This is a genomic window from Dietzia sp. NPDC055343 (assembly GCF_053645265.1).
The window spans coordinates 1-41,397 of sequence record NZ_JBSHMJ010000032.1 but is presented as its reverse complement, the minus strand read 5'-3'; the positions used below and the strand labels follow the sequence as shown (position 1 = coordinate 41,397).

Sequence of the window (41,397 nt, the reverse complement as noted above, 5' to 3'; positions counted from 1 at the left end):
GGTCGTAGAAGTTCCGGTCACTCGTCGACACCTGCGCCATCGACAGCGGGGTCTGGTGAACGGGGAACTCGTCGAGCGGGGCGGGCTTCATCGGCGGGCCTTGTCGTCTGTGAGGAACCAGGGGTGATCTCAGAGTGGCCGATAGCCTGGCTCCGTGGACGAGGAATCGTCACAGTCGCGGATCACTCGAGGGGTCGCGGGCGCGAGGAAAGGTGAGTCAGGAGAATGGATTCGACAAAGCCGATGGCGCGCACCTCGTTGACGGTGCGCTACCACGAGTGCGACCCCTCCGGGATCGTGTTCAATGCCAACTACCTGGCGTACGCGGATATCGCGAGCTTCAGAACTTTCGAGACGGTGTTGGGCCCGTATGAGGGGCTGGCCTCGCGGGGCCTCGAGCTGGTTGTGGCGGAATCGAATCTGCGCTTCCTGGCGCCGTGTCGGCCCAAGGACGAACTCGAGATCGCGGGGCTTCTCGACCGACTCGGCACCACGTCGATGGTCTTGCGGTTCCAGATGCACCGGGGTGAAGAACTCGTGGCTGAGGTCACGAACCGGTACGTGTGGGTGGACGCAGAGACGAAGAAGTCGATCACGCCCCCGGCAGGCATTCGCGAAGCGCTCTCCGCCTACGCGCCCCCAGCGTAGATTCTCGCGGTCGAGGGACGGCTCCCCGGGGCATACGGCAGCATAGGTGCAGTAGGGAACCCGGCGAAGGAGCGGCCCGTGCAGTTGACCCTGATCCGCAACGCGACGTTACTTCTGGACGCCGGTGGCGCGCGGGTGCTCGTCGACCCGATGCTCGGTGCCCGCGGTTCGCTGGATCCGTTCGCCACCCCGACGGGAAACACCGAGCGGAACCCACTTGTCGACCTCCCGGTACCGGTGAGCTAGCTCCTGGACCCGGATGTAGTGGTGGTCACCCACACGCACGCCGACCACTGGGACAGGGCCGCATCCGCCCTGCTCCCGAGAGGCATTCCGATCCTCACCCAGCATGTCGACGACCAGGCGAAGATCGCCGCTCACGGGTTCACGGACGTCCGGGTGCTGGGGGAGAAGCTCACCGTGGCGGGCGTCGAGTTCACCCGCACTGGTGGCCAGCACGGATCTGATCAACTCATCGAGGCACTCCCACGCCGGGGTGAGGTCATGGGCGTCGTGGTCCGTCACCCGGACGAGCCGGTCGTCTACATTGCAGGCGACAGCGTCATGAACGATCACGTGCGCGAGGCTCTGCGGGTCCACACTCCGGACGTGGTGGTGTTGAACACCGGCGAGGCCGCGCTGACCGCTGACGGCCCGATCATCATGGGCCCTGGGGACGTGGCGGAGGTGGCCGGGCTCGCGCAGCAGGCCCGGATTGTGGCCGTGCACCTCGAGTCGTTGAACCACTGCCCCGCCACGCGGGCGGACGTCCGGGCTGTGGCCGCCACTGACGGTCTCGGCGACCGGGTCAGCGTCCCCGAGGACGGTGAGACGCTAACTCTGCGATCACGGTGAAGCCCTGCGAGCACGGTGATCATCTCCCCGTGGTCACTTGGCCATGTCCACCCAGTCCGTGAACCCCGTCGGGTCGTGGCGGCCCATCCAACGGCCGTGCGACCAGGCCGCGTCGCCGACGCAGCCCGAGCCAACTGCTCGATGCGGCCGTCAGCGAAGCTGCGGCTGGCGTGGTTGAGAGACTCGGTGAGTCGCCACGCGCACTCAGTGAGTGCCGGCCAGAATGAGCTCCACCGCTTCATCTGGTGCGTCCCACTGCGGGAAGTGCCCGCACCGGGGGAACCAGTGCAGCGACGCGTCGGGGAACGCCTCGATGGCCCGGTTGGCTTGCCGCGGCACGGTGACGAGGTCTCGGCGCCCCCACCCGATGGTGACGCGGCCGGGCACCGTTCCGGCCGGGGCCCCCTGCTGCTTCGGTCCCTTGGTGAGCGCGTCCATCGCCGCATCCGTCGCTGCAGCATCGGCCAGCCCGAGCAGGTCGGGTAGCACGATTTGCCGCGTCAGCGACCATGGGTGGGCAGAGAACTGTGCCAGCAGCGCGGTCCGGCTCACGGGATTGCCCAGTAGTGCCGGCAGGGCACCGCGAAGAGCACGGACCAGGGCGATCGAGGGTCGAAGAGTGTAACTGAAGGCCGCGAGCTCGGTATCGCTCCAGAAACCCCCGGGATCCAGCGACACGGTGTCGCCACCGACCCCGCGTCTGGCGAGCTCAAGCACGATCCGTCCACCCATCGACTGACCGGCAGTGGCAACGCCGTCCAGGCCCTGCTCGCTGATGAATTGTGCGACCGAATCGGCGAGAGCGGCGATCGAGACCTCGCCGGTTAACGGCGCCGTCTGGCCGAATCCGGGAAGGTCGACTGCGATGACCTCACGGTGCGCGGCCAATGCGTCGATGATCGGATCCCAGGAACGTAGACCCGCCCCGAGTCCGTGTACCAGGAGCAGGGGGCTCCCATGGCCTTTGCGAACGTGGTGAAGGTTCATCACCTCACTGTACGGCGAGGATCGGAGCCGGCCCGTCCTCGTCGTTCCCGCGTGAGGTCGTAACTCGGCCGGCCATCCGAGTCCGCACTGAGACGCTGTCAGTCCGCGATGAGCCTGTAGAGCATCGTGTTGTGTCCGCACGGCCGAGGGGGTGGTGCTGGAGGATCTCGTGGGGCCGGAAACGGTGGAGGTCGCCGACCTCCTCGTCTTTCCCGCGTGGCCGGCGGAACTACCCGTGCCGGACCCGAAGTTGCTCGCCCTCGTCCGTGACGTTCACGCTCGCGGCGGGAATGTCGCGGGACTCTGTCTGGGTGCGTACCCCGTCGTCGGCAGCGGCGTGCTCGACGGGCGAGCGGTGGTGACCCTCTGGGGCGGGGCTGACGAGCTCGCCCTTCGGTATCCCGAGGTACAGGTCCGGTCCTCGGACCTGTACATCGACCACGGGGACGTGATCACCTCCGCGGGCACGGCGTCCTCGCTCGATGCCTGTCTCCACATCGTGCGCAGGCACCTGGGGGCCACAGCGGCAGCCGAGGTGGCCAGGCACATCGTGGTGGCACCCCACCGCGAGGGGGATCAGGCCCAGTACATTCAGCGACCCCTGCCGGTCGAAGAGCACGGCGGCGAGATCGGCGAGATCATCGAATGGGCGCTCGGCCACCTCGACGCGGATCTGTCGGTGGACGAGCTCGCGCGTCGGTCTCACATGAGTCGCCGGAGCTTCTCCCGCCGGTTCCTCGAGGTCACGGGCACAAGTCCGGGCCGGTGGGTGCTCTCGCGGCGGCTCGATCACGCGCGGAAGTTGCTGGAGACCACCACGTTGCCCATCGATTCGGTTGCCACCGAGTGCGGCTTCGGGAGTGCGGTGACGTTCCGGCAGAACTTCATCCGAGCGTTCTCCACCACCCCGACCTCGTACCGGAACCGGTTCGGCGACGTCGAGGTCGGGGCGATGGAGTGAACCCTCGGAGTGTGCTTCACCCCGAGATTCGGTCGTAGAAGTTCCGGTCACTCGTCGACACCTGCGCCACCGACAGTGGGGTCTGGTGAACGGGGAACTCGTCGAGCGGGGGCGGGCTTCATCGGGGTTCCAGATGGCCGCATGGACGAAGACTATGTGTTCATAGAGGGCGATGAGCTGGCCGAGCGCACCCGGGGTCAGGGCCGGAGCGAGGATCGTCGTCGATGGACGGTTCCCGGGCATCGCCTTCTGAGGGGCGAGTGCAGCGGAGATCCCCGCCGCCCGGAGCTCGGCCTCGGTCTGGCCGAAGGCCAGCACCCGGGACTGGGCGATCAGGTTGCTCATCAGCATGGCGTGCATGGCGTCGCGATCGTCAGCCGCCATCGTCCCGCCCACGGGTCGGGCGACGCCGATGAAGTCGACGGGGATCAGATGGGTGCCCTGATGCAGGAGCTGGAAGAACGCGTGCTGGCCATTGGTTCCCGGCTCGCCCCAGTAGATTTCGCCGGTGGAGTAGCCCACTGCGGACCCGTCGAGGCCCACAGACTTGCCGAGCGACTCCATGGTCAGCTGCTGGAGGTAGGCGGGGAAGCGGACGAGATCGTGTGCGTAGGAGATTACGGCCTTGGACTGGGCGCCGAGGAAACTCGTGTACCAGACACCCAGCAGCCGCATGGGCAGGGGAGCGTTGCGGTCATCGGTCGCAGTCAGGAAGTGCTCATCGATCGTGCGCATGCCCTCGAGGAACTCGACGAAGACGGTCGGGCCGAGCCGGTAGGTCAGCGGCGCGGGCGAGCGCGAGCAGGGCGGAGACGACCTCGTCGGTGATCAGGTTCTTGGACAGGTCGACGTAGGGATCGCCGGCCGTCACGCCGAGGCGAGAGCCGCGCTCGGGGTCGGCGTCGAACAGCGCACGCAGAGACGTCTCCGTGATCGACGACGCCAGCGCCTCGACGTCACGCCATTCGTCAGTGGAGCTGATGTTCGTGTCGATGCTGTGCAACGGCGGTCCTTTGCGGTGGGAGGGGTTATGAGCTCACCCTATCGTGGTGTACACATGTGACTACAGCGTATGTACACACTTGACTACAGTGACGGTGTCGGGCCGCCGTGTCGGGGCTGAGAACCGCACCGTCCCCGACCCCGACAGCAGAGGTAGCCCCATGCAGTTCTCCACCCCGATCGCGTTCAGTCCGATCGACCAGATCCTCGACCTCGCCCGTGCGGCAGAGGATGCCGGTTTCGCGCGAATCACGCTTCCCGATTCGCTGTTCCTGCCGCACCGGCAGGACACCGACTACCCGTACACCCCTGACGGGTCGCGGATGTGGGACGAGAACACCCCGTGGGTCGAACCGCTGACGGCGATCGCAGCCATGGGCGCGGTCACCTCGACCATCCGGTTCTGCCCACAGGTGCTCAAGTTCGGCCCGCGTCAGCCCCTCCTGCTGGCCCGGCAGCTGTCCACGGTCTCCCACCTGACCGGCGGTCGTGTGGACCTGGGAGTCGGCATCGGGTGGGACCCCAACGAGTTCGCCTGGTGCGGCGTGCCCTACCCGGGCCGAGGCAAGCGGGTGGACGAGATGCTCGAGATCCTCCGCCTGGCCGGCGACGGCGGCTGGTTCGAGTACCACGGCGAGCACTTCGACTTCGACCGCCTCACGCTCGACCCGCCTCCGCTCACCCAAGTGCCCTTCTACGTGGGCGGCCACACCGCGCCGGCGCTTCGCCGCGCCGTCCGCGTCGGCCAGGGGTGGACGTCGGCGATGATGAAGTTCGACGACATCGTCAGCACGATCGGGCGCCTCGGTGAGCTGCTCGAGGCCGACGGGCGCTCGCTGGCGGACCGTGGCGACGGCCAGCCCTTCGCCATCCAGGTGGCATGCATCGACAAGTACGGCACCCGGGGATTCGCCGAGCTCGCCGACGCGGGCGTCACGGACGTCATCGTCATCCCCTGGCTGATCGAGGGCCACGGGTACGACGCTCCCCTCGAGGTCAAGCGCGAGTCCCTCGCCCGCTTCGGCGAGAAGTACATCACCGCCTGACCCTGATCAACACTCACAACTATCGCCCCTCAGGAGTCCCGAATGACTGACAACGCACCCCTCAAGCTCGGTTATAAGGCCTCGGCCGAGCAGTTCGGTCCGCGTGATCTGGTGGAGTTCGCGGTTCTGGCTGAGCGGGCGGGGATGGATTCGGCGACGGTGTCGGATCATTTCCAGCCGTGGCGTCACGACGGTGGTCACGCGCCGTTCTCTCTGTCGTGGCTGACCGCGGTCGGTGAGCGCACCGAGCGGCTGCAGTTGGGCACGTCGGTGCTCACGCCGACGTTCCGTTACAACCCGGCGGTGCTGGCGCAGGCGTTCGCGACGATGGCGTGCCTGTATCCGGGTCGGGTGTTCCTCGGTGTGGGCACGGGTGAGGCGCTCAATGAGATCGCCACGGGCCATCAGGGTGAGTGGCCGGCGTTCAAGGAGCGTTTCGCTCGGTTGCGTGAGTCGGTCCGGCTCATGCGTGAGTTGTGGACGGGCGAGACCACCAGTTTCGATGGTGACTTCTACTCGACCAGGGACGCGTTCCTCTACGACGTGCCCTCCGGTGGTGTGCCGGTGTACATCGCCGCCGGTGGTCCGGTGGTGGCCAAGTACGCCGGCCGCGTGGGCGACGGGTTCATCTGTACCTCGGGCAAGGGGATGGAGTTGTACACCGACAAGTTGCTGCCGGCCGTGGAGGAGGGCGCAGCGATCAACGAGCGTGACTCGGCGGCGATTGATCGGATGATCGAGATCAAGATCAGCTACGACCCCGACCCGGCCGCAGCGTTGGAGAACTGCCGGTTCTGGGCGCCGCTGTCGCTGACCCCGGAACAGAAGCACTCGGTGGACTCGCCGCGCGAGATGGAGCGCCTGGCCGACGAGTTGCCCATCGAGCAGGTCGCCAAGCGCTGGATCGTCGCCTCCGACCCCGACGACGCGGTCGAGCAGGTCAAGCAGTACGTCGACGCCGGCCTGAACCACCTGGTCTTCCACGCACCCGGCCACGACCAGAAACGCTTCCTGGACCTGTTCTCCACGGACCTCGAGCCCCGACTGCGCAACCTGGCGTGAGCCCTGTCAGTCGGCGATGAGCCTGTAGAGCATGGTGTTGTGCAGGACATAGTCGTCCGGGTTGTCGGGGGCCTCCGCCTCACCGAACTCGATACGACGACGATGAATTCGTGCCAGGATCACCGCCTGCCTCAGGCCCGCGTAGGCGTAATAGAACGGCAGATCGCGGACCGTCCGGCCCGTGAGTTGTTCGTACTCGCCGATGACCTGGTCGTGGTCGAACAGGTCCGGGATACCGGGGAAGCCGTACGTGACCGCCAGATCCTGGAACAGGTCGTGGAAGTACAGGAACCAGCCCAGGTCCACCTCGGCCGGCGCGAGGGCCGCCATCTCCCAGTCCAGCACGGCGGTCGGGGTGGTGCCCTCGTAGAGGATGTTGCCGATCCGGGCATCGCCCCAGCTGAGCACGTCCGGGCCGGGGTCCGCGGGCCAGTTGGCTTCGATCCAGGCGAAGGCCTTCTCGATCACCGGGATCCTCAGGCCGCCCTCGCGGACCGTCCACTCGTAGTACTCGCGCTGCTCGTCCACGTGCGCCCGTAGGCCGTCGTCCTCGCCGGGACGGGCCGGGGCGAGCGAGGGGAGGAGCTCCGCGGGCCTGTCGATCCCGTGGATCGCGGCGAGCACGGCCACGGACTCGCGCTGCAATTCCGCCCGCTGCTCGGGGCTCATCTCGAGCAGCCAGCCGCCGAACACGTACGGGGGGTTGTCGACGGGCGCGACGCCGGTGGCCCGGTCCATCACCAGGAACGGCGACCCCAGCACTGCCGGGTCCTCCTCGAGCCAGCGCACGAGCGGGACGGGCAGATCGGTGTGCTCGCCGACGACCCGCATCACGTCGAACTGCCGGGCCAGGTCGTACACCGGGAACACCGGGAAGGCATCGTCGAGCGGGCACATCCGCGCCACGAGCTGTGCGGACTCTCGCTCGCCGGTGTCCGCCGACGTCCAGGAGGCGTCGAAAAGTACCGAGATGTTGGACATCCCCGACGCCTCCGGCCGGGTTACCTCGCCCACCTCGACGCCGCCCCGTCCGTCGGGTGCGTCACCCGCGCCGCCGGCGACTTCGGGGCGTCCCGACAGCCACGACGTGAGGCGACGGCGCAGGTCGTCGAGATCGGCCTCGCCGGACGTCACCGTCTGGTCCAGCGGCTTGTCGGTCTGTGTCATTGTTCGTCAACCCCTCACCGGGTGCCTGATGGCGCGGGCTGTGCTCGCGGCCGATTTCAGTGTGACGTACGACATATCGGATGGGGCTCGAATCGGGACCCCGGCGGAGGCAATGGTGGGGGAGGGGGAACGTTGTCGTCGTCGTCACTCCTCCGGCGCCCCCGCCGGGGCTTGGTGATCCGTCACAGACCGGGGGATTTAAGTAGCATCGCGAACATAGTGCCGCGGAGTCCGCCTGCGGGTGTGGACTCCTCCCGCCGGCCCCCTCGACAGCAGAAGGCGAACCCACATGGCCATCCCCCTGAGCATCCTCGACCTGGTCTCCATTCCCGAGGGCTCCACCGCCCGCGACGGGATCGCCGCCTCGATGAAGTCCGCCAAGCTCGCCGACGAGCTGGGCTACCACCGACTCTGGTTTGCCGAGCACCACAACACGCCCAACCTCGCCTCCAAGGCCACCTCGCTGCTCATCTCGCAGGCCGCCGGCGTCACCGAGAACATCCGCGTCGGCTCCGGCGGCGTCATGCTGCCCAACCACGCGCCGCTGATGGTGGCCGAGCAGTACGGCACCCTCGCCAACATCCACGGCGACCGTATCGACCTCGGCCTCGGCCGCGCCCCCGGCACCGACGGCATGACCGCCCAGGCGCTGAGCCGCTCCTCCGCCGAGCCGCAGGCCTTCGCCCAACACATCTACGACCTGCAGGGCTGGTTCGGCGAGTCCGGCACCGCGCACAGCACCCCGATCTTCTCTTCGGTCTCCCAGGGCATGGAGGTGCCGATCTGGGTGCTCGGCTCGACCGTCAACGGGGCCTCCATCGCCGGCCAGCTGGGCCTGCCGTTCTCGCTGGCCTCGCACTTCGCGCCCGACCAGATCGATGACGCCGTGCGCGTGTACCGCGAGACGTTCAGCACGGAGGCGCCCACCGCGCGGATCGAGAAGCCGTACGTCATGGCCGGCATCAACGTGATGGTCGCCGACACCGACGAGGAAGCGCGGCGGCAGTTCACCACCATCCAGCAGATGTTCCTCGACATCCGTAGCGGGCGGCAGCGCAAGATCCAGCCGCCCGTCGACCCGTCCGAGTTCCCGGGCGGCGTGCCGTCGATGCTCGACATCAGCGCCGTGGGGTCGCCGGACACGGTGAAGGCGCAGCTGGAGGTGTTCGCCGAGCGCACCGGCGCCGACGAGCTCATCACCGTGACCTACGCCTTTGACCCGGACGTGCGCGACCGCTCGCTGAAGCTGCTGGCGGGCGTCTGGTTCTAGACCCCTGGGGCCCGGAGCATCGCGTCAGATGTGCAGCACCTCGCCCATGACCACCGTGCGGTCGGGCGGTAGGTGGAACACCTCGGTGCGGTTGGCCTGGTTCTTCTCCATGGCGAGGAAGAGCCGCTCGCGCCAGTGCCGGAAGCCCGGCGGGCGCGCCGGCCGGAGGGCGAGAACGGACAGGAAGTAGGTGGCCTCCTCGTGGGCGAAGGTCAGACCGTCCAGCCGCTGGGAGGCCCGCGCGAGGTGTAGCGGGATGTTCTGGGACTCCGTGAACCCGACTCGCACGGTAACTCTGACGACCTCGCCCAGAGGGGTGGCAAACGTGTCCATGCGGTACTTGTCCGCGGAGCGGGCCCGGGGGACGTTGCGATGCTCCAACCGGACCAGGATCACCTGCTCCGGGAAGATCTTCAGGTCCGACACGCAGCTGACCAGGGCCAGTGGTGTGGTGTCCGGGTCGGAGTGCGGAAATACCGCCACCTGCGGGGAACGCTGCACCGACTCCTCGTTGAGGCAGGCGAGGAAATCGTCCAACGGTCGCTCCAGCTGCCTCCGCGCGGAGGCGACCGTCGCGTGGCCGCGGCGCCAGCACGTCATCACCACCACTACGGCCGCAGCCAGAAGGACGGGAAGCCATCCGCCCTCGGGGAGCTTGGTGGCGTTGGCTGCCAGCAGGACGAGCTCGAGAGTGCCCACCGTCGCGACGTAGAGGGCGACCACCGGCCACCTCCAGTGCCAGACCGACACGGCCAACACCATGAACAGCAGGGACTCGAGCACCAGGGTCCCCGTCACGGCGAACCCGTACGCACTGGCCAGCGACTCGGACGAGCCGAAGAGCAGCACCACGGCCAGGACCGCGACGAAGAGCAGCCAGTTGAGGGCCGGCACGTAGATCTCGCCCGCCCGGCGCCTGGAGGTGTACCGCATCGCCAAGCGCGGCAGGAGGGACAGGCGGACGGCCTGGTGGGCGATCGAGAACGCGCCCGAGATGACGGCCTGCGAGGCGATGATCGTCGCCGCCGTGGCCAGCACGACGAGCGGGACCTGCAGAACATCAGGGGCGAGGTGGAACAGCGGGTTGCCCACCGCGTCCGGGTGCGAGATGACCAGTGCGCCCTGGCCCAGATAGACCAACGTCAGCGCCGGCAGCACGACCAGGAACCATGCGCGCCTGATCGCGGATGCGGAGAAGTGCCCCAGGTCGGCGTACAGCGCCTCGGCGCCGGTCACGGTGAGGACGACCGCGCCGAGGAGGACGAACGCCTCGAAGGGATGCCGCAGGAGGAGATCGAACGCCCAGTGCGGCGACAGGCTGGTCAGGATTTCCGGGTGGGCGACGATCTGCGGGACCCCGAGCAGTGCCAGGGCCACGAACCACACGACCATGATCGGACCGAACGCCCCGGACACCCGGGTGGTGCCGTAAGGCTGGACGAGGAACAGGGCGATCAGGATCGCCACGGTCAGCGGGACGACAGCCGACTCCAGGCCCGGCGCGCTGACGGTCAGTCCTTCTACCGCACTGAGCACCGAGATCGCCGGTGTGATGACCGCGTCACCGAAGAACAGCGCTGCGCCGAGGATGCCGATGATCGTCACCATCGCGCCGATCCGGTGCCCCGGGAGCCTGCGGCGGAGCAGTGCCACCAGTGCGAGTATCCCGCCCTCGCCGTCGTTGTCCGCGCGGATCACCAGCAGCACGTACTTGACCGTCACGATCGCGGTGATGGTCCACAGGACCATCGAGATGATGCCGTAGACGTTGTGCGGCGTCACCTCCACGGCGTTGTGGCGCATGCTGAACGCGGTGTGCAGGGCGTACAGCGGGCTGGTGCCGATGTCGCCGAACACCACCCCCAGCGCGCCTACGACCAGCATGGGTCGAGCCGGCGCGCCGCGCTGACCAGCACGTAGGAGCCGGGGAGCGCGCAGGCCCAGTCGTCCGAGACCGTTCACCGGATAAGTGTGCTCCTCGCTCCTGCCTCGCGCCAGGTGTGGTGCGCCTCGCGTCGGATGCGACAAGGTGTATGTCAGGGGCCGGGCCATTCGTCAGCCTGTCGGGTGGCGGCCAGGATCGCGGAGCTCTCACGGGTGCTGCCCCTTGGGTTACATCCTGCGGGACGCCTATCGGAGCACGTGGAACTGGAGCGACGGCTGTCGGCTTCGCTTGCGTGCCGGTGTTCGGCGCTAGCAGAATCGGTCCTGTGGCCGCATCGCAACAGACCCTCCGCGCCGCCGTCTTTCTCGGGCTGAGCGTCGACGGCCGCATCGCTCGGCCTGATGGCGACCTCGAGTGGCTGACCAGCCGCGGCGCCGCCGCCGGGGACGCGGGCTTCACGCCCTTCGTGGAGTCAGTTGAGGCTGTAGTGATGGGCCGGCGAACCTACGAGGCCATCGCTTCCGACGAGCACTGGCCCTACCTCGATCGGCCGATACATGTGATCAGCACGTCCCTCGCAGCAGACGGAGATCCCCGGATCACCGTGCATCGCTCCGGCGAGGCGGCTATCGACGCGCTGCAGCGGGACGGCTACCGGCGCGTCTACGTCGACGGTGGCGAGACCATCCGTTGGTTCCTTGCCTCCAAACTTGTCGACGAACTCACGCTCTCCCATGTGCCCGTGCTCATCGGCGACGGGCCCTCACTGTTCGGGCCGCTGGGCGAAGACGTGCATCTCAAGCATGTCCGCACCGCGGTTCTCGACGGCGGAATGGTCCAGACCGCCTACCGCGTCCGGGGAGGACCGACGTCGCCCGCAGCCACATATGGCAAGCGGGAGGTCACCACGCGTCCCGTCCCAGTCGAAGAACCCTCACTGGACGCTCTCGCCCTCGACCCCGATCACAGCGGGCCGCAGCGGCCAGTGTCCTGTTCCAGTGCCGAGCCTTCACCGGGACGGAGCGCGGGCCACGTCTCAATATTTTAAAGGTTTTCGAGACACATGAACTCGCCCGGGGAGGTGGCCAGTTTTTGAACCAGTTTCGTAGACCTGCAGTCACCCGCCATTGTCTCACCCAGTCGTTTTGACGGGCTGCTGGCGACACGGCAAAGCTGACCGTGTCTATAGTTGCGTGCAGCAAGCAACTATGAAGGAGTGGCAGTGACTCGACGCAGTGACGCCGGCGAGATTCTCGTGGAGCTTGTCCGCACCTTGCGTCTGTTCCGGTACGCAGGGCAGCACCGCGGACAGGAGGACATCTCTGGCACCAAGGTCGGCGTGATGCGGTTTCTGATCGACGGTGACGAACGATCGGGGGAGATCGCACATCGACTCTTCCTATCCCCGTCCGTCGTGTCGCGGGCAGTGGACTCGCTCGAGGTGGACGGGCTGGTCTGTCGGCGTCGCGATCCTGACGATGCTCGTGCCTGGCTGATCTCGATCACTGATCGCGGCCGAGTGGACTTGCAACGACGTCAGCAGGCGATTGCCGACCGATTCGCGGAGATCCTCGCCAGAGACACCGAGCTCTGCCCCGCCCGGACGCTCCAGTTACTGAAGAAACTGAACGACCGCCTCGACGAGCTCGCTGCGACCATGACCGCGGGAGAGAAATGAGTCAACGACCTATGGCTGAACAGGCCAGCGCGCCTCCCGGATACCAGGCGTTACCTCATCGCGAGGTGCTCCAGGTGATGACCGGCCTCTTGGCCGCACTGTTCACCGCCTTGATCTCCAACACCATTGTGTCCACGGCGTTGCCCACGATCATGGCCGACCTCAACGGCACCCAACGCCAGTACACGTGGGTGATCACCACGAGTTTGCTGATGATGACCGTCAGTACACCGGTCTGGGGCAAGCTCTCGGATCTGTTCGATAAGAAGATGCTGGTTCAGCTGACCATCGTGTTGTTCGTGGTGGGTTCTGTTGCGGCGGGCCTGTCCACGTCGGTGGCGATGATGATGGGGGCCCGCGTCGTTCAAGGAATCGCGATGGGCGGGCTGATGGCCCTGGTTCAGTCCATCATGGGTTCGATCATCGCCCCCCGGGAACGCGGCCGTTACGCCGGATATATGGGCGGTGTCATGGGCATCGCGACAGTCTCCGGGCCACTGCTGGGCGGTGTGATCACTGATGGCCTGGGATGGAGGTGGACCTACTTCGTCTGCGTCCCGCTCGCCGTTGTGGCGATGGTTCTCATCCAGGTCAAACTCCGTATCCCGTTGATCGAATCCAGAAAGGTCACGATCGACTACGCAGGGGCCGTGCTGATCGCGCTCTGCGCGGCGCTCCCGATGTTGTGGGTGACCTTCGCGGGCAGCGAGTACGCATGGGTTTCCTGGCAGTCTGCAGCGTTCATCGGCGCGTTCGTCGTCGTGACCGCGGCGGCGGTCATCGTCGAGCTGCGGGCTGCCGAGCCGATCGTGCCCATCCGGGTGCTGCGGACCAACACCGCAGCATTGATGATCGTCGCCAGCTTGGCGGTGGGTGTGGCGATGTTCGCTCCGGCGGTGTTCCTGACTCAGTACTTCCAGCTGGGTGGGGGCTACTCACCGACCCAGGCCGGGTTGCTCATCTTGCCGATGATCGTCTTCCAGACGGCGTCCTCGGCGATCGGTGGGATGATCGTAAGCCGCACCGGCCGGTGGAAGCCGATCATGGTCATCGGCAGCATCCTGATGGTGACTGGTCTCGCGGGCCTGGGGATGGTCGACCACACAACCGGGTATCTGTGGGTCGCGGTGTCGATGGCGTTGATGGGGATCGGTGTAGGAACCCTGATCCAGAACATCGTGCTGGCAGTGCAGAATATCGTCGACGTCCGGGAAGTCGGAGCCGCTTCCGCGGCGATCGCGTTCTTCCGATCCCTCGGCGGAGCGATCGGTGTCTCCGCACTCGGCGCTGTCTTGACCAACGAGGTCGCTGCTCAGATTCGAGACCGTCTCGGCGAGCTTGGTATGACGAGCGGACAACTGGGAAGCAGCGAAGGCTCGGCAGAGACCAGCCTGGACATCAGTGGTCTGCCGGCGCCGATCCAGCAGATCTTCCATGACTCCTACGCTGATGCCTTCGGGCATCTGTTCATGGTCACGGCGCTTATCGGAGTAGTCACCGTGGTCGCGGTTCTGGCCGTTCGCGAGACGCGCCTGCGGACCACTGTGGAGTTGAACCCCACCCCTACGAGTCAGGAGAACGAATCGCCGTAGCCCCCATCGAACGCTGGCGCCGGACGGAAGCGAGCCGTAGCAGGAAAGCGTCGGCGACGCCTCGCTGGTCCGGTGGTGCGGCGGGTGCACCTCTGGCAGAGTCGTCCAACGATTAAGTCACACGTCCAGATGGTGATGAGGCAACGATGAGCCAGACAGTCGACGGGGACCGGCAGGTCCGTTGGTCGCAAGTGGAGGAGAAGTTCTTCGTCGGCAACTTCAGGGGCAATTTCGTCGGCTACATCGACCAGACTGTCGATGGCACGTTCAGGAAGTTCGACAAGATGTCGGTGCTGCGAGGCGAGGCCAGCACGTTGGAGAGCTCCATGGCGTTTCTGAACGAACTGTACTTCGCCTCGTCTGGTGGAGGGGATCGTCAATGACCGCCGTTGTGTCCACCGATCGGCCGTCTGGGACGGGCGACCTCAAGTATCTGGTGTACTCCAGTGTGGCTACGCGACCGATGTCGCACACCGATCTCGAGTCCATCCTGTTCACCGCCAGGCGGCACAATCTGCAAGCGGGCATCACCGGCGCTCTGCTGTACAGGAGCAATTGCTTCATCCAGTTTCTGGAGGGACCCCCGTCTGAGATCGACTCGCTGATGGAGAGCATCTGTGTCGATGACAGGCATGCCCGTGTGCGTGTTCTGGTGGTGGAGCGGGCGGTCGAGCGTAGTTTCGCGGACTGGAGAATGGGGTTCGGCGCCCCCGCGGACACCCGGCCGACCGGGGTCGAGGGGGTCCGGGACAGCTTCGATGACCTGACGAGCAGTTCGGACGACGCCGTGGTGCGTCAGGCGGCCGAGGACTTTTCGATCTGGTTCAAAGTCAAAGAGGGTTCGCGTCTGTCCTGAGGCGGCCCCGTGGCCGCGACGATGCGGGCCGAGGGGCCGCAGGACGATTCGAACGGTCGCCTCCATCTCGTTGTCGGATGCCCGGCGGCCCATCATCACCGGCGCCACGTCACCGGAAGCCCGTATCGATCCCGAGCCGTTCGTCCGCTCGGTCCTGGAGCCGATCGGGGTGAGGCACACCAAACGGGTCGCCACCATGTCGTCGCTGGGGTGAGACCGGGCGCTCCGGCCGAGCAGGCTCAGTGCGATTGGCGCGGTGCCCGTGGCGCGTTCCGTGGTCAGCGCGGCGATGGGTCGGCCCGTTCCGCGGTGAATTCGGCAAGGAGGTCGTGGACACGGCGGTCGATGTCGTCGCGAATCAGGCGCATCCTCTCCAGTCCGTCGATGCCCCTACCCGAAGGCTCATCAGTGATCCACGTGATGACGGTGCGGGCGGTGTCGTCGTCGGAGACGCCGACATCACCCCGCGCGACGAGGTCTCGTGCGGCGTCGGCGCCGAACCACCACCCGGTCCACGCGGCGCAGAAGGTCGGGGTCGATCGCGCGGGGCACCTTACCGGACATGTCCGCGCCGAGCTCGGCCACCGCCTCGGCCGACAGCGCGTTGATCGTGGGCCCGGGATCGGTCCCCGCCGAGTGGACCTCGACCGCGTCGCCGGCGCGGTGGCGCATGAGTGCGGCCGCCATCTGTGACTTGCCGCCGTTGCGTACACACACGAACAGGACGCCGGGGACCCGAGGCTGCGGGGCGTTCGCGGTCATGACGGGTCTGCGCCCGGAGCCGGGGTGGGCACGGTGGTCCGGGCGCGGCGGGGCAGGCTCGAATCGCCGGGGAACAATCGCGGTCCGAGCCACAGCGCGACGTACACCAGCCCGACCAACACCGGGACCTCGATGAGCGGACCCACCACACCTGCCAGGGCTTGGCCCGAGGCGATACCGAACGTGCCGATGGACACCGCGATCGCGAGTTCGAAGTTGTTGCCCGACGCCGTGAACGCCACGCTCGTCGACTTGGCGTAGTTCAGCCCCACCGCGCGCGAGACCAGCAGACTGAAGAAGAACATGAGCACGAAGTAGAGCAGCAGCGGAACGGCCATCCGGGACACATCCAGCGGGCGGGTGGTTATGGCCTCGCCCTGCATCGCGAACAGCAGGACGATGGTGAACAGCAGGCCGTACAGGGCCCACGGGCCGATCCGCGGCAGGAAGGTCCCCTCGTACCACTCGCGTCCCTTCGCGCGCTCGCCGACCACGCGCGTTCCGAAGCCGGCCAGCAGCGGGATCCCGAGGAACACCAGCACCGAGCCGACGATCGCCCAGACCGAGAACTCGGCCGAGACCGTCTCCAGTCCGAGCCACGACGGCAGGACCTGCAGGTAGAACCAACCCAGCGCACCGAAGGCCACCACCTGGAACACCGAGTTGATGGCCACCAGTACGGCCGCCGCCTCGCGATCGCCACACGCCAGGTCGTTCCAGATGAACACCATCGCGATGCACCGCGCCAGCCCCACGATGATCAGTCCCGTGCGGAATTCCGGCAGGTCCGGCAGGAATACCCACGCGAGCGTGAACATGAACGCCGGGCCGATCATCCAGTTGAGCAGCAGCGACAGGCCGAGCAGCTTCCGGTCGCCGGTCACCCTGTGGGTCTCGTCGTAGCGCACCTTGGCCAGGACGGGGTACATCATGACCAGCAGGCCGACGGCGATGGGGACCGAGATGCCACCGACCTGCACCGAATCGAGGGCACGGTCCAGGCCGGGGACGAAGCGGCCCAGGAGCAGTCCGGCCGCCATCGCCGCGAGAATCCAGACGGCCAGGTAGCGGTCGAGGAACGACATCTCCTTGGCGACAGGGGTGACACTGCGCGCAGAAGTGGTGGCGCTCATCGGATGTGCGGCTCCCGTCAGATCGATAGATGTCTATGGATAAGGCTAGGGTGACGTATTGATGATCGTCAATCTAACCTCGTGGGGAGGCGGTGAGGGTATGACGACGACAACGACGACGACGAGTTCAGTGGCAGGCGCGGCGCTGGTCGGCGACCCCGCGGCGGGCGGATGCTGCTCGCTCTCGCGCACGCCCGTCGACGCCCCCACCGCGGAGTCGATGGCCGCCGGGTTCAAGGCGTTGGCCGACCCCACGCGGCTCAGGCTCCTGTCGCATATCGCTGCGCGGGGCTGCGAATCCGTGTGCGCCTGCGACCTCCTCGATGTGGTGGACATCAGCCAACCCACGGTCAGCCATCACCTCAAACGTCTCGTCGAGGTAGGTCTGCTGACCCGCGAGCAGCGTGGCAGGTGGGCGTATTATACCGTGGCCCGTGACGCCCTGGACCAGCTGCACGGATTCCTCGACCTGTCCTGATTTGCAATGGTTTCCGGGGCGGGCGGCTGACAGAGGGGTGCCCGTGCGAGATAGGTAAGGCTATCCTCGGTCCATGGGGAGAAAGAAGAACACTCCGACCGATCGCCAGTTCACCATGGCGCACGTACGGCGCACCGAACGCATCACTCCCGGCTTCGTCCGCCTGACCCTCGGCGGGCTGGACGTCCTGGAGCCGCGAGGGCACGACCACTGGTGCCGACTCTTCTTCGCGCGCGAGGGGCAGGATTCGCTGCAGCTGCCGACCCGTACCAGTGAGATCGGTTGGTACCTCCAGTATCTCGCCACACCCAAGGCACGGCGCCCGTGGGTCCGGGCGTACACGGTCCGCGCCGCCCGCCCTGACACGAGCGAGGTGGACATTGACTTCGTGATCCACGGAGACGAGGCAGGGGGTCTGGGACCGGCAGCTCGGTTCGCGCTCGATGCCTGCCCTGGTGATCGCCTGGGGTTCCTGGACCAGGGCATCGGTTTCACGCCTGATCACCCGCACGACTGGACACTGCTCGTCGGTGATGAGACGGCGTTGCCCGCCGTGGCCGGAATCTGTGCCTCACTCCCGGAGGCGGCCCGGGGGATCGCGATCATCGAAGTCCCCACGGCCGGCGACCGGCAGAAGTTCCGGGTGCCACCCGGGATGGAGGTGCGTTGGGTCCCTCGCGACGAGTCGTCATCGGGCGCCGACCGGCCGGGGCAGCTCGCGCTGGACGCGGTAAAGACGACCGTTCCACTGGACGGCGTCGTCCACGCGCACCTCATCGGCGAGTCCGGTCTCGCCACGGGGGCTCGCCGTCACCTCGTGCAGGAGTGGGGCGTGCCCAAGCGGAATGTGGACTTTGTCGGCTACTGGCGTCACGGGAGACCTGCGACGACCTGACCGGGCTCTGCTCCGACCTGCGGAGCGGGAGTCGTCGGCTCGACGGCCCGTCCCGCCCTGACGCTGGTAGAACGGGGTATGGCCATCGACGCACTGGAACCCCACCCACTGGTCCGCCTGCTCGGCAAGCCCTCGGCCGACTTCACCGCCGGTGACCTCGCGCGGGCGGTCGAGCAGTTGGAGCTGCACCAGGTCAACCTGCGCTACGTCGGCGGCGACGGGCGCCTCAAGGCGGTGGCTTTCCCCATCAATTCGCGCGAGCACCTCCTCGAGGTGCTGACGCGAGGCGAGCGCGTGGACGGCTCCAGTGTCTTCGCCGGCACCGATACCGAGTCCAGCGACGTCTACATCGTCCCGCGTCACCGCACTGCCTTCCTCAATCCCTTCGGCGAGCGGCGCTCGCTCGACGTGTTGTGTTCCTTCTACGACGACGCCGGCAAGCCGCTGCCCCACGCACGCGAGCAGATCGTGCGCCGCGCCGCCGAGGTGCTCGCGCGGGAGACCGGCATGACGCTGGAGGCCTTCGGCGAGCTGGAGTACTACCTCGTCGACGAGCCCGAGAAGATCTTCCCCGTGGAGGAGGAGCGCGGCTACCAGGAGTCGGGTCCGTTCTCGAAGCACCGGCGGGTTCGAGAGGAGGTGCTGGGCCACCTCAGTGCGATGGGCGTGCCGCTCAAGTACGCCCACGGAGAGGTCGGCAACATCCTCGAGGAGGACCGGCAACTGGTCCAGCACGAGATCGAGCTCCAGCCCGTGCCGCTGGAGCAGGCGGCCGACAATCTCGTCCTGGCCAAGTGGGTGGTGCGCGAGGTCGCCTACGCCCATGGTGTCGAGGCGACATTCGCCCCGTTGGTGAGCGGCGAGGGCGCGGGAAACGGTCTGCATTTCCACAGTCGGCTGGTGCGCGATGGTGCCAACGCCATCGTGGGGAAAGACGGTCTCAACGACACCGGGCGTCGACTGATCGCCGGCTACCTGTCCGCAGCGAGGGCGCTGTCCGCGTTCGGCAACACGGTCCCCACGTCCTACCTGCGATTCGCCGAGGGAGACGAGTCGCCAGAGGACATCTGCTGGGGCATGAAGGACCGCACCGGGCTCGTCCGGGTGCCGTTGGCCTGGGGCGGCGGCGTGTTGGCCGACATGGTCGCGCACGCCAATCCCGGCGGCACCGAACCCATCCCCGAACCCGCCACGGATCACCAGACCGTCGAGTTCCGGCTCGGGGACGGCTCGGCGGATGCGCACCTGCTGCTGGCCGGCATGGCCGTCGCGGCGACGCGGGGGCTCAGCGATCCGGAGAGCCTGGAGCTGGCCGAGCGGCTCAGCACCCACGATCACGATGACTTCGAGAGTCTGCCCACCTCGCGCCGGGAGGCCGCCGACGCACTCGAGGCCGAGCGCGAGATGTTCGAAGCCGACGGCGTCTTCCCCGGTGCACTCATCGATGCCCTGCTCGCGGATCTCCGCGACTCCGATGAAACCTACGACAACGACGGCAACGACACCGCCGCGGCCGGAGACGATGCGGCCGATCGCGAGGAACTCATCCGCCGTCACTGGCACGTTGGCTGAACGGTGGTGGCCGAGCAGAGCGGGGACGGTGTGACCGCCTGCCCGGCGAGCCCCGGAGTGCCGCGTCAGGTGCGGTAGACGTGGGCGCGATGGTCAATGTCGATGATCACCACGGTGTGCTGCTCCTCGTCGACGCGGAGCAGGACACGATAGTCCCCCCGCCGTGCGCTGCGTAATCCCTCGAGCTCGTGTCGCAGGGGCTTGCGCAGTCTCAGCGGATTCGCCGCAAGGGGGCCCGAGATGAACTCGATGATCGCGTGGACGACGCGCCCGGGCAATCTCGACAGCGCTCGCCGGGCCGGGGAGGCGACCTCGACGTTGTACGGTGACGCGTTCTCTGCGCTCACCGTGGTGGCAGACCGTATGCGGAGCGAAGGTCGGCGAGGGATGTGGTGTCACCCGCGGCGTACTCGCGCTCAGCGTCGGCCACGGCCTCTCGGGTGTCCGTACGGGAGAGCCAGTAGATCGTCTCGCGCAGGGACTCCAGATCGTCAGCCGACATCAAAACCGCAGCCGGCCGGCCATGCCGGGTGATGGTGATGATGTCGTGGGTGGTCTCCGCGCGTTCGACCAGTGCCGACAGTGTGTTCTTGGCCTCGCCCAGCGGGATCGTATCCATGATCGACACTATAGGCTGATCAATAGCCTTTCGATAGCTCAAAGTGAGGCCCAAATAGGGGCCCGGGCGTTTCGCTCGTCAGCCTCTTCGGACCACCGCGAGGGCGCCATGGTCGGCGATCGCCCGGCAGGACCGCCGCATGAGCAGCGCGAACATCTCGTCACCCCGCGCGGTCCGGGTGCCGTACATCCACCCGAAGATCCCGACCACCGGAGTCTGCAGTAGCCCGTAGACGTAGTCGTCCCAGCACTCGTCGACCGTGTAGTCCGTCACGCCGTACCCCACGAGGGCGCGGTGGTAGTCGGCGACGATCCCGCGCTCCGCGGCCCGCCGATCGTCCACAGTGAGGCTCGAGCCGAGGAACCCGCCGAGGTCCCGGCCGGGCAGCCCCGTGGTGAGCGTCTGCCAGTCACACGCCAGCGAGGGCAGCCGCCCCGCGGGGTCGATCAGCATGTTGTCGGCCCGGTAATCGGCATGCAGGAGTCCGAAGCGCTCGGCCCGGCCGTTGGCCCACTGGGCGATGAGTGGCGCGATCTCGGACAGGGCCTGCCGCTCGTCGGGGGAGAGGCGATCCCCGAGTTCGGCGAGGAATGACTCCAATGCGGGCCCTCCCAGTTCCTGCAGGGCCACGTTGTCGTCGTCGGACGGCACTGACAGGTCCGCGGTCTCGCGCAGGGACGGATCGCACCACCGCGGGCCGTGGAGGCCGGCGAGATTCACGGCGCTGTCACGCGCGTCGGCGACGGACAGTCCGGCCAGCTGGTCGCCCTGCACGCGAGGCGCGACGTCGTCGAGCACGAGCGTGAACTCGCCGTCCCGCTCGCCGAGGGCCGCGAACCGGCAACGCGGCACCCGCACGTCCACCGTCGGCGCGAGGTCGCGGTAGAACAACACCTCGCTGCGATACACGCCGTGCAACAGGGGACGCATGCCCTCGTCCGGGTTCGGCAGCTTGACGAACAGCGTCGGTGGGAGCTCGTCGCCCTCGACATGGGCTCGGACGCAGCACCCGATCTGGCCGGTCCCGATCGTCTCCGTGCGCACCGAGTGCACAGTTGTGGCGAGCGCCGTGGAGAGCCACTCCGCGGTGACCTCCTCCGGAGTGCAGGCGACGGCGGGGCGGGCCGCGTCCGCCTGTGGGGTCTCGACGACGGTCATGACGGGGTGTCCTTCCGGGAGAGGAATCTTCCTGGATTGAGATCGAGGTGGGCGAAGCGCGCAGGGTCGCGCCGTGGCCGCCACGCCTCGAGCACGGGCGCGAGCTCGTCCGGGGTGGTGCCGTGCAGCACCACCGAGTCCGCGCCGAGCGCCAGCTGGGCCTCGATCCGGTCCGCGCAGTGGCTCGCGCTGCCGACGGCGGCGCAGTCGAGCCACTCGTCCGGCAGCACGTCACGGGCGTGCCGGAGGATGTCGAGATCGTCGGTCGCGTCGAGCGCACCTGCGTGGGCGGACAGGCGCTCGTCTGAGCGAAACGTCTCGAGCCCGGCCGCGTCCCAGCCGTTCACGCGGACCAGGACGTCGCCGTATCCGGTCAGGTAGGTGGCCAACCGGCCGGCGAGCTTGCGCAGGCGCGCGGCCTCATCGAGCGAGTCCTCGATGGTCGCCATCACCGACCAGATCCGCACCGATGCGGGATCGCGACCGGTCTTCTCGGCGGACTCGCGGACCAACCGTACCGACCGCTCTACCGCGGCGTCCGACATGAAGGTGTGCAGCACCACCCCGTCGGCCAGCCGCCCGGCCAGGCGCAGCGAGTTGTCGCCCATCGCCATGAGCAGGATCGGGATGTCCTCGTCGAAGGAGGTGTCCTGCACCAGGTAGGGGTAGGTGCCGGCGGGGCCATCGTGCCCGGCTACCGCTCCGCCGCGCCACAGGGTGCGGTAGATGCCGATGGCGTCGGCGAGCTGCGCCGAGGTGACGTGGGGCAGTCCCATGATGTCGAACAGCAGCGGGATGCCCCTGCCCAGTCCGAACGCGTAGCGTCCGCCCGACATCCGGTGCAGCGTGGTGGCCATGGTGGCTGTGACCAGCGGGTGACGGGTGTTGTGATTGGTCGCGGCCGTGCCGATGCCGATGCGGCTCGAGGCGGCGACCGCGGCCCCGGCCATCACTCCGGCGTCCTTGAGGGCGAAGCGCTCCGACAGCAGAATCGACCCGAGTCCGAGCTCCTCCGCGCGGGCCGCCTCCGTCAGCAGGTCGGCCGGTGCTGCGGAGTGGCCGGCCAGCCCGTAACAGGCGAGCTCGGGCATGAGCGGGGCGGCGGCGACTCCTGTGGTGTCTTCTGCGTTCATGGGCGACTTCCGGCGGTGGGGCCTCACGGGTCGTCGGCAACGGACGCCCGGTGATGCGGGTCACATGGTCGTGTCGATCGTACGGCCGGGAGAGGGCGGCGGGGCCGGTTCGCGGGCCCGGGTAGCGGTCGAGGAACGACAATCCCGTGGCAATCTGTGGCTCCGCGGCTTCCGCGATCTCTCCTGGCCAACCGCCGACGTCGGGAATACTCGAGCCCGGTGGAGCGGTGGCGGCGACGAAAGGCATCGAGCATGGACATCTGGAAGGCGACGCACCAGGCGCGTCAGGCTCTCGCGGATGACCTGGCCGGGCTCGATGATTCGCAGTGGCGTCAGCCGACTCTGTGCGCCGAATGGGACGTCGAGCATGTCGTCGCCCACCTCAGCGCGGCGGCATCGGTCGGAAAATGGGCGTGGATGCGCAGTATCGTCGGGTCTGGGTTCCGGCCTACCGTGCACAACGACCGCCGACTGCGTGAGCATCTGGGGTCAACGCCCCGGGAGACGCTCGAGATCTTCGGTGCGGTGATCAACTCGACAGTTGCCCCGACGGGTGATCTTCCGGCGTACCTGGGCGAGGTGATCGTGCACTCCGAGGACATCCGATACCCACTGGGGCTGCCGAGCCGATGCGACGTCGACGCGGCCACCGAGGTCGCGCGGTTCTATGTGTCCCGGAACTTCACGGTGAACAGCAAGTCCGCCGCCGCCGGGCTGAAACTGCGCGCCACCGACGGGCCGTTCAGCGCCGGCGACGGGCCCGAGGTGAGCGGCCCGACCCTCGCGCTGGTGATGGCGATGGCCGGCCGCCGGAGCGATCTCGACCAGCTCACCGGCGACGGCATGCCCCTGCTCGTCGACCGGCTGGACCGCGGCGCCGCCAGGTAGCACCATAGCTGGCGGCAACGAGAACTCGCTCGACGAAATGCGCGAGGAACGCCGAGAAATCAAGCACCGTGTCGAGCGAACTCTGCCGCGTCGTGGGCGGTCGCACTCAGGTGCTGATCGCCGCCGGTAGAGAACGCTCGAGCGTGGCGACCGTGTTCGCCTCGAACCAGTCCGGAGCGCGACGGACGAACTCGTCGGGAGTGAGCCCGCCGGCGCCGTACGGGACACGGCCCAGCACCGGTACGCCGGTCAGACGCGGCAGGTCCTCGAGGTTGCAGCGGTCGGCCAGATTCGGATCGAACGGCCACGAGCCCACCACCACTCCCGCGCATCGCAGTCCCGAGGCGTCGATCGCGCGGACGGTGAGCTCGGTGTCCGACAGCGTGCCCAGACCGGCCCGCGCCACCACGACGAGCGGGGCGTCGAGGGCGGCGGCCAGGTCGAGGATCGTCAGGTCGGTCCCGAGGCGCACGAGCAGCCCACCCGCGCCCTCGACCAGGTCCAGGCGCCGCGGCGGCGACCCGGTGGCGTGGTCGCCCGTGCCGGGTGAGCCGAGCCAGTCGCGAATCGGACCGAGCAACTCCTCGCGCGTGGACTGCGGCAATCCGGCCACTCGGGCGGCGGTCTCGGGCGCGAGCGGATCGGGCAGCCTCCGCACCTCGAGTACCCGCTCCACGCCGGACAGCCGCGCCGCCTCGTGGGCGTCGCCGGGCTCGCCGGGCGCCAGCCCGGTCTGGACCGGCTTGCAGATGCCCACGTCCAGCCCGGCCGAACGTCCCAGCGCCGCCAGTGCCGCAGTCGCGATGGTCTTACCGACGTCGGTCCCGGTGCCGGTCACAATCACCGGACGGTCGACGGCCGTCATGCCGGGACCCTGCTGTCGGCCAGTACCTCGGTGAGGACATCGCACGCGGTGGCCAGGTCGGCATTGGAGAGGTCGGCGCGGGCGGTGAGCCGCAGCCGCGCCGTACCCTCCGGGACCGACGGCGGCCGGAAGCAGCCCACGCGGAGCCCCAGCTCAGCGCAGCGCTGCGAGGCCGCGTAGGCGCGTTCGGCGTCGCCGAGGATCACCGAGACCACCGCCGACGAGGGCCGGTCCGCGCCGGTCACCTCCGCCAGGCGTTCGGCAACCTCGAGCACGCGGTGCGCCCGCTGCGGCTCGCGCCGCAGCACCGCCAGTGCCGCTCGCGCCGCGCCCACGCTCGCCGGCGCCAGCCCGGTGTCGAAGATGAAGGTGCGCGCGGTGTCGATGAGGTGGTCGCGCACCCGCTCCGAGGTCAGCACCACCCCGCCCTGCGACCCGAGCGCCTTGGACAGCGTCGCCGTGACCACCACGTTCTCGTGCCGTGTCAGCCCGAGCTCGTCCACGAGCCCGCGCCCGCCGGCCCCGCGGACGCCCAGCCCGTGGGCCTCGTCGACGAGCAGTACAGCCCCGTATCCCTCGCACGCCGCGTGCAACGCGGTCAGTGGTGCGAGGTCGCCGTCGGCGCTGTACACCGAGTCGGTGACGACCAGCGCCCGCTCCTCGGATCGCCCCGCGAGCGCCCGCTCCACGGCCGCGACGTCACCCCGTTCGACGACGACGACGCGCGCCCGCGACAACCTGCACGCGTCCACGAGCGAGGCGTGCGAACCACCGTCGGAGACGATCAGCGACCCGCGCCCGGACAGTGCCACGACCGCGCCGAGATTGGCCGTGTACCCGGAGGAGAACACCAGCGCCGAGGGGCGGCCGGTGAAGCCGGCGAGCTCGTCCTCCAGTTCCTTGTGGTCGGTGGTCGTGCCGGTGACCAGTCGAGATCCGGTCGCGCCGGCGCCCCACCGGCGGGTCGCGGCGATCGCGCCCTCGAGCACCTCGGGGTGGGTGCCCAGGCCGAGATAGTCGTTGGAGGCCAGATCGAGCACGCCGTCGCCGGCCGTTCGCGGGCGCAGGGCCCGGTGCAGGTGGCGGGCCCGCCGGTTCGCTGCGGCGGCATCGAGCCAGTCGAGCGTGGGGGAGTGGGTCATCGTGTTGCTCCTACCCGCGCCCCGGCGAGGGCTGCGGCACAGATCGTGTCGATCTCGTCGTCGCTACAGATGTAGGGCGGCATCGCGTAGATGAGATCCCGGAAGGGGCGCAGCCACACGCCTCGCTCGGTGATGGCTGTTGTCGTCGTTGTCATTTCCACCGGCCGGTCCAGCTGGATCACGCCGATCGCTCCGAGGACCCGCACATCCACCACACCCGGGAGGTCGAGCGCCGGGGCCAGGCCGTCGCGCAGGCGCGCGGCGATCCGCGGCACCTGCGTGCGCCACTCGCCGGCCTCGATGAGGTCGAGCGAGGCACACGCGACCGCGCACGCCAACGGATTGCCCATGAACGTCGGGCCGTGCGCGAGTCCGCCCGCCTCGCCCGCGCTGATCACCTCGGCCACGTGATCGGTGGTGAGCGTGGCCGCCAAGGTGAGGTATCCGCCGGTCAGGGCCTTGCCCAGGCACAGGATGTCGGGCGCGACGCCCGCGTGGTCGGCGGCGAACAGCTCGCCCGTGCGGCCGAAGGCGGTGGCGATCTCGTCGAAGATGAGCAGGGTGCCGGTCTCGTCGGCCAGTCGCCGCAGATCGCGCAGGTAGTCAGGGTGGTGGAAGCGCATCCCGCCCGCGCCCTGGACCACCGGCTCGACGATGATCGCGGCCAGTTCGTCGGCGTGGTCGCGGATCGTGCGCTCGAGTTCGGCGACGTAACCGGGACGATAGTCGGCGGGCGGGGCGGGGGCGAACACCTGCTCGCGGACGACCCTGCGCCACAGGCTGTGCATGCCGCCCTCGGGGTCGCAGACGCTCATCGGGCTGAGCGTGTCGCCGTGGTAGCCGCCGCGCCAGGTGGCCAGCCGGGTGCGGCCCGGGCGGCCCAGCGATCGCTGGTACTGGATGGCCATCTTGGCCGCGACCTCCACCGACACCGAGCCCGAGTCCGCGAGGAAGACCTTGTTCAGCTCACCTGGCGCTATCCGCGCGAGCCGTTGCGACAGCTCCACCGCCGGTGCATGCGTGAGCCCGCCGAACATGACGTGGCTCATCGTGTCGACCTGCCGGTGCGCGGCCGCATCGAGGTGCGGGTGCCGGTAGCCGTGGACGGCCGCCCACCACGAGCTCATGCCGTCGATGAGTTCGCGGCCGTCGGCCAGGCGCAACCGGACCCCGTCGGCCGAAGCCACGGGCAGCGGCTGCGTGGACGCCGGGAAGCCGCCGTAGGGATGCCAGACGTGCTCGGCGTCGGCGGCGAGCAGCGCGTCGGTCGGCTGCGGGTCCGCGGTCGACCGCGGGGGTGTGGCACACCCCGCGGAGATGGTCCCCGAGGTGGCGATCTGCGTGGGCATGTCAGGCGTTCGCGGGTTCGCTGGTGCCCGCGCCCCGCGTGCGGATCGCGACCGGATTCTGCTTGGGGCCGGCGGCGGACTCGGTCGCGACGGCCGCCGGCTCCGTGGCTGCGTCCTGGCCGGTGGGCGTCGGCGCGGTGGTGGCGTTGTCGTCGTCGCTGTCGCGGCGCCCGGCGCGCCCGCCCTCTGCATCGGTATCCATGCGCAGGACCTCGAGTCCCGCGTCGGCGATCATCTCCAGGTCGGCCGCTCCCGGCTGGCCCTCGGAGGTGAGGTAGTCGCCCAGGAACAGCGAGTTGGCCACGTACAGCGCGATGCCCTGCAGGTTGCCGAGGTGACGCTCGCGGCCGGCGGCCACGCGGATCTCGGTGTCCGGCGCGACGAAGCGGACCATCGCGAGGATGCGCAGGCAGTCGCGCGGGTTGAGCGTGTCGACGCCCTCGAGCGGAGTGCCGTCGAAGGGCAGCAGGAAGTTGACCGGGATCGAGTCGACACCCTTCGCGCGCAGGTCGAAGGCCAGCTCGACCAGCTGCTCGTGGGTCTCGCCCATGCCGGCGATGAAGCCCGAGCACGCGGACAGGCCGGCGCCGTGGGCCTGGCTGACGGTGTGCTCGCGGTCGGCGTAGGTGTGCGTGGTGCAGATCTCCTCGTAGTGGCTCTCGGCCGTGTTGAGGTTGTGGTTGTAGGCGTCCGCGCCGCTCGCGCACAGCGACTCGGCCTGGCCGTCCTTCAGTGCGCCCAGGCATGCGCAGACCTCGACGCCAGGCGTGTCCGACTTGATGGCCTCGATGATGTCGGTGACCTTGCCGACCTCGCGGTTGCTCGGGCCCGTTCCGCTCGCGACCAGGCAGACGCGCGAGGCGCCTGCCGCGATGCCCGCCTTGGCCGCGGTGACGGCCTCGTCGGTGTTCAGCCACGTGTAGCGCAGGATGCCGGCCGTGGAGTTGAGGCGCTGCGAGCAGTAGAAGCAGTCCTCCGGGCACAGGCCGCTCTTGAGGTTGACCAGGTAGTTGACCTTGACCTTGTTGCCGAAGTGGTGGAAGCGCAGGCGGGAGGAGGCGGCGACGACCTCCATGAGCTGGGCGTCCGGGGCGCGCAGAACGGCGAGAGCGTCGGCGGCGGAGACCTGGTTGCCCGCCAAGACGTGGTCGGCGAGTTCGTGCCAGCGTGGGGCGACGGGCTGCGGGGTGGCGGACTCGATATTGGCGGCCATGATTTCCTCCTGAACGACGTTCATTGAACGGTGTTCAAGGTAGCGGGGCGGGCCCGTCTTGTACAGCGTTCAGGCGCGGGGGTGCCCGGTCGGTAGGATCGGCGATCGTGGCCCTTTCCCAGACGTCGGTCGTCGATACCGCCCTTGAGCTCCTGCGCGAATCCGGGCTCGCGGGCATGTCGATGCGCACGCTCGCGACGCGGATCGGCGTCCAGCCCAGCGCCCTGTATTGGCACGTCCCGTCCAAGCAGGCGCTGCTCACCGGCGTCGCCGAGCGCGTGTTGGCCACCGTGCGGCCGGTCGAGGCGGGCGATTCTGCCGCTGCCGAGCTGCGGGCGATCGGCGAGGCGCTGCGTACGGCGGTGACCAGCGTGCCCGACGGCGCGGAGATCGTGGCGCTCGGGCTCGCGGCGGGGGCTGTGAACCCGGTGGCCGACGCCGTCGAGGCGGCCTGCGCGCGGTACGGCGAGGCCGACCGGGCGCCCGGGCTCACCACCGCGCTGACCGGCTACGTGATCGGGCTCGGGCTCGAGGAGCAGACGCACCACAACCTGCGGAGCGCGGACCCCCAGATGGCGGACGTCGACTTTGGCCCGCGTTTCGGGGCCGGGCTCGAGGCTCTACTCGCGGGGGTCTGAGGCGCGGACGAGCGGCCAGGGGCGTCCCGAGTTGGGCGACGGACTGCCGCGGGGGTCGGCGCACGGAATCTGGTACCGCGTGAGGCCACTCAGGTTCTGGGCGTTGTTCCTGGGGCCTAAGCGAAGTCGAGCACCACGTGGATGGAACCGTCGTCCGCGGTCGCCGTGCCCGCTCCGACCTGCGTGAACTCGCCGTCGAGCATCCGCTCGCGCATGCCGGTGTCGGCCAGGAGCGCAGTGAGAACATTCGGAGGCGTGGCCTGGGCCGGAAGGGTGAGAGTGGTGCGGTCTGTGGTCGACACGGCGTCCGGCACGGGTAGGTCGCCGGTCGCCGTACCGCCCGCGGCCAGTTCCCCTGCGCGGTCAAGGGCGTCGGACTCGAGGGCGGGGGAGGTCGTCAGCCGGTCCGCGCCCACGGCGGTCCGCGCCTCGTTGATGCCGGCCACGACCGTGCCGGCGAACGCCTTCTGGTTGATCTCGTCGGGTATCGCGGCGAGGTGGCCGGACTGTTCTTCGGGGGCTGGGTCTCCCGGCGCGGCCGGGGCGGCCGCGAGCCCGAACAGCGCGGCGATCCCTGCCAGGTCCACCGAGAGCGGAGCGGTCGGCCCGAACGAACTCTGCGCTGCGGCGGTGCCGGCGCCCATCGTGAGAAGGAGGGCGGAGGTTCCCGCGACGACGGCGGAACGGATCGGGTGACGCACGTGATGTCCTTTCCTGGGCGGCTGCCGGACCCGGATGGGTCACTGGTGCTCGACTCTAGAGCCGCCGAATCACTTACGCATCATTCGTCACAGGAGTCACATTCGTTACAGTGTGCGGACCGGCACAATGGGGGCCATGAGCACGAGCCATCCGCACCTTCTCAGCCCCCTCGCCGTCGGACCCCTCACTCTGCGCAACCGCCTGGTCATGGGGTCGATGCACACCGGGCTCGAGGACCGTAGCAGGCATCTGCCCGAGCTCACGGCCTACTTCGTCGAGCGTGCCCGCGGCGGCGCTGCGATGCTCGTGACCGGCGGATACGCGCCGAACGTCGAGGGGTGGCTGCTGCCGGCCGGGTCGATCATGGCCTCGCGCCGCATGGCAGACAAGCACCGCACGCTCACCGACGCCGTCCACGCTGAGGGCTCACACATCCTGCTGCAGGTCCTGCATGCCGGGAGGTACGGATACCAGCCGTTCGTGCGCTCGTCGTCGTCGTCAAAGTCCCCCATCAGCCCCTTCCGGGCCCGCGGCCTGTCGGCGCGCGGGGTGGAACGCACGATCGATGACTGGGTGCGCGCGGCGCGCCTGGCCAGGCGGGCGGGTTACGACGGAATCGAGATCATGGGCTCCGAGGGCTACCTCATCAACCAGTTCCTCGCCGCCCGCACCAATCATCGCGACGACGCCTGGGGCGGTACCGCGAGCGCGCGCATGCGCTTCCCCGAGGAGATCGTGCGCCGCGTCCGCGACGAGGTGGGTGCCGATTTCCTGCTGCAGTACCGCATCAGCCTGCTCGACCTCGTCGACGGCGGCCAGACCTGGGAGGAGACGGCCGAGCTCGCGCAGCGCCTCGAGGCCGCGGGCGTGGACGTGTTCAACACGGGGATCGGCTGGCACGAGGCGCGCATCCCGACCATCGTCACCTCGGTCCCGCGCGGCGCGTTCGTCGACCGCACGGCCCGGCTCAAGGAGACCGTCGGCGTGCCGGTGATCGCCTCCAACCGCATCAACACCCCGGACCTGGCCGAGCAGATCCTCGCCGCCGGGCAGGCCGACCTCGTCTCTATGGCGCGGCCACTGCTCGCCGATCCGGCGTTCATGTCCAAGGTGGCCGAGGGGCGGGCCGACGAGATCAACATCTGCATCGCCTGCAACCAGGCCTGCCTCGACCACACCTTCGCGAACAAGCGCGCCTCCTGCCTGGTCAACCCGCGCGCTGGCCGCGAGACGGAACTGTTGCTCACCGTCGCTCCCGCCCGTCGCCGGGTGGCCGTGGTGGGCGCCGGGCCCGCCGGGCTCGCGTGCGCTGAGGCCGCCGCATCGCGCGGGCTCGCGGTGGAGGTCTTCGAGGCCGAGAACGAACTCGGCGGGCAGTTCCGCTACGCGATGCGCGTGCCCGGCAAGGAGGAGTTCGCCGCGTCGCTGGACTACTTCCGTCGCCGCCTCGAGGTGCTGGAGGTGCCCGTCCACCTGGGCCGCCGCGCCGAGGCCTCCGACCTGGCCGACTTCGACCACGTCGTGGTGGCCACCGGCGTCCGCCCGCGCGTACTCGATCTGCCCGGCGTCGACCACCCCATGGTCATGACCTATCCGCAACTGCTCACCGGCGAACGCGCCCCCGGCCGACGGGTGGCGGTGATCGGGGCCGGCGGGATCGGCGTGGACGTCTCCGAGTTCCTGCTCGCGGGCGGCCCCGGGATCGCGATCGACGGGCGCGAGCCACACGGCCATTCCACAGATGTCAAGGCGTGGAGCCGCCGCTGGGGAGTGGTCGACCCCGCGACCGAACGCGCCGGCCTGGGGACCGCCGTGCTCGATCAGCCAGCGCATGAGGTGCACCTGCTGCAGCGCAAGACCTCGAAGATCGGCCGCGGCCTGGGCAAGACCACCGGGTGGGTGCATCGCGCTGAACTCGACGCCGGCGGCGTGCACAAGTACACCGGCGTGACGTACGTGAAGATCGACGACGACGGGCTGCACATCCTCGATTCGGAGGGCAGACCGAAGCTGATCGGTGTCGACTCGGTCGTGGTGTGCGCCGGGCAGGAGTCGGTCCGCGATCTCGCCGATGAGCTATCCGGTGAGCCGGGTGGTTCCCGTGCCGAGGGCGGCGCCCGGGCTGTGCCGCGGGTGCACGTGATCGGCGGGGCCGATGTGGCCGCCGAGTTGGACGCCAAGCGGGCCATCAAGCAGGGCGTCGAACTCGCCGCGACCCTCTAGGAATGCCTCTAAGTTCGCCAAGCGTGCGCATCCCCGCCCGGTTGCAAGACAGCGACTCCCGGCTGCCAGACAAATGAGGCGATTTCCGGGCGCTGAATCGCACCAGATGTCTTGCAGATCGGCGGCGATGTCTTGCAACCGGGGGCGGAGGGCCCGGGCGGAGGGCGCCTTGCAACCCGCGGGGGAGGGCCCCGGGGCGGAGGGCCTGGGGACGATGAGCCGGCGGGGCTCAGGCGGCGGGAGGGTCAGCTGGGGGCCCCGGCGCCTTCCCGGTCGGCCCGCACCTCGCGGCGACGGTCGACGATGCTGAACGCCAGCGCCCCCGCGGCCAGAGCGGCAATGATCCCGAGTGCCGCACGGAACGCCAGCAGCCAGTCGCCGTTCGCCGCGACGATCCCGAACAGCACGCCCGGCACGATCGCCGTGCCCACCGCCGTGCCCATGCGCTGGCCCAGCGAGATGATGCTGCCGGCCACGCCTCCGTACGCGGGGTCCACGGCGCGCAGCGTGAGCGTCTGATTGGGCGAGATCGTCATGCCCTGCGCAGTGCCGACGAACGCCGCCGGCACCATGAACACCAGATAGTGCAGCGCGCCGGACTCGACGAACCCCGCCAGCACGATGAACGCCACGAGCGCGCAGATGGTGAGCGTGAACCCGGCCACCACCATCCGCCGCCCCAGCCGCAGCACGAACCGCCCCGCGACCTGTGCTGACACAGCCGCACAGATCGAGGCGGGCAGACTGATGAACGCCGAATCGATAGGCGCATAACCCAAATGGAACTGCAGGTAGAGCGGCATGACGATCCACAGGCTCGTGCCGCCCACGAAGTAGATCGACACGATCACCATGCCGTTGCGAAAGCCCGCGTCGCGGAAGATATCCGGATTGACCAGCGGGGGCCGACCGATCCGCTCATAGCGACGCTCCCACCAGGCGAACACCCCGAGCAGCGCCAGTCCGGCGGGCACGAGGGCCCAGAGCGCGGGCGGGGTCTCGCGGCCCAGGAACGGCAGCATGATCGTCAGTACGGCCACGCCGAGCAGGAGGATGCCGACCGGGTCCAGGTCCAGGCGCTGACGGGCCGGCCTGGTGGCAGGAGCGCGGGCCGCAGTCGAGGCGATCGCGCGATCGGCCGCGAGTGCAGCCGCGTCGTCGTCGTGGTCGTGGTCGTGGTCCTCGTGGCCGTGGTCGCCGCGGCCGTCGTGGTCGTCGTCCAGCCGCGCCGACGCCCCGGCGCGGGCCCGGGACAGTCCGACGTCGCGCCCGGCGTCCTCGCCCGTCGGGGTCGGGATCCGCCGGTCGTCCGGCAACCACCGGTACCCCAGCACCAAGGCGAGCACGCCGAGCGGCACGTTGACCAGGAACATCGCGCGCCAACCCAGGTTGTCGCCGAGCGCCTGGATGAGCAGCCCGCCCACCAGCGGTCCCGATGCGGTGGCCACGGACACGGTGGTGGCCATGGTCGCGAACGCCCGAGCCCGGGCCTCCTTGCGGAAGTACTTCTGGATGAGGCCGAACGTCTGCGGGTTGAGCATGCCCGAGCCGACGCCCTGGACCAGGCGGGCGGCGTTGAGCATTTCGATGCCCTGGGCGAACCCCGCGATCACCGCGCCGACGATGAACACGGCGATGCCCGCGAGGAAGATCCGCTTGCGGCCGGTCGCGTCACCGAGCCGCCCCGACGGCACGAGCAGCAGCCCGAACGACAGCGCGTACCCGGACACCACCCACTGCAGGCCACTCGAGTCCGCCTGCAGCGAGTCACCGATCACCGGCAGCGCCACGTTGATCACCGACAGCGCGATCAGCGCCATGAACAGCGGCACCATGAGCGTGACGAGGATCCGCGCCGAGCTCACCGCGGGCTGACCCGCGGGCGCCGTCGGGCGCCGGTCGGCGGGGGTCGAAGGCGGATCGGTCACGCCCGCGATGGTAGCCGCGCGGGTCACGGAGAGGCCCCGGGAACGACGACGACGAAGAGCGCACGTGCCCGGCCGGCGAACCGGTCGCGGCCCACCGGACACGTCAGTAGCGTCGGGTCATGGCTGATATCACCCGCACCGCAGAAGCCGATTCGATCACCAAGGCCGATCTCGCCGAGCTGGGGAACGTCACCGGCCCGGCCGTGTCGATCTACATGCCCACCGCCCGCGGGGGTGCCGAGGTCCGCGAGAACCCAATCCGCGCCAAGGCCCTGATCAAGGACGCCGAGGCCGGTCTCAAGGCCAACGGCGCGAGCGAGGAGGCGGCCGCCGAGATCCTCGGTCCGCTGGTCGCCCTGCTCGAGGACCACGAGTTCTGGCGCTACCTCGCCGACGGACTGGCGATGTACGCCGCCGAGGGATTCTGGCGGGCGTACCGGCTGACCATCGACTTCCCCGAGGTGGCGTACGTGAGCGACCGTCTGGCCGTGCTGCCGGTGGTGTCCGCGGGGATGCACCAGGACGACTTCCTGCTGCTCGCGCTGAGCCAGAACAAGGTCAGCCTGTTCGAGGCGACCTTCGCCACCATGCGCGAGATCGACCTCGGGTCCATCCCCGCCTCGATCGAGGACATCAGCGGCGAGACCACCCCGCCCCCACATCAGCAGCAGCACTTCGGCGCCGGCGGCGGGGGCGTCATGCACAGTCACGGCACCGGCGCCGAGGTCGGGGGCGTCCAACTCGACAAGTTCCTGCGGCAGGTCGCGCAGGGGCTCGGGGAGGTGCTGGAACCCAACGACCGCCGGCCCGTCGTGGTGGCGGCGGTGGCCGAATACCTGCCGACGCTGCGCGAACACCTGACCTACCCGCACCTGCTCGGCGAGGCGGTGGCCGGCAACCCGGACACCTCTCGGCCGGATGAGCTGCACGAACGGGCCTGGGCGATCGTCCACCCGGCGTTGCGGGCGCGGTCCGAGGCCGACGCGGAGCGGTTCGGTGACGCGATCGGCGCCGGGCGCGCCCTCGCCGGCGGAGGCTCGGACATCCTGCACGCGGCCCGCGACGGCCGGGTCGACACCCTGCTGCTCACCCGACGCCGCTGCACCGCCGACCACGCACCCGACGACCTGGATTCGGCGGTCGGCCAGGTGCTGGCGACGTCCGGCACGGTGCTCGTGGTGGACACGCTGCCCAAGGACGTGGCGGAGGGCGCGATCCTGCGGTTCTGACGCGCGTGCACAGGCTCCGCCTAACTCCGATGTGTAGCCTCGGCGGACCGATGCACCCATCAACGTCAGGAGATCGTGTGCTCAAGCAGAAATGGCGGCTGGCAGTGGCCGCGGCGGGGTCCGTGCTCATCGTGGCGGGCTGCAGTGCGCCCGGCGACGGCGACACCGCACAGCCCGAACCGCAGGCCGCGACCGAGCAGGCCGCCCAGGACCAGGGCGAGGGTGCCGACGGCGCTGCCGCGCAGGGCCAGGGCCCGGACACCAGCAACATCCCGGACCCGGTGGCCGTGGTCAACGGCGAGGAGATCACCAAGGCCGAGTTCGTCTCGGTGCTCGAGGGCCAGTATCAGCAGATGTCGATGCAGGCCCAGATGTCCGGCCAGCCGGTCGACGAGGAGCAGATCAGGCAGCTGTCCATCGAGGGGCTCGTGGGCAGCGCGCTGCTCGAGCAGGAGGCCGCCGACCGCGGCATCGAGGTCTCGGACGAGGAGAAGGACGCCTCGCTCCAGGAGTTCGCCGACACCAACCAGGTCAGTACCGACGAGTTCGTGGCCAAGATGGGCGAGCAGGGAATGGACCGTGCCGGAGTCATGGACCAGATCGAGAAGCAGCTGCGGGTGGAGAAGCTCATCACGGAGGAGTACGGCGAGTTCTCCCCGAGCGACGACGAGGTCCAGGCCGCCTACGACCAGGTGGCGCAGCAGCAGTCGATGATGGGCGGCGCCGAGGGTGGCGCGGGCGCCCAGCAGCTCCCGCCGCTCGAGCAGGTCCGCCCGCAGGTCGAAGAGCAGCTCAGGGCCGAGAAGCGGGCCGAGCAGATGCAGACCATGTCCGACGAGCTGCGCGAGGGCGCGGACGTGACGGTGAACCTGTAGAAGGCGCTGTCGGGGTGCGGGGGTGCCGCCGCCGCGTTACACCCGCACGAAGTGGAGCAAGTCGCAGCCAGCGCGGTCCCGGCCGTGATGGGATCTGCCCATGCGGACAGTGCGGCGGGCCCTGGCGGCGACTGTGGCGATGGCGACGAGCGTGGCGATACTCCACGCGCCGGCGGCCGGAGCGCAGGCGGCGTCACCACCCGGCCTCGGACCCGCCGGCACGGCCACCGTCCACGGTGACGCCGCGTCCACCGACACGCTGCCCGGCCGGGGCCCCGGCGTGAACCCGGCGATCACCTCGTCGCTCACCGGCGCCACCTGCTCGACCGTGTTCATCGGGTCCGACGGCATGCCGGTCGCCCTGTGCACGTCCTACGTCGGTATGAACCCGCCCACTCCGCTGGCGCCGACGGTCAAGCTCTTCCACCCGGACACGGCCGACGTGCTGGCGGAGGTGCAGCTGGCCAAGGGCGCTCTGCTGGGCGGGGTGTACGGCTACCTCGACGACCGCGACCGGGTGGTGGTGGCCGACGGCAACCGCCGCCTGCTCGCCGTCGGGCACGAACGCGCCGCCGAGGGGCCGTGGCGGATGACGGTTGAGGTTCTGGCCGATCTGTCGCCGGCCGTGCCGGAGGGTGACGCGATCACCGGCCTCATGCCCGCGTTCGACGGGCGCGTGTGGTTCGCGACGTCGAACGGCGTGGTGGGAACCGTGCGTCCCGCGGGTGCTGGCCTCGAGGGTGGGGACGGAAGCCGATATGACGACGACAACGACCCGGGGCTGCGTTTCCTCGCACTCCCCGCGGGCGAGCGGATCACCAACGGGCTGACGGTCCGCCCCGGTGGCGCGTCGGTGATCACCACCCGGGCGCTCTACGAGATCGATTCCGAGGCCGACGGCATGCCGGTGGTGCGCTGGCGGCACGGCTACGAGGTGGGGGCTGGCCGCAAGCCGGGCCTGCTGGCCTACGGGTCCGGCACCACACCGACGTACTTCGGGCCGGACGACGGGCTGATCGCGATCACCGACGATTCCGAGCGCCCCGACCTCATCGTGTTGCGTCAAGCAGACGGATCCGAGGTGTGCCGGATGTCGGCGTTCGCCACGACGCTCGACCCGTCCACGGCGGCGGCGGACGGCGTGCTGATCGGCGGGCCCGCGGCCACGGAGAACTCGATCATCGCGTTCGACGACGCATTGGTGCTGGTCAACACCTATGGATTCGAGTACCCGCCGTTCGCGGTGGACGGCCCGGCGGTGCCGCCATCTGCCCCGTACACCGGCGGCATGACCCGCATCGATGTGGATGTGAACGGGTCGGGCGCGGACGGGACCTGCTCGCGCGCCTGGACCTCACTGTCCCGAACGGCCTCATTGCCCAAGCTCACCACCGGTGACGGCCAGATCCACGCGATGGCCTACGGCCCGGCCGTGGCGGATGCCGCTCTCGGTTCTCTGCCGGGTCCGGTGCCCGGCCAGGAACTGCTCGACCAAGGGCTGGCGCAGAAGTTCGGCCCGGTGTTCGCGACCTCCACGGATATCGAGACCGGCCAGGAGGTCATGCGGACGTTCATGGGCCACGCCCCGCTGGACGAGCCCATGGAACTCACCGGCACGCTGGCCTCCCGGGGCGACGCGCCCGGCGTGATGTGGCAGCCCACCCTGACCCGCATGCTCCGCATCGGCCCCGCCTGACCACCCAGCGACTTCGCAGGTCAATCGGCATTCGGCAGGGGAGTCGGCCGGTCGGATGATGAGGTGACGCGGTGGCTCAGTCGGCCGGGCGGATCACCGCGACAGCACAGGGCGCGGTCTGCAGTAGGCGCCGGCTGACCGAGCCGAGCAGGAGCCCGGCAAAACCGCCGTGACCGCGCGATCCCGTGACCAGCAGCGACGCGCCGTCGGCCTCGTCGGCAATGGTGGTGGCCGGATCTCCCACCACCAGGATCAGCTCGAGCGAGACCCCCGGGTGCCGGGCCTCGTGCGGGGCCAGGGCGCTCAGGACCTGCTCCTCGTCCTCGGCGAGCACGCTCTCGGCCAGCGTGTCGAGGTCGAACAGCGATGCCCCCGGCAGCTTGGGAACCTCCACCGAGTGCACGGCCCGCACGCTCGTGCCGCGCCGCTGCGCCTCGGCGAACGCGAACGCCGCGGCCGGGTCATTGGCCTTCGAGCCGTCGGCGGCCAGTACGACCGGTCCGCTGCTGGGACTCTCCGGCGTCCGGGGCGTGATCACGATGACCGGACAGGCCGCGTGCTCCACTACACCTGCGGACGTGGAGCCCATGGCGAAGTCCTCGCGCGCGGTGAGCCCGCGGCTGCCCACGATGATCGCCGACGCGCCCCGGCCGGCCTCGATGAGCGCGCCCACGGGACTGTCCGCGATCACGCGAAACGACGCCTGCACGCCTGCGGTGAGCTCGGCGAGCTGGTCACGCATCGCCCCCTCGACGTTCGCGCGGGCCGTCTCGTCGAACGCCACCACGCGTCCGACCGCCCGGTCGGCGGAGATCACGTTCAGCGCCACATCGTGGCTGCGGGCCCACTCAGCCGCCCACGTGACGGCCCGCCGGGCGTCTCGTGAGCCGTCGTAGCCGCACACCACCGGCCCCGCGGTGGCCTGCGGTGTTGTGTAGTCAGCGGTCTCCGACATGGCGTCCTCCTGCAGTGGCTTCGGTCGCGGGCCAGCCTAGTCGGCGCCCACGGCGCGGGGAGGGGCGACGACGACAACGACCGCCCACTTCGACACCGCCACCGGGCACGGAACGTCCGCGAGAAGATCGTAGAAGCGATTGCCTCCAATTCTGGACTAATTCCAGATTGTCGACTATGGTGATGGCCATGACGACAGGGATGCAAGGTCCGGAGCAGCGGCTCCGCAACGCCGGATTGAGGGTCACCTCTCCGCGGTTGGCGGTCCTCGTCGTCGTCGGCACCAACCCCCACATCGCGGCGGAGGACGTCGCCACCCACGTCCGCGAGCGGCTCGGCGCTGTGTCCACCCAGACCGTCTACGACGCGTTGCGGGTGTGCACCGACGCCGGGCTGATGCGCCGAATCGAGCCCGCCGGATCTCCGGCGCGCTACGAGCGGCGCACGGGCGACAATCACCACCACCTCGTCTGCCGCCGGTGCGGCCGCATCGAGGACGTCGACTGCGCTGTCGGGCACGCCCCGTGCCTGACGGCGGACGACGATCACGGCTTCCAGATAGATGAAGCCGAGGTCAATTACTGGGGCATATGTCCCGAATGTCGGGCGAGCGAGGCCCTTCTCGTCGCAGACTGAGACACAGACCACATCCCAGGCGTCACAGGCTGGGACCCCCGACCACCTCACCACTCCACCCAACCCATGAGGAGCCACAGACGTGACCATGCACCCCGCCGACCGCGGCGTACGCAACATCGAGCCCAAGGCACCCACCACCACCGACGGCGGCGTGCCGGTTCCGCACGACGAGTTCAGCGCCCAGGTCGGCCGCCAGGGCCCGCAGCCGCTGCACGACTTCTACCTCATCGAGAAGCTCGCCCACTTCAACCGCGAGAACGTGCCCGAGCGACTGCCGCACGCCAAGGGCTCCGGCGCCTTCGGCGAGTTCGAGACCACCGAGGACATCTCCGACATCACCTGCGCCGGACTGTTCCAGAAGGGCGTCAAGACCCCGATGCTCGCCCGCTTCTCCACCGTCGCCGGCGAGAAGGGCAGCCCGGACACCTGGCGCGACCCGCGCGGCTTCGCCCTGAAGTTCTACACCGAAGAGGGCAACTACGACATGGTCGGCAACAACACGCCGATCTTCTTCATCCGCGACGCGATCAAGTTCCCGGACTTCATCCACTCGCAGCGCCGCAAGAACGGCTCCGGCCTGCGCAACCACGCCATGCAGTGGGACTTCTGGACCCTGAGCCCGGAGTCGACCCACCAGGTCACCTGGCTCATGGGCGACCGGGGCATCCCGCGGACCTGGCGTCATATGGACGGGTTCAGCTCGCACACGTACCAGATGATCAACGCCGAGGGCGTGCGTCACTGGGTCAAGTTCCACTTCAAGACCAACCAGGGCATCGAGTTCTTCACCCAGGACGAGGCCGAGCGCAAGGACGGCGAGAACGCCGACTTCCACCGCGAGGACCTCTGGGTGAACATCCGCGAGGGCAACTACCCCTCCTGGGACCTGCACCTGCAGGTGATGCCCGTGGACGAGGCGGAGAACTACCGGTTCAACCCGTTCGACCTCACCAAGACCTGGTCGCAGAAGGACTATCCGCTGCGCAAGGTCGGCACCATGACGCTCAACCGGAACCCGGAGAGCCACTTCGCGCAGATCGAGCAGGCCGCGTTCGCGCCCACCAACATCGTGCGCGGCATCGGCTTCTCGCCCGACAAGATGCTGCTCGGCCGCGTGTTCGCGTACCCGGACATCCACCGCTACCGCATCGGCGCCAACTACCAGCAGCTGCCGGTCAACTCGCCGCTGTCCCCGGTCAACTCCTACTCCAAGGAGGGCCACATGCAGTACGAGTTCAACCACCCGGCCGTGGCCGAGTACCACCCCAACTCGATCGACGGGCCCACCGCCGACCCGGCCAAGGCCTACGACTTCGGCGCCTGGGACGCCGAGGGCTCCGAGATCTTCCGTGGGGACGTCAAGCCGCACGCGGAGGACACCGACCAGGCGCAGGCCACCACCCTGTACCGCGAGGTCATGGATGACGCCGCCCGCGAGCGCCTGCAGAACAATGTCGCGGGCCACGTGAGCGCGATCGACCCGTCGGAGACGGAACTGCTCGCGCGCGTGTACGCCTACTGGACCGCGGTCGACCCCGACCTCGGCGCCGCCATCAAAACCAAGGTCGAGGCCTCGGAGCGCGGTACCCACCGCCTGCGCGACTGACACGCGTCACACCGACGGGAAGGGCCGAGCAGGAATCGGCCCTTCCCGTCGGGCGTTGATACACAAGTAGAGAACCGTGCGGTCCGGATACGCCGGGCCAGAGAGGAGCCACCATGGCCACCGATTCCAAGAATGGTCCGATCACCTCGTTCGTCCCGGCCGAGCACCAGGAGGCCGTGTCGGGCGCCCTGCAGGAATCACTCGTCGACCTGATCGACCTGTCGCTGGTCGCCAAGCAGGCGCACTGGTCGGTCGTCGGCCCGCGGTTCCAGAGCGTGCACCTCGCGCTCGACGAGCTCGTCGCGGACGCGCGCGGCTTCACCGACGAGGTCGCCGAGCGGGCCACGGCCGTGGGCGTCAGCCCGGACGGCCGCGCCAAGACGGTCGCCGCAGACTCGGCGCTCGACGAGGCCTCGTCGGAGTTCGCCTCCGATGACAAGGTCGTCCGCGTGATCACCGAGGCGCTCGCGGCCACGATCGTACGTCTGCGCGCCAACATCGCGAAGGTCGGAGGCGACCCGGTGACCGAGGATCTGCTCATCGGCGTCAGCGCTCGACTCGAGCAGCTGCACTGGATGTGGGAGGCCAAGTCGGTCTGACCCGCTCGGCCCGTCCGGCCTATCCCGGCCCGGTGGAACCCTCCGGCCCGGGGAGGCTGCCCTCGACTTGCGCGCCCGGTTTGGACCAAACC

General features: G+C 69.1%; 40 protein-coding genes and 2 pseudogenes. 24 read left to right on the top strand and 18 right to left on the bottom strand.

Annotation, left to right across the window (positions count from 1 at the left end):
• Positions 1-225: 225 nt before the first annotated feature.
• The 3 genes from ACWIE7_RS14450 to ACWIE7_RS14440 all read left to right on the top strand — a co-directional run bounded on the left by ACWIE7_RS14450 (position 226) and on the right by ACWIE7_RS14440 (position 1,503).
• Positions 226-648, top strand: coding sequence for an acyl-CoA thioesterase (locus ACWIE7_RS14450; RefSeq protein WP_454069638.1), 423 nt, complete (start codon positions 226-228; stop codon positions 646-648).
• A gap of 78 nt (positions 649-726) precedes the next feature.
• Positions 727-894: a hypothetical protein gene (locus ACWIE7_RS14445; RefSeq protein WP_454069637.1), complete on the top strand. Its 168-nt coding sequence runs from the start codon at positions 727-729 to the stop codon at positions 892-894.
• Positions 895-912: 18 nt separating this feature from the next.
• Positions 913-1,503, top strand: coding sequence for an MBL fold metallo-hydrolase (locus ACWIE7_RS14440; protein WP_454069635.1), 591 nt, complete (start codon positions 913-915; stop codon positions 1,501-1,503).
• 204 nt (positions 1,504-1,707) lie between these two features.
• On the opposite strand, the gene ACWIE7_RS14435 is transcribed toward ACWIE7_RS14440, so the two are convergent.
• A complete protein-coding gene (locus ACWIE7_RS14435) occupies positions 1,708-2,490 on the bottom strand; it encodes an alpha/beta fold hydrolase (protein ID WP_454069633.1) in 783 nt (260 codons plus the stop codon).
• A gap of 154 nt (positions 2,491-2,644) precedes the next feature.
• On the opposite strand from ACWIE7_RS14435, the gene ACWIE7_RS14430 reads away from it, so the two are divergent.
• On the top strand, positions 2,645-3,451 hold the full coding sequence (locus ACWIE7_RS14430; RefSeq protein WP_454069631.1) for a GlxA family transcriptional regulator: 807 nt from the start codon (positions 2,645-2,647) through the stop codon (positions 3,449-3,451).
• Positions 3,452-3,580: 129 nt separating this feature from the next.
• Here ACWIE7_RS14430 and ACWIE7_RS14425 read toward each other — a convergent pair.
• Together ACWIE7_RS14425 and ACWIE7_RS14420 are read right to left on the bottom strand one after the other, a co-directional pair.
• Positions 3,581-4,222 (bottom strand): annotated as a pseudogene (locus ACWIE7_RS14425) (glucose-6-phosphate isomerase); the annotation flags it as partial.
• Positions 4,170-4,454, bottom strand: a complete 285-nt coding sequence (locus tag ACWIE7_RS14420) for a hypothetical protein (protein WP_454069629.1) — start codon at positions 4,452-4,454, stop codon at positions 4,170-4,172. The pseudogene ACWIE7_RS14425 and the gene ACWIE7_RS14420, both read right to left, overlap by 53 nt.
• A gap of 160 nt (positions 4,455-4,614) precedes the next feature.
• Between ACWIE7_RS14420 and ACWIE7_RS14415 the strand changes: the two genes are divergently transcribed.
• Positions 4,615-5,499 (top strand): TIGR03619 family F420-dependent LLM class oxidoreductase, encoded by an 885-nt coding sequence (locus ACWIE7_RS14415; protein WP_454057836.1) that lies wholly within the window; start codon positions 4,615-4,617, stop codon positions 5,497-5,499.
• Positions 5,500-5,541: 42 nt separating this feature from the next.
• Positions 5,542-6,561: a glucose-6-phosphate dehydrogenase (coenzyme-F420) gene (gene fgd / locus ACWIE7_RS14410; RefSeq protein WP_454069627.1), complete on the top strand. Its 1,020-nt coding sequence runs from the start codon at positions 5,542-5,544 to the stop codon at positions 6,559-6,561.
• Positions 6,562-6,567: 6 nt separating this feature from the next.
• Here the strand turns inward: fgd and ACWIE7_RS14405 are convergent, their stop codons facing one another.
• On the bottom strand, positions 6,568-7,728 hold the full coding sequence (locus ACWIE7_RS14405; RefSeq protein WP_454056898.1) for a phosphotransferase family protein: 1,161 nt from the start codon (positions 7,726-7,728) through the stop codon (positions 6,568-6,570).
• Positions 7,729-8,017: 289 nt separating this feature from the next.
• On the opposite strand from ACWIE7_RS14405, the gene ACWIE7_RS14400 reads away from it, so the two are divergent.
• Positions 8,018-8,998: an LLM class flavin-dependent oxidoreductase gene (locus ACWIE7_RS14400; protein WP_454056899.1), complete on the top strand. Its 981-nt coding sequence runs from the start codon at positions 8,018-8,020 to the stop codon at positions 8,996-8,998.
• Positions 8,999-9,022: 24 nt separating this feature from the next.
• Here ACWIE7_RS14400 and ACWIE7_RS14395 read toward each other — a convergent pair whose 3' ends face one another.
• Positions 9,023-10,960: a potassium transporter Kup gene (locus ACWIE7_RS14395; protein ID WP_454069626.1), complete on the bottom strand. Its 1,938-nt coding sequence runs from the start codon at positions 10,958-10,960 to the stop codon at positions 9,023-9,025.
• Positions 10,961-11,208: 248 nt separating this feature from the next.
• Between ACWIE7_RS14395 and ACWIE7_RS14390 the strand changes: the two genes are divergently transcribed.
• The 5 genes from ACWIE7_RS14390 to ACWIE7_RS14370 all read left to right on the top strand — a co-directional run bounded on the left by ACWIE7_RS14390 (position 11,209) and on the right by ACWIE7_RS14370 (position 15,009).
• A complete protein-coding gene (locus ACWIE7_RS14390) occupies positions 11,209-11,931 on the top strand; it encodes a dihydrofolate reductase family protein (protein WP_454069625.1) in 723 nt (240 codons plus the stop codon).
• Positions 11,932-12,105: 174 nt separating this feature from the next.
• Positions 12,106-12,561: a MarR family winged helix-turn-helix transcriptional regulator gene (locus ACWIE7_RS14385; protein ID WP_454069624.1), complete on the top strand. Its 456-nt coding sequence runs from the start codon at positions 12,106-12,108 to the stop codon at positions 12,559-12,561.
• 11 nt (positions 12,562-12,572) lie between these two features.
• Entirely contained in the window at positions 12,573-14,153 is a 1,581-nt protein-coding gene (locus tag ACWIE7_RS14380) for an MDR family MFS transporter (RefSeq protein WP_454056902.1), read from the top strand.
• Positions 14,154-14,299: 146 nt separating this feature from the next.
• Positions 14,300-14,536, top strand: coding sequence for a hypothetical protein (locus tag ACWIE7_RS14375; protein ID WP_295648699.1), 237 nt, complete (start codon positions 14,300-14,302; stop codon positions 14,534-14,536).
• Positions 14,533-15,009: a BLUF domain-containing protein gene (locus tag ACWIE7_RS14370; RefSeq protein WP_230929799.1), complete on the top strand. Its 477-nt coding sequence runs from the start codon at positions 14,533-14,535 to the stop codon at positions 15,007-15,009. Before ACWIE7_RS14375 ends, ACWIE7_RS14370 begins: the two co-directional genes overlap by 4 nt.
• Positions 15,010-15,287: 278 nt before the next feature.
• Here ACWIE7_RS14370 and ACWIE7_RS14365 read toward each other — a convergent pair.
• A pseudogene (locus ACWIE7_RS14365) lies at positions 15,288-15,771 on the bottom strand (arsenate-mycothiol transferase ArsC).
• The gene (gene arsB, locus ACWIE7_RS14360; protein WP_454069623.1) at positions 15,768-16,904 is read right to left on the bottom strand and encodes an ACR3 family arsenite efflux transporter; all 1,137 of its coding nucleotides are present in this window, start codon (positions 16,902-16,904) and stop codon (positions 15,768-15,770) included. Before arsB ends, ACWIE7_RS14365 begins: the two are co-directional and overlap by 4 nt.
• A 100-nt stretch (positions 16,905-17,004) precedes the next feature.
• On the opposite strand from arsB, the gene ACWIE7_RS14355 reads away from it, so the two are divergent.
• The 3 genes from ACWIE7_RS14355 (at position 17,005) to ACWIE7_RS14345 (ending at position 19,849) form a co-directional block, all read left to right on the top strand.
• Complete coding sequence (locus tag ACWIE7_RS14355; RefSeq protein ID WP_454069622.1) at positions 17,005-17,382, top strand: ArsR/SmtB family transcription factor; 378 nt, start codon at positions 17,005-17,007, stop codon at positions 17,380-17,382.
• Between the two features lie 73 nt (positions 17,383-17,455).
• Positions 17,456-18,277, top strand: coding sequence for a siderophore-interacting protein (locus tag ACWIE7_RS14350; RefSeq protein ID WP_454069621.1), 822 nt, complete (start codon positions 17,456-17,458; stop codon positions 18,275-18,277).
• A gap of 78 nt (positions 18,278-18,355) precedes the next feature.
• Entirely contained in the window at positions 18,356-19,849 is a 1,494-nt protein-coding gene (locus tag ACWIE7_RS14345; protein WP_454069620.1) for a glutamine synthetase beta-grasp domain-containing protein, read from the top strand.
• 65 nt (positions 19,850-19,914) lie between these two features.
• On the opposite strand, the gene ACWIE7_RS14340 is transcribed toward ACWIE7_RS14345, so the two are convergent.
• From ACWIE7_RS14340 to ACWIE7_RS14325, 4 genes are all read right to left on the bottom strand, one after another.
• Positions 19,915-20,196, bottom strand: a complete 282-nt coding sequence (locus tag ACWIE7_RS14340; RefSeq protein WP_454056906.1) for a type II toxin-antitoxin system RelE family toxin — start codon at positions 20,194-20,196, stop codon at positions 19,915-19,917.
• The gene (locus ACWIE7_RS14335) at positions 20,193-20,468 is read right to left on the bottom strand and encodes a type II toxin-antitoxin system Phd/YefM family antitoxin (protein WP_230929806.1); all 276 of its coding nucleotides are present in this window, start codon (positions 20,466-20,468) and stop codon (positions 20,193-20,195) included. Before ACWIE7_RS14335 ends, ACWIE7_RS14340 begins: the two co-directional genes overlap by 4 nt.
• Before the next feature lie 78 nt (positions 20,469-20,546).
• Positions 20,547-21,626 carry a phosphotransferase family protein gene (locus ACWIE7_RS14330; RefSeq protein WP_295648678.1) on the bottom strand — a complete coding sequence of 360 codons (1,080 nt, stop codon included), beginning with the start codon at positions 21,624-21,626 and terminating at the stop codon, positions 20,547-20,549.
• Positions 21,623-22,759 carry a TIGR03857 family LLM class F420-dependent oxidoreductase gene (locus ACWIE7_RS14325; RefSeq protein ID WP_454069619.1) on the bottom strand — a complete coding sequence of 379 codons (1,137 nt, stop codon included), beginning with the start codon at positions 22,757-22,759 and terminating at the stop codon, positions 21,623-21,625. Before ACWIE7_RS14325 ends, ACWIE7_RS14330 begins: the two co-directional genes overlap by 4 nt.
• A gap of 252 nt (positions 22,760-23,011) precedes the next feature.
• Between ACWIE7_RS14325 and ACWIE7_RS14320 the strand changes: the two genes are divergently transcribed.
• Positions 23,012-23,647, top strand: a complete 636-nt coding sequence (locus ACWIE7_RS14320) for a maleylpyruvate isomerase family mycothiol-dependent enzyme (RefSeq protein WP_454056908.1) — start codon at positions 23,012-23,014, stop codon at positions 23,645-23,647.
• 106 nt (positions 23,648-23,753) lie between these two features.
• On the opposite strand, the gene bioD is transcribed toward ACWIE7_RS14320, so the two are convergent.
• From bioD to bioB, 4 genes are read right to left on the bottom strand one after another with little or no spacing between them, the layout of a single operon-like run.
• Positions 23,754-24,512, bottom strand: a complete 759-nt coding sequence (bioD, locus tag ACWIE7_RS14315; RefSeq protein ID WP_454056909.1) for an ATP-dependent dethiobiotin synthetase BioD — start codon at positions 24,510-24,512, stop codon at positions 23,754-23,756.
• Positions 24,509-25,654, bottom strand: a complete 1,146-nt coding sequence (locus tag ACWIE7_RS14310; RefSeq protein ID WP_452100035.1) for an 8-amino-7-oxononanoate synthase — start codon at positions 25,652-25,654, stop codon at positions 24,509-24,511. Before ACWIE7_RS14310 ends, bioD begins: the two co-directional genes overlap by 4 nt.
• Complete coding sequence (locus tag ACWIE7_RS14305) at positions 25,651-27,003, bottom strand: adenosylmethionine--8-amino-7-oxononanoate transaminase (RefSeq protein WP_454069618.1); 1,353 nt, start codon at positions 27,001-27,003, stop codon at positions 25,651-25,653. The genes ACWIE7_RS14310 and ACWIE7_RS14305 overlap by 4 nt, the downstream gene beginning before the upstream one ends.
• 1 nt (position 27,004) lies before the next feature.
• A complete protein-coding gene (bioB, locus tag ACWIE7_RS14300) occupies positions 27,005-28,216 on the bottom strand; it encodes a biotin synthase BioB (protein WP_452100033.1) in 1,212 nt (403 codons plus the stop codon).
• Between the two features lie 107 nt (positions 28,217-28,323).
• Between bioB and ACWIE7_RS14295 the strand changes: the two genes are divergently transcribed.
• Positions 28,324-28,854 (top strand): TetR family transcriptional regulator, encoded by a 531-nt coding sequence (locus ACWIE7_RS14295; RefSeq protein WP_452100032.1) that lies wholly within the window; start codon positions 28,324-28,326, stop codon positions 28,852-28,854.
• 116 nt (positions 28,855-28,970) lie between these two features.
• On the opposite strand, the gene ACWIE7_RS14290 is transcribed toward ACWIE7_RS14295, so the two are convergent.
• Positions 28,971-29,555, bottom strand: coding sequence for a CAP domain-containing protein (locus ACWIE7_RS14290; RefSeq protein ID WP_454056912.1), 585 nt, complete (start codon positions 29,553-29,555; stop codon positions 28,971-28,973).
• 136 nt (positions 29,556-29,691) lie between these two features.
• Here ACWIE7_RS14290 and ACWIE7_RS14285 point away from each other — a divergent pair, with 136 nt between their 5' ends.
• Complete coding sequence (locus tag ACWIE7_RS14285; protein ID WP_454069616.1) at positions 29,692-31,779, top strand: oxidoreductase; 2,088 nt, start codon at positions 29,692-29,694, stop codon at positions 31,777-31,779.
• 245 nt (positions 31,780-32,024) lie between these two features.
• Here ACWIE7_RS14285 and ACWIE7_RS14280 read toward each other — a convergent pair whose 3' ends face one another.
• The gene (locus tag ACWIE7_RS14280) at positions 32,025-33,707 is read right to left on the bottom strand and encodes an MFS transporter (protein ID WP_454069614.1); all 1,683 of its coding nucleotides are present in this window, start codon (positions 33,705-33,707) and stop codon (positions 32,025-32,027) included.
• A 119-nt stretch (positions 33,708-33,826) separates the two neighbouring features.
• On the opposite strand from ACWIE7_RS14280, the gene ACWIE7_RS14275 reads away from it, so the two are divergent.
• From ACWIE7_RS14275 to ACWIE7_RS14265, 3 genes are all read left to right on the top strand, one after another.
• A complete protein-coding gene (locus ACWIE7_RS14275) occupies positions 33,827-34,936 on the top strand; it encodes a baeRF3 domain-containing protein (protein ID WP_454069612.1) in 1,110 nt (369 codons plus the stop codon).
• A gap of 77 nt (positions 34,937-35,013) precedes the next feature.
• On the top strand, positions 35,014-35,811 hold the full coding sequence (locus tag ACWIE7_RS14270) for a SurA N-terminal domain-containing protein (protein ID WP_454069610.1): 798 nt from the start codon (positions 35,014-35,016) through the stop codon (positions 35,809-35,811).
• Between the two features lie 100 nt (positions 35,812-35,911).
• Positions 35,912-37,507 (top strand): hypothetical protein, encoded by a 1,596-nt coding sequence (locus tag ACWIE7_RS14265; RefSeq protein WP_454069608.1) that lies wholly within the window; start codon positions 35,912-35,914, stop codon positions 37,505-37,507.
• A 76-nt stretch (positions 37,508-37,583) separates the two neighbouring features.
• Here the strand turns inward: ACWIE7_RS14265 and ACWIE7_RS14260 are convergent, their stop codons facing one another.
• On the bottom strand, positions 37,584-38,462 hold the full coding sequence (locus ACWIE7_RS14260; RefSeq protein ID WP_454069607.1) for a universal stress protein: 879 nt from the start codon (positions 38,460-38,462) through the stop codon (positions 37,584-37,586).
• 188 nt (positions 38,463-38,650) lie between these two features.
• Between ACWIE7_RS14260 and ACWIE7_RS14255 the strand changes: the two genes are divergently transcribed.
• The 3 genes from ACWIE7_RS14255 (at position 38,651) to ACWIE7_RS14245 (ending at position 41,305) form a co-directional block, all read left to right on the top strand.
• The gene (locus ACWIE7_RS14255) at positions 38,651-39,097 is read left to right on the top strand and encodes a Fur family transcriptional regulator (RefSeq protein ID WP_454069605.1); all 447 of its coding nucleotides are present in this window, start codon (positions 38,651-38,653) and stop codon (positions 39,095-39,097) included.
• Between the two features lie 88 nt (positions 39,098-39,185).
• A complete protein-coding gene (locus ACWIE7_RS14250; protein ID WP_454069640.1) occupies positions 39,186-40,706 on the top strand; it encodes a catalase in 1,521 nt (506 codons plus the stop codon).
• 113 nt (positions 40,707-40,819) lie between these two features.
• Positions 40,820-41,305, top strand: coding sequence for a Dps family protein (locus tag ACWIE7_RS14245; protein ID WP_454069603.1), 486 nt, complete (start codon positions 40,820-40,822; stop codon positions 41,303-41,305).
• Positions 41,306-41,397: the final 92 nt, after the last annotated feature.

Bases quoted from the DNA above. Each gene is read 5' to 3' on its own strand.
- ACWIE7_RS14450 (WP_454069638.1), top strand. From the start codon at position 226: ATGGATTCGACAAAGCCGATGGCGCGCACCTCGTTGACGGTGCGCTAC.
- ACWIE7_RS14435 (WP_454069633.1), bottom strand. From the start codon at position 2,490: ATGAACCTTCACCACGTTCGCAAAGGCCATGGGAGCCCCCTGCTCCTG.
- ACWIE7_RS14415 (WP_454057836.1), top strand. From the start codon at position 4,615: ATGCAGTTCTCCACCCCGATCGCGTTCAGTCCGATCGACCAGATCCTC.
- fgd (WP_454069627.1), top strand. From the start codon at position 5,542: ATGACTGACAACGCACCCCTCAAGCTCGGTTATAAGGCCTCGGCCGAG.
- ACWIE7_RS14405 (WP_454056898.1), bottom strand. From the start codon at position 7,728: ATGACACAGACCGACAAGCCGCTGGACCAGACGGTGACGTCCGGCGAG.
- ACWIE7_RS14400 (WP_454056899.1), top strand. From the start codon at position 8,018: ATGGCCATCCCCCTGAGCATCCTCGACCTGGTCTCCATTCCCGAGGGC.
- ACWIE7_RS14380 (WP_454056902.1), top strand. From the start codon at position 12,573: ATGGCTGAACAGGCCAGCGCGCCTCCCGGATACCAGGCGTTACCTCAT.
- ACWIE7_RS14375 (WP_295648699.1), top strand. From the start codon at position 14,300: ATGAGCCAGACAGTCGACGGGGACCGGCAGGTCCGTTGGTCGCAAGTG.
- ACWIE7_RS14370 (WP_230929799.1), top strand. From the start codon at position 14,533: ATGACCGCCGTTGTGTCCACCGATCGGCCGTCTGGGACGGGCGACCTC.
- arsB (WP_454069623.1), bottom strand. From the start codon at position 16,904: ATGAGCGCCACCACTTCTGCGCGCAGTGTCACCCCTGTCGCCAAGGAG.
- ACWIE7_RS14355 (WP_454069622.1), top strand. From the start codon at position 17,005: ATGACGACGACAACGACGACGACGAGTTCAGTGGCAGGCGCGGCGCTG.
- ACWIE7_RS14350 (WP_454069621.1), top strand. From the start codon at position 17,456: ATGGGGAGAAAGAAGAACACTCCGACCGATCGCCAGTTCACCATGGCG.
- ACWIE7_RS14345 (WP_454069620.1), top strand. From the start codon at position 18,356: ATGGCCATCGACGCACTGGAACCCCACCCACTGGTCCGCCTGCTCGGC.
- ACWIE7_RS14335 (WP_230929806.1), bottom strand. From the start codon at position 20,468: ATGGATACGATCCCGCTGGGCGAGGCCAAGAACACACTGTCGGCACTG.
- ACWIE7_RS14330 (WP_295648678.1), bottom strand. From the start codon at position 21,626: ATGACCGTCGTCGAGACCCCACAGGCGGACGCGGCCCGCCCCGCCGTC.
- ACWIE7_RS14325 (WP_454069619.1), bottom strand. From the start codon at position 22,759: ATGAACGCAGAAGACACCACAGGAGTCGCCGCCGCCCCGCTCATGCCC.
- ACWIE7_RS14320 (WP_454056908.1), top strand. From the start codon at position 23,012: ATGGACATCTGGAAGGCGACGCACCAGGCGCGTCAGGCTCTCGCGGAT.
- bioD (WP_454056909.1), bottom strand. From the start codon at position 24,512: ATGACGGCCGTCGACCGTCCGGTGATTGTGACCGGCACCGGGACCGAC.
- ACWIE7_RS14310 (WP_452100035.1), bottom strand. From the start codon at position 25,654: ATGACCCACTCCCCCACGCTCGACTGGCTCGATGCCGCCGCAGCGAAC.
- ACWIE7_RS14305 (WP_454069618.1), bottom strand. From the start codon at position 27,003: ATGCCCACGCAGATCGCCACCTCGGGGACCATCTCCGCGGGGTGTGCC.
- bioB (WP_452100033.1), bottom strand. From the start codon at position 28,216: ATGGCCGCCAATATCGAGTCCGCCACCCCGCAGCCCGTCGCCCCACGC.
- ACWIE7_RS14285 (WP_454069616.1), top strand. From the start codon at position 29,692: ATGAGCACGAGCCATCCGCACCTTCTCAGCCCCCTCGCCGTCGGACCC.
- ACWIE7_RS14275 (WP_454069612.1), top strand. From the start codon at position 33,827: ATGGCTGATATCACCCGCACCGCAGAAGCCGATTCGATCACCAAGGCC.
- ACWIE7_RS14265 (WP_454069608.1), top strand. From the start codon at position 35,912: ATGCGGACAGTGCGGCGGGCCCTGGCGGCGACTGTGGCGATGGCGACG.
- ACWIE7_RS14260 (WP_454069607.1), bottom strand. From the start codon at position 38,462: ATGTCGGAGACCGCTGACTACACAACACCGCAGGCCACCGCGGGGCCG.
- ACWIE7_RS14255 (WP_454069605.1), top strand. From the start codon at position 38,651: ATGACGACAGGGATGCAAGGTCCGGAGCAGCGGCTCCGCAACGCCGGA.
- ACWIE7_RS14250 (WP_454069640.1), top strand. From the start codon at position 39,186: ATGCACCCCGCCGACCGCGGCGTACGCAACATCGAGCCCAAGGCACCC.
- ACWIE7_RS14245 (WP_454069603.1), top strand. From the start codon at position 40,820: ATGGCCACCGATTCCAAGAATGGTCCGATCACCTCGTTCGTCCCGGCC.